At 70.8% G+C, this 55,078-nt stretch carries 55 protein-coding genes and 1 pseudogene (1 of these 56 cut by a window edge); 18 read left to right on the top strand and 38 right to left on the bottom strand.

The genetic code is table 11. The features are described from left to right. A protein-coding gene (gene mqnE / locus ACZ69I_RS13290; protein ID WP_467670683.1) for an aminofutalosine synthase MqnE crosses the window boundary here: on the bottom strand, positions 1-594 show its 5' portion. Its footprint begins 570 nt before the window's first position; the window shows 594 of its 1,164 coding nt (coding positions 1-594); its start codon is at positions 592-594; its stop codon lies off the left edge, out of view. Positions 595-682: 88 nt separating this feature from the next. Continuing rightward, complete coding sequence (locus ACZ69I_RS13285; RefSeq protein WP_030791839.1) at positions 683-1,138, bottom strand: Lrp/AsnC family transcriptional regulator; 456 nt, start codon at positions 1,136-1,138, stop codon at positions 683-685. 132 nt (positions 1,139-1,270) lie between these two features. On the opposite strand from ACZ69I_RS13285, the gene ACZ69I_RS13280 reads away from it, so the two are divergent. Further along, positions 1,271-1,402 (top strand): hypothetical protein, encoded by a 132-nt coding sequence (locus ACZ69I_RS13280; RefSeq protein WP_467670887.1) that lies wholly within the window; start codon positions 1,271-1,273, stop codon positions 1,400-1,402. Here ACZ69I_RS13280 and ACZ69I_RS13275 read toward each other — a convergent pair. Genes ACZ69I_RS13275 through ACZ69I_RS13265 form a run of 3 tightly spaced genes read right to left on the bottom strand, consistent with a single transcriptional unit; the run spans position 1,399 to position 4,476 of the window. Next, positions 1,399-2,091 carry a UbiX family flavin prenyltransferase gene (locus tag ACZ69I_RS13275; RefSeq protein WP_467670685.1) on the bottom strand — a complete coding sequence of 231 codons (693 nt, stop codon included), beginning with the start codon at positions 2,089-2,091 and terminating at the stop codon, positions 1,399-1,401. The two genes, ACZ69I_RS13280 and ACZ69I_RS13275, sit on opposite strands and share 4 nt — an antisense overlap. Before the next feature lie 25 nt (positions 2,092-2,116). Beyond that, positions 2,117-3,019 carry a menaquinone biosynthesis prenyltransferase MqnP gene (gene mqnP / locus ACZ69I_RS13270; RefSeq protein WP_467670687.1) on the bottom strand — a complete coding sequence of 301 codons (903 nt, stop codon included), beginning with the start codon at positions 3,017-3,019 and terminating at the stop codon, positions 2,117-2,119. Then, a complete protein-coding gene (locus ACZ69I_RS13265) occupies positions 3,016-4,476 on the bottom strand; it encodes a menaquinone biosynthesis decarboxylase (protein WP_470832131.1) in 1,461 nt (486 codons plus the stop codon). Before ACZ69I_RS13265 ends, mqnP begins: the two co-directional genes overlap by 4 nt. 89 nt (positions 4,477-4,565) lie before the next feature. Here ACZ69I_RS13265 and ACZ69I_RS13260 point away from each other — a divergent pair, with 89 nt between their 5' ends. Together ACZ69I_RS13260 and ACZ69I_RS13255 are read left to right on the top strand one after the other, a co-directional pair. Then, positions 4,566-4,898, top strand: coding sequence for a PLD nuclease N-terminal domain-containing protein (locus ACZ69I_RS13260; RefSeq protein WP_389715019.1), 333 nt, complete (start codon positions 4,566-4,568; stop codon positions 4,896-4,898). A gap of 6 nt (positions 4,899-4,904) precedes the next feature. Beyond that, positions 4,905-5,798 (top strand): annotated as a pseudogene (locus ACZ69I_RS13255) (LysR family transcriptional regulator); the annotation flags it as partial. Here the strand turns inward: ACZ69I_RS13255 and ACZ69I_RS13250 are convergent. Then, the gene (locus ACZ69I_RS13250) at positions 5,698-6,663 is read right to left on the bottom strand and encodes a DMT family transporter (protein WP_470832130.1); all 966 of its coding nucleotides are present in this window, start codon (positions 6,661-6,663) and stop codon (positions 5,698-5,700) included. The pseudogene ACZ69I_RS13255 and the gene ACZ69I_RS13250 overlap by 101 nt on opposite strands. Before the next feature lie 121 nt (positions 6,664-6,784). Here ACZ69I_RS13250 and ACZ69I_RS13245 point away from each other — a divergent pair, with 121 nt between their 5' ends. Then, complete coding sequence (locus ACZ69I_RS13245) at positions 6,785-7,717, top strand: isopenicillin N synthase family dioxygenase (RefSeq protein ID WP_470832129.1); 933 nt, start codon at positions 6,785-6,787, stop codon at positions 7,715-7,717. 24 nt (positions 7,718-7,741) lie between these two features. Here the strand turns inward: ACZ69I_RS13245 and ACZ69I_RS13240 are convergent, their stop codons facing one another. The 9 genes from ACZ69I_RS13240 to hemL form a co-directional block, all read right to left on the bottom strand. Continuing rightward, complete coding sequence (locus ACZ69I_RS13240; protein WP_470832127.1) at positions 7,742-8,668, bottom strand: CU044_5270 family protein; 927 nt, start codon at positions 8,666-8,668, stop codon at positions 7,742-7,744. Further along, a complete protein-coding gene (locus tag ACZ69I_RS13235; RefSeq protein WP_470832125.1) occupies positions 8,665-9,318 on the bottom strand; it encodes an RNA polymerase sigma factor in 654 nt (217 codons plus the stop codon). Before ACZ69I_RS13235 ends, ACZ69I_RS13240 begins: the two co-directional genes overlap by 4 nt. 82 nt (positions 9,319-9,400) lie before the next feature. Continuing rightward, a complete protein-coding gene (gene ccsB / locus ACZ69I_RS13230; protein WP_467682663.1) occupies positions 9,401-10,495 on the bottom strand; it encodes a c-type cytochrome biogenesis protein CcsB in 1,095 nt (364 codons plus the stop codon). Continuing rightward, complete coding sequence (gene resB, locus ACZ69I_RS13225) at positions 10,492-12,240, bottom strand: cytochrome c biogenesis protein ResB (protein WP_467682662.1); 1,749 nt, start codon at positions 12,238-12,240, stop codon at positions 10,492-10,494. Before resB ends, ccsB begins: the two co-directional genes overlap by 4 nt. 4 nt (positions 12,241-12,244) lie before the next feature. Continuing rightward, a complete protein-coding gene (locus tag ACZ69I_RS13220; RefSeq protein ID WP_469250238.1) occupies positions 12,245-13,009 on the bottom strand; it encodes a cytochrome c biogenesis CcdA family protein in 765 nt (254 codons plus the stop codon). Next, complete coding sequence (locus tag ACZ69I_RS13215; protein WP_470832123.1) at positions 13,009-13,644, bottom strand: TlpA family protein disulfide reductase; 636 nt, start codon at positions 13,642-13,644, stop codon at positions 13,009-13,011. The genes ACZ69I_RS13220 and ACZ69I_RS13215 overlap by 1 nt, the downstream gene beginning before the upstream one ends. A 161-nt stretch (positions 13,645-13,805) precedes the next feature. Continuing rightward, on the bottom strand, positions 13,806-15,026 hold the full coding sequence (locus tag ACZ69I_RS13210; protein WP_470832121.1) for a polysaccharide deacetylase family protein: 1,221 nt from the start codon (positions 15,024-15,026) through the stop codon (positions 13,806-13,808). A gap of 184 nt (positions 15,027-15,210) precedes the next feature. Continuing rightward, positions 15,211-15,915, bottom strand: coding sequence for a histidine phosphatase family protein (locus ACZ69I_RS13205; RefSeq protein WP_467682658.1), 705 nt, complete (start codon positions 15,913-15,915; stop codon positions 15,211-15,213). Further along, positions 15,912-17,237: a glutamate-1-semialdehyde 2,1-aminomutase gene (hemL, locus tag ACZ69I_RS13200; protein WP_470832120.1), complete on the bottom strand. Its 1,326-nt coding sequence runs from the start codon at positions 17,235-17,237 to the stop codon at positions 15,912-15,914. The genes ACZ69I_RS13205 and hemL overlap by 4 nt, the downstream gene beginning before the upstream one ends. Positions 17,238-17,401: 164 nt before the next feature. Here hemL and ACZ69I_RS13195 point away from each other — a divergent pair, with 164 nt between their 5' ends. After that, positions 17,402-18,013: a hypothetical protein gene (locus ACZ69I_RS13195; protein ID WP_467682656.1), complete on the top strand. Its 612-nt coding sequence runs from the start codon at positions 17,402-17,404 to the stop codon at positions 18,011-18,013. 44 nt (positions 18,014-18,057) lie between these two features. Here the strand turns inward: ACZ69I_RS13195 and ACZ69I_RS13190 are convergent, their stop codons facing one another. After that, on the bottom strand, positions 18,058-18,492 hold the full coding sequence (locus tag ACZ69I_RS13190) for a TIGR03086 family metal-binding protein (RefSeq protein WP_470832118.1): 435 nt from the start codon (positions 18,490-18,492) through the stop codon (positions 18,058-18,060). Positions 18,493-18,589: 97 nt separating this feature from the next. Between ACZ69I_RS13190 and ACZ69I_RS13185 the strand changes: the two genes are divergently transcribed. Both ACZ69I_RS13185 and ACZ69I_RS13180 read left to right on the top strand, forming a co-directional pair. Continuing rightward, positions 18,590-19,096, top strand: a complete 507-nt coding sequence (locus ACZ69I_RS13185; RefSeq protein WP_470832116.1) for a GNAT family N-acetyltransferase — start codon at positions 18,590-18,592, stop codon at positions 19,094-19,096. Positions 19,097-19,621: 525 nt separating this feature from the next. Then, complete coding sequence (locus ACZ69I_RS13180) at positions 19,622-21,088, top strand: MFS transporter (RefSeq protein ID WP_470832114.1); 1,467 nt, start codon at positions 19,622-19,624, stop codon at positions 21,086-21,088. Between the two features lie 32 nt (positions 21,089-21,120). Here ACZ69I_RS13180 and ACZ69I_RS13175 read toward each other — a convergent pair whose 3' ends face one another. Further along, the gene (locus ACZ69I_RS13175) at positions 21,121-21,645 is read right to left on the bottom strand and encodes a MarR family winged helix-turn-helix transcriptional regulator (protein ID WP_470832112.1); all 525 of its coding nucleotides are present in this window, start codon (positions 21,643-21,645) and stop codon (positions 21,121-21,123) included. 108 nt (positions 21,646-21,753) lie between these two features. On the opposite strand from ACZ69I_RS13175, the gene ACZ69I_RS13170 reads away from it, so the two are divergent. The 3 genes from ACZ69I_RS13170 to ACZ69I_RS13160 all read left to right on the top strand — a co-directional run bounded on the left by ACZ69I_RS13170 (position 21,754) and on the right by ACZ69I_RS13160 (position 23,150). After that, positions 21,754-22,089, top strand: a complete 336-nt coding sequence (locus ACZ69I_RS13170; RefSeq protein WP_467682651.1) for a YnfA family protein — start codon at positions 21,754-21,756, stop codon at positions 22,087-22,089. Positions 22,090-22,173: 84 nt separating this feature from the next. Next, entirely contained in the window at positions 22,174-22,938 is a 765-nt protein-coding gene (locus ACZ69I_RS13165) for an SDR family NAD(P)-dependent oxidoreductase (protein WP_470832110.1), read from the top strand. A gap of 2 nt (positions 22,939-22,940) precedes the next feature. Next, the gene (locus ACZ69I_RS13160) at positions 22,941-23,150 is read left to right on the top strand and encodes a hypothetical protein (protein WP_467682668.1); all 210 of its coding nucleotides are present in this window, start codon (positions 22,941-22,943) and stop codon (positions 23,148-23,150) included. Positions 23,151-23,157: 7 nt separating this feature from the next. Here the strand turns inward: ACZ69I_RS13160 and ACZ69I_RS13155 are convergent, their stop codons facing one another. After that, complete coding sequence (locus ACZ69I_RS13155; protein ID WP_470832109.1) at positions 23,158-24,351, bottom strand: RtcB family protein; 1,194 nt, start codon at positions 24,349-24,351, stop codon at positions 23,158-23,160. A gap of 181 nt (positions 24,352-24,532) precedes the next feature. On the opposite strand from ACZ69I_RS13155, the gene ACZ69I_RS13150 reads away from it, so the two are divergent. From ACZ69I_RS13150 to ACZ69I_RS13140, 3 genes are all read left to right on the top strand, one after another. Beyond that, positions 24,533-25,438: a DUF3558 domain-containing protein gene (locus ACZ69I_RS13150; RefSeq protein ID WP_470832107.1), complete on the top strand. Its 906-nt coding sequence runs from the start codon at positions 24,533-24,535 to the stop codon at positions 25,436-25,438. A 144-nt stretch (positions 25,439-25,582) separates the two neighbouring features. Continuing rightward, a complete protein-coding gene (locus tag ACZ69I_RS13145; RefSeq protein WP_470832105.1) occupies positions 25,583-26,512 on the top strand; it encodes a prolipoprotein diacylglyceryl transferase in 930 nt (309 codons plus the stop codon). A 175-nt stretch (positions 26,513-26,687) separates the two neighbouring features. After that, positions 26,688-28,022 (top strand): DUF2637 domain-containing protein, encoded by a 1,335-nt coding sequence (locus ACZ69I_RS13140; protein ID WP_470832103.1) that lies wholly within the window; start codon positions 26,688-26,690, stop codon positions 28,020-28,022. Positions 28,023-28,029: 7 nt separating this feature from the next. Here ACZ69I_RS13140 and ACZ69I_RS13135 read toward each other — a convergent pair whose 3' ends face one another. Continuing rightward, positions 28,030-28,245, bottom strand: coding sequence for a hypothetical protein (locus ACZ69I_RS13135; protein ID WP_467682645.1), 216 nt, complete (start codon positions 28,243-28,245; stop codon positions 28,030-28,032). A 103-nt stretch (positions 28,246-28,348) separates the two neighbouring features. Then, positions 28,349-30,112: a lysine--tRNA ligase gene (gene lysS, locus ACZ69I_RS13130; protein WP_470832441.1), complete on the bottom strand. Its 1,764-nt coding sequence runs from the start codon at positions 30,110-30,112 to the stop codon at positions 28,349-28,351. Between the two features lie 160 nt (positions 30,113-30,272). Here lysS and argS point away from each other — a divergent pair, with 160 nt between their 5' ends. Beyond that, entirely contained in the window at positions 30,273-32,036 is a 1,764-nt protein-coding gene (argS, locus tag ACZ69I_RS13125; RefSeq protein ID WP_470832101.1) for an arginine--tRNA ligase, read from the top strand. A gap of 43 nt (positions 32,037-32,079) precedes the next feature. On the opposite strand, the gene ACZ69I_RS13120 is transcribed toward argS, so the two are convergent. The 3 genes from ACZ69I_RS13120 to ACZ69I_RS13110 form a co-directional block, all read right to left on the bottom strand. Continuing rightward, positions 32,080-33,021, bottom strand: coding sequence for a hypothetical protein (locus tag ACZ69I_RS13120; protein WP_470832100.1), 942 nt, complete (start codon positions 33,019-33,021; stop codon positions 32,080-32,082). 111 nt (positions 33,022-33,132) lie between these two features. Next, positions 33,133-34,347 carry an aminotransferase-like domain-containing protein gene (locus ACZ69I_RS13115; protein WP_470832098.1) on the bottom strand — a complete coding sequence of 405 codons (1,215 nt, stop codon included), beginning with the start codon at positions 34,345-34,347 and terminating at the stop codon, positions 33,133-33,135. A 139-nt stretch (positions 34,348-34,486) separates the two neighbouring features. Next, positions 34,487-35,863: a helix-turn-helix domain-containing protein gene (locus ACZ69I_RS13110; protein WP_470832096.1), complete on the bottom strand. Its 1,377-nt coding sequence runs from the start codon at positions 35,861-35,863 to the stop codon at positions 34,487-34,489. A gap of 181 nt (positions 35,864-36,044) precedes the next feature. Between ACZ69I_RS13110 and ACZ69I_RS13105 the strand changes: the two genes are divergently transcribed. After that, the gene (locus tag ACZ69I_RS13105; RefSeq protein WP_470832095.1) at positions 36,045-36,686 is read left to right on the top strand and encodes a DUF4232 domain-containing protein; all 642 of its coding nucleotides are present in this window, start codon (positions 36,045-36,047) and stop codon (positions 36,684-36,686) included. A gap of 40 nt (positions 36,687-36,726) precedes the next feature. On the opposite strand, the gene hemB is transcribed toward ACZ69I_RS13105, so the two are convergent. The 6 genes from hemB to ACZ69I_RS13075 form a co-directional block, all read right to left on the bottom strand. Further along, positions 36,727-37,716, bottom strand: a complete 990-nt coding sequence (gene hemB, locus ACZ69I_RS13100) for a porphobilinogen synthase (RefSeq protein ID WP_470832440.1) — start codon at positions 37,714-37,716, stop codon at positions 36,727-36,729. 127 nt (positions 37,717-37,843) lie between these two features. Then, complete coding sequence (locus ACZ69I_RS13095) at positions 37,844-39,499, bottom strand: bifunctional uroporphyrinogen-III C-methyltransferase/uroporphyrinogen-III synthase (RefSeq protein ID WP_467682639.1); 1,656 nt, start codon at positions 39,497-39,499, stop codon at positions 37,844-37,846. Then, on the bottom strand, positions 39,496-40,455 hold the full coding sequence (gene hemC / locus ACZ69I_RS13090; protein WP_470832092.1) for a hydroxymethylbilane synthase: 960 nt from the start codon (positions 40,453-40,455) through the stop codon (positions 39,496-39,498). Before hemC ends, ACZ69I_RS13095 begins: the two co-directional genes overlap by 4 nt. After that, positions 40,452-41,981, bottom strand: a complete 1,530-nt coding sequence (locus tag ACZ69I_RS13085) for a glutamyl-tRNA reductase (protein WP_470832090.1) — start codon at positions 41,979-41,981, stop codon at positions 40,452-40,454. The genes hemC and ACZ69I_RS13085 overlap by 4 nt, the downstream gene beginning before the upstream one ends. Continuing rightward, positions 41,978-42,733 (bottom strand): redox-sensing transcriptional repressor Rex, encoded by a 756-nt coding sequence (locus tag ACZ69I_RS13080; protein ID WP_389715064.1) that lies wholly within the window; start codon positions 42,731-42,733, stop codon positions 41,978-41,980. Before ACZ69I_RS13080 ends, ACZ69I_RS13085 begins: the two co-directional genes overlap by 4 nt. A 305-nt stretch (positions 42,734-43,038) precedes the next feature. Further along, the gene (locus ACZ69I_RS13075; protein ID WP_470832088.1) at positions 43,039-43,329 is read right to left on the bottom strand and encodes a glutaredoxin family protein; all 291 of its coding nucleotides are present in this window, start codon (positions 43,327-43,329) and stop codon (positions 43,039-43,041) included. 137 nt (positions 43,330-43,466) lie between these two features. On the opposite strand from ACZ69I_RS13075, the gene ACZ69I_RS13070 reads away from it, so the two are divergent. From ACZ69I_RS13070 to ACZ69I_RS13060, 3 genes are all read left to right on the top strand, one after another. Beyond that, the gene (locus tag ACZ69I_RS13070) at positions 43,467-44,420 is read left to right on the top strand and encodes an HAD family hydrolase (protein WP_467682635.1); all 954 of its coding nucleotides are present in this window, start codon (positions 43,467-43,469) and stop codon (positions 44,418-44,420) included. Positions 44,421-44,748: 328 nt separating this feature from the next. Then, the gene (locus ACZ69I_RS13065) at positions 44,749-45,543 is read left to right on the top strand and encodes an ECF subfamily RNA polymerase sigma factor, BldN family (RefSeq protein WP_361732441.1); all 795 of its coding nucleotides are present in this window, start codon (positions 44,749-44,751) and stop codon (positions 45,541-45,543) included. 269 nt (positions 45,544-45,812) lie between these two features. After that, on the top strand, positions 45,813-47,075 hold the full coding sequence (locus tag ACZ69I_RS13060; RefSeq protein ID WP_470832085.1) for a DUF5667 domain-containing protein: 1,263 nt from the start codon (positions 45,813-45,815) through the stop codon (positions 47,073-47,075). A gap of 88 nt (positions 47,076-47,163) precedes the next feature. Here ACZ69I_RS13060 and ACZ69I_RS13055 read toward each other — a convergent pair whose 3' ends face one another. The 9 genes from ACZ69I_RS13055 to ACZ69I_RS13015 form a co-directional block, all read right to left on the bottom strand. Next, positions 47,164-48,243, bottom strand: coding sequence for a lysophospholipid acyltransferase family protein (locus ACZ69I_RS13055; protein WP_470832083.1), 1,080 nt, complete (start codon positions 48,241-48,243; stop codon positions 47,164-47,166). A 14-nt stretch (positions 48,244-48,257) separates the two neighbouring features. Beyond that, positions 48,258-49,316, bottom strand: coding sequence for an NAD-dependent epimerase/dehydratase family protein (locus ACZ69I_RS13050; protein ID WP_467682632.1), 1,059 nt, complete (start codon positions 49,314-49,316; stop codon positions 48,258-48,260). Positions 49,317-49,496: 180 nt separating this feature from the next. Continuing rightward, entirely contained in the window at positions 49,497-49,595 is a 99-nt protein-coding gene (locus ACZ69I_RS13045) for a 30S ribosomal protein bS22 (protein WP_003948845.1), read from the bottom strand. A 147-nt stretch (positions 49,596-49,742) separates the two neighbouring features. Continuing rightward, a complete protein-coding gene (locus tag ACZ69I_RS13040; RefSeq protein WP_062770509.1) occupies positions 49,743-49,952 on the bottom strand; it encodes a helix-turn-helix domain-containing protein in 210 nt (69 codons plus the stop codon). A gap of 132 nt (positions 49,953-50,084) precedes the next feature. After that, positions 50,085-50,900 carry a phosphatase gene (locus ACZ69I_RS13035; protein WP_470832081.1) on the bottom strand — a complete coding sequence of 272 codons (816 nt, stop codon included), beginning with the start codon at positions 50,898-50,900 and terminating at the stop codon, positions 50,085-50,087. 150 nt (positions 50,901-51,050) lie between these two features. Then, positions 51,051-52,226, bottom strand: coding sequence for an acetoin utilization protein AcuC (locus ACZ69I_RS13030; RefSeq protein ID WP_470832080.1), 1,176 nt, complete (start codon positions 52,224-52,226; stop codon positions 51,051-51,053). Next, complete coding sequence (locus ACZ69I_RS13025) at positions 52,177-53,397, bottom strand: MFS transporter (RefSeq protein ID WP_470832078.1); 1,221 nt, start codon at positions 53,395-53,397, stop codon at positions 52,177-52,179. Before ACZ69I_RS13025 ends, ACZ69I_RS13030 begins: the two co-directional genes overlap by 50 nt. A 57-nt stretch (positions 53,398-53,454) precedes the next feature. Further along, complete coding sequence (locus tag ACZ69I_RS13020; protein ID WP_470832076.1) at positions 53,455-54,168, bottom strand: VC0807 family protein; 714 nt, start codon at positions 54,166-54,168, stop codon at positions 53,455-53,457. A gap of 146 nt (positions 54,169-54,314) precedes the next feature. Further along, complete coding sequence (locus ACZ69I_RS13015) at positions 54,315-54,959, bottom strand: HAD family hydrolase (RefSeq protein ID WP_470832074.1); 645 nt, start codon at positions 54,957-54,959, stop codon at positions 54,315-54,317. Between the last annotated feature and the right edge of the window lie 119 nt (positions 54,960-55,078).

Raw genomic sequence — 55,078 nt, 5'->3', positions numbered from 1 at the left:
CCAGTCCTCCCAGTGGGTGCGGTGGTCGACGATGTGCTGCCGCACCTCCCAGTCGAAGATCTCCGCGCCGCCGCCGGTGAGGGACTCCAGACCGGCCTCGATCAGCTCGTCGAGGATGTCGGACGCCGACATCCCCGAGATCGTCTCGAAGTGGTGGATCTCCGTCGCGGTGAAGGCCTTCAGGGAGACGTTCGGCAGCGCCTTCTTGAGCTCGCTCAGCGAACGCGGGTAGTAGCGCCACGGCAGGTTCGGGTGCAGGCCGTTGACGATGTGCAGCTCGGTGAGGTTCTCGCCCTCCATCGCCTTGGCGAGGCGGACGGCCTCCTCGATGCGCATCGTGTACGCGTCCTTCTCGCCCGGCTTGCGCTGGAACGAGCAGTACGCGCACGACGCGGTGCACACGTTGGTCATGTTGAGGTGGCGGTTGACGTTGAAGTGCACGACGTCGCCGTTCTTGCGCGTGCGCACCTCGTGGGCGAGGCCGCCGAGCCAGGCGAGGTCATCCGACTCGTAGAGCGCGATGCCGTCCTCGCGGGACAGCCGCTCACCGTCCCGGACCTTCTGCTCAAGATCGCGCTTGAGACCTGCGTCCATGCCCTCGCCCTTACCTCTCCCAGCGACCCACGACCTACGACAAACTCCGCCAACCGTACTCCCCCGCCACGCGGGTCCGGGGCGGGGCCTACTCCTCTTCCGGGAGCTCCCCGACGCGGTTCTCCCACTTGGTGGAGAGCACGATCGTCGTACGTGTCCTGGACACGCCCCGGGTGCCGCTGAGCCGGCGGATCGTCTTCTCCAGGCCGTCGACGTCGCTGGCCCTGACCTTGAGCATGTACGAGTCGTCGCCCGCGATGAACCAGCAGTCCTCGATCTCGTGCAGGTCCTTCAGGCGCCGCGCCACGTCCTCGTGGTCGGCGGCGTCGGAGAGCGAGATGCCGATGAGGGCGATGACGCCGAGACCGAGCGAGGCGGAGTCGACGGTGGCGCGGTAACCCGTGATGACACCGGCCGCTTCGAGGCGGTTGATCCGGTCCGTGACGCTGGGCCCGGAGAGGCCCACGAGCCGCCCGAGTTCGGCGTACGAGGCGCGGCCGTTCTCCCGCAGGGCCTGGATGAGCTGCCTGTCCACGGCGTCCATAGGTGCGATGCCTTTCATTATTCAGCGATACCGCGAGTCTATGTGTAGAATCTAAGGCGTAACAGGGTCTAGCCCCTGTGAATCTTTCTCAATCTCAGCCGATCAACGACGATCCTTCAGGAGTGAGTCACCGTGTACTCGATCGAGATGGCCTACGCCCGGATGCGCGAGCTTCAGGACCTGGCCAACCGCTCGCGTGCCCACCAGCCCACCTCCGCGCGAAAGGGCGGCCTCCGCAGGAAGCTGTCCGCCAAGAAGCGCTAACCCTCCCGGGAGCGAGAGCCACCTCCGGATCCGGAGCCGAGCTCGCCCTCCCACCGGCGGTACAGCCGATGCGGCACCCGCGCCGCGTCCAGCACCCGCCCGGCGACGAAGTCCACCAGATCCTGGATGTGCGTCGCCCCCGCGTAGAACGCCGGAGAGGCGGGCAGCACGATCGCGCCCGCCTCGTCCAGGCTCACCAAGTGCTTCAGCGTCTGCCCGTTCAGCGGTGTCTCGCGCACGCAGACCACGAGCCGTCGGCCTTCCTTGAGCGTCACGCTCGCCGACCGCTGCAGCAGATCCTTCGACAGTCCGAGCGCCACCCCGGCGACGCACGCCGTGGACGCCGGCACGATCAGCATCCCCTTCGTCGCGTACGAACCCGAGGAAGGGCCCGCCGCCAGGTCACCGGCGGCCCAGTACCGCACGTCCGACACATCGGCGTCGAACACGCCCGGCTTGCCGTCCGCGCCGCGCCCCAGCCACTGCCGCAGGTCGTCCCGCCAGTGCGCGTCCCGGAACGCGATGCCCGTCTCGTCGAGCAGCGTCAGCCGCGAGGCACGCGAGACCACGAGGTCCACGCTCTCGCCCGCCGTCAGCAGAGCCCGCAGGACCGCGGCGGCGTACGGAGTGCCCGAGGCGCCCGACACCCCCACGATCCAAGGCCTACGCTCTGTATCTCCTGGGTTCACGCTGTGAAGCCTATCCGGCGGTGTTTCAGACGGTGAGGCCGCGTACGAGCAGGTCGAGCAGCGCGCACGCGAACAGGGCGATCCCGATGAAACCGTTCACCTGGAAGAAGGCGCGGTTCAGCCGGGACAGGTCGTGCGGCCGCACGATCCAGTGCTCGTAGACGAAGGCACCCGCGACGACCGCGAGACCGAGCCAGAAGAACCCGCCCGCGTCGGTGGACGCCGCGTACCAGACGAGGAGCGCCGTGGTCACCAGGTGACAGCAGCGGGCGCCCCGGATGGCGGCGGGGATGCCGAAGCGCGCGGGCACCGACTTCACGCCGACCTCGCGGTCGGTCTCCACGTCCTGGCAGGCGTAGATCAGGTCGAAGCCGCCGATCCAGACGCCGACCGCGAGGCCGAGGACGACCGCCTGGCCCGACCACTCGCCGGTGACCGCGATCCAGGCGCCGACCGGGCCCATCGCCTGGGCCAGGCCGAGGATCGCCTGCGGGAAGTTCGTGAACCGCTTGCCGTACGGATAGACCACCATCGGGATCACCGCGACGGGCGCGAGCGCCAGGCAGAGCGGGTTGAGCAGCGCGGCCGAGGCGAGGAACACCACGAGCGCGATCAGCGCGCCGGTCCACGCGGACTTCACCGAGACCGCGCCCGTGACCAGTTCGCGGTGCGCGGTCCTCGGGTTGCGGGCGTCGATCTCGCGGTCGATGATCCGGTTCGCGGCCATAGCGAAGGTCCGCAGGCCCACCATGCAGACGGTGACCAGGAGCAGCCGCCCCCAGTGGATGTTCCCGTCCAGCCGGAACATCGCCGTCAGCGCGGCGATGTAGGCGAAGGGCAGCGCGAAGACCGAGTGCTCGATCATGACCAGGCGCAGGAATGCCTTGGTGCGCCCCGGCTGCGGGAGCGCGGCTGATGCTGAACTCACGAGAGTCCGTACTCCTTCCAGCGACGGTCGACCTTCGCCGCCGTCTCCGGGTCGGACTCGACCATGTTCGGCCAGCCCCCGTCCCGGGTGTAGCCCTCCTCGGGCAGCTTCTTCGTCGCGTCGATGCCTGCCTTGCCGCCCCAGAACTGCTGGTAGGAGGCGTGGTCGAGGTGGTCGACGGGGCCTTCGGCCACCGTCAGGTCGCGCGCGTAGTCCGTGTTGCCGAGCGCGCGCCAGGACACCTCGTGCAGGTTGTGCACGTCGCAGTCCTTGTCCACGACCACGATCAGCTTGGTCAGCGACATCATGTGGGCGCCCCAGATGGCGTGCATGACCTTCTGCGCGTGCTTCGGGTACTTCTTGTCGATCGAGACGATCGCGCAGTTGTGGAAGCCGCCCGACTCCGGCAGGTGGTAGTCCACGATGTCCGGGACGATCACCTTCAGGAGGGGCAGGAAGAAGCGCTCGGTGGCGCGGCCGAGGGGGCCGTCCTCCGTCGGCGGGCGGCCGACCACGATCGACTGGAGCAGCGGGCGCCTCCGCATCGTCACGCAGTCGATCTTCAGCGCGGGGAAGTCCTCCTGCGGCGTGTAGAAGCCGGTGTGGTCGCCGAAGGGACCCTCGGGCAGCATCTCGCCCGGCTCCAGCCAGCCCTCGATGACGACCTCGGCGTGCGCCGGGACCTGGAGCGGGACCGTCTTGCAGTCGACCATCTCCACGCGCTTGCCCTGGATGAACCCGGCCAGCATGTACTCGTCCATGTCACCGGGCAGCGGCGCCGTGGAGGCGTACGTCACGGCGGGCGGACAGCCGAAGGCGATCGCGACCGGCAGCTTCTCGCCCCTGCGGGCGGCCACCTGGTAGTGGTTGCGGCTGTCCTTGTGGATCTGCCAGTGCATGCCGATGGTGCGCTTGTCGTGGCGCTGGAGCCGGTACAGGCCGAGGTTGCGCACGCCCGTGTCGGGGTCCTTGGTGTGGGTCAGGCCCAGGTTGAAGAAGGAGCCGCCGTCCTCGGGCCAGGTGAAGAGCGCGGGCAGCTGCTCCAGGTCGACGTCGTCGCCGGTGAGGACGACCTCCTGCACGGGGGCGCTGTCCGACTTCACCTTCTTCGGCGGCACGTGCGTCATCGCGCCGAGCTTCCCGAAAGCCTCGCGCACCCCGACGAAGCCCTGCGGCAGCTCCGGCTTGAGCAGGCCGCCGATCTTGTCGCTGATCTCGTTGTACGACGTCAGGCCGAGCGCCTTCAGGAGGCGGCGGTCCGTCCCGTACACGTTCATGGCCAGGGGCATCGAGGAGCCGTTGACGTTCTCGAAGAGGAGCGCGGGCCCGCCCGCCTTCTGGACGCGGTCGGTGATCTCGCCGACCTCCAGGTACGGGTCGACCTCGGCCTTGATGCGCTTGAGATCGCCCTCGCGGTCCAGTGCCCGGAGCAGGGAGCGAAGATCGTCGTAAGCCATGCGTTCCAGTATCCGGCACCGGCTACCCTGGCCCCGTCACCGGGGGCTCGCACGCTCCTCGCCGCCACCGCTTGGGGGATCGCGCCACCATGCTCAGGTATCTGCCGTTCCTGCTGGTCCTGGCGGTGTGGATCTATGCCTTCATCGATGTCCTGAACACCCCGGAGAAAGAGGTCAGGCACCTCCCCAAGGTGGTGTGGGTCATCATCGTGCTGCTCTTCGGAGAGGTCCTGCTCGGCCCGATCGCCTGGTTCGTCACCGGCAAGGTGCGCCACGCGCCCGGCGCGGGCGGCGGCATCGGCGGGCGGGGCCGCGGGGGCAGCACGCGCTGGGTGGCGCCCGACGACAACCCCGAGTTCCTGAAGTCCCTGCGGGACGAGGACCCGGACAAGAAGCGGCGGGACCAGGGCGACGAGGGCTGACGGCCGATGGAGATACGGCTGCTGGCGACCTTCGAGAAGGTCGCCACCGTCCTCAGCTTCACCCGGGCCGCCGCCGAGCTGAAGTACGCGCAGTCCAGCGTGACCAGCCAGATCCGCGCCCTGGAGACCTCCCTCGGCACCGAACTCTTCGACCGGCTCGGCAGCCGGATAAGGCTCACGGAGGCGGGCGAGCGGCTGCTCCCCTACGCCCGGCAGATCATCGAACTCGCCGACGAGGCACGGGCCGCGGTCGTCGGCGCCGATGAGCCGTCCGGCACGATCGCGGTCGGCACGATGGAGTCCCTGACCTCCTACCAGCTGCCGCCGCTCCTCGAACTCTTCCACCACCGCTATCCGAAGGTGCGGCTCACGCTGCGCCCCACGCTCGGCGACGAGACCCGGCGGGCGCTGCGGCAGGGCACGTACGACGTGGGCTTCCTGATGGAGCCCGAGACCGCGCACCAGGGCCTGGAGACCGAGGTCCTCGCCGAGGAGCCGCTGGTCCTGGTCTGCGCCCCGGCCCATCCGCTGGCTGCGGGCGGCGCGCGGGAGCTGAGCACGGCGGACCTGGCGTCGGCGCAGCTCGTCGGCACCGAGCCCGGCTGCCCCTACCGGGACCTCTTCGAGGACGAGCTGCGCACGCGGACCGGGGCGCCGCCGCCGTTCATGGAGTTCGGCACCATCGAGGCGACGAAGCAGGGGGTGGCGGGCGGGCTCGGCGTGGCCCTGCTGCCCGCCGTGACCGTGGCGCGGGAGCTGGCGGCGGGCACGCTCGTGCGCCTCGCGTGGGAGCCGCCGTTCACGCTGTGGACGCAGCTCGCGTGGCGGTCGGGGAAGCGTCTGCCGCCGCAGGTGCGGCTGTTCGTGGAGCAGGCCGTGCGGCTCGTGCGGGAGCAGGGCCCGCCGTCCGGGCCAGCGTGACCTTCAGGCTGGCGAGGACGATCAGCGGGACGCCGAGCGCCTGGACGAGCCCGATGTGGTGGCCGTAGACCGCCCAGTCCGCGATCATCGCGACCGCCGGGTAGGTGAAGGCGAGCACGGCGATCTTGGCGGTGGGCAGCTTCGCGTACGCCGCGTACATCAGGACGTACATCAGGCCGGTGTGGATCACGCCGAGTCCGGCGAGCCAGGCCCATCCCGTGCCGGTGCCGCTCATCGCGCCGAAGTCGGTGAAGGGCAGCAGGAGCGGGATGCCGACGACGACCTGGACGAGGGCGATCAGGTGCGGACGGACGCCGGTGACGCGCTTGGTCACGAGCGTGGAGAGGGCGTAGAGGACGGCGGCCAGGAGCGCGAGGCCGATGCCCGCGAGGGAGCCCGCGTCGCCCGGCCGCACCCCCGACACCAGCAGGAGGCCCGCGAACGCGACGGCCAGCCAGCCGAGTTGGGAGCGGGCGAGGCGCTCACGCAGGACGAGGGCGCTCAGCAGCACGAGGAAGAACGGCTGCGTGTGGTAGACGACGGTGGCCAGGGAGATCGAGGTGGCCTCGTACGCCTTGAAGAGGAACACCCAGTTGAAGACGATGAACACGCCGCCGAGCGCGGCGAGTCCGAGCTTCTTGCGGGTGAGGCCGTGGCCGCGGAAGTAGCCGCGGGCGAAGGCGTACGCGCCGAGGGCGAGGGCGCCGAACAGGACGCGGAAGAAGACGACGTCGAAGGCGCTCGCGCCGGACTCGACGACGAAGACGCCGAGGGTGCCGGAGAGCACCATGGCGGCGGTGAGCTGGGCTGTGCCCCGGTTCTCCAGGGCGTTCCTTGAGGTCATGGAAGGAACGTACGAGCGGACATATGTGCTGGTCCACGCGCCAGTGGGGCGTCCTCCCGATGGGTCCATCGGCCCTGTCGATGAGGCCTGACGGGAGCCTCGCGTGGGCACGATGGCAGGCATGAGCAGCGCATCCCGCATTCCGACGGTCGACCTGCGGCCGTGGCTTTCCGGCGACCCCGAGGCCCGCGCGCGAACGGCACGGACCGTCGACGAGGCCCTGCGCACGGCCGGGTTCCTCCTGGTGACCGGGCACGGCGTCGACCCGGCGCTGCGCACGGCGATCCGCTCATCGGCCCGGGACTTCTTCCACCTGCCCGAGCGGGCGAAGCGGCCGTACGCGGTGAAGGTCGGCGGGCGCGGCTGGCTCGGCCCCGGCGCCGAGGCCAACAGCTACGCGGAGGGCACGGCCGCTCCCCCGGACCTCAAGGAGTCGCTGTCCTTCGCCGCCGACGAGCCGACCGGTGACGCGGCCGTCGACGCGCAGTGGTTCGCGGCGAACACCTGGCCGCGGGAGGCGCCCGAGCTGCGGGGCCTGGTGACGACGTATCTGCGGCAGATGCGCTCGCTCTCGGACCGCCTCCTCGAACTCCTCGGCGTGGCGCTCGGCGAGGAGGCGGACTTCTTCACCCGCCACACCGGCCACCCCACCTGGGGCTTCAACATCAACTGGTACCCGGGCCGGGAGAGGACGGGCGAGCCGGAGCCGGGCCAGTTCCGCATCGGCCCGCACACCGACTTCGGCACGGTGACGGTCCTCGACCGGGAGGCGGGCCGGGGCGGACTCCAGGTCTTCACGGACGAGGACGGCTGGCAGGACGCGCCGTTCGACCCGGCGGCCTTCACGGTCAACATCGGCGACCTGATGGCACGTTGGACCGGCGGCCGCTGGCAGTCCGGCCGCCACCGCGTGCTGCCGCCGCCGGCCGACCTGCCCGCCGAGGAGCTGATGTCGCTCGTGTACTTCTACGAGTGCGACCCGGGCACGGACGTCCGGGGCGTGGACTCGCACGTGTACCTGCGGGCCCAACTGGACGCGATCACCGTGGAGTAGCCCGGCCCGTGGCCGCGTATGCCCCTAGGGGCGTATGCCCAATCTGTCGACGACACCGCGCTCCAGGATGGCGGTGTGTGCGAGGACGTCGCCCTTCTTCGGGCCGTACGGCAGGTCCTCCACCGCGACCTCCCGTTCGCCGAGGAACCGCTTGGTCCTCCGGTCGAAGATCAGCTCCTGCCGCTCACCCTGGTCCTCCCGCGCGATGGCGACGCCGTGCCGTCCTTCGGCATCGACCGCGTCGCCGATCAGCCTGACGCCGGGGATCCTGGAAGCGGCGAGGTAGAGCGCGGCCGCCTGCTTCGGCGGCATCAGCGACTCGTAGGAGAGATCGCCGACGAGAACGAATGCGGCCTGGTCGGCGGTGGTGTCGCCGTCGGCCTCGGCGTGGAGCCAGTCGAGCATGTTGACCGGGTCGGTCGGCAGCTTCTCCAGGTTGCGGTAGTTGGTGTCCGACGGCAGGGGCGGCCCCTCCTGCTCCACGATCTCGTTCCGGAAGCCGCCTTCGGGCTCGTTCAGCATCTCGTCGTGCTTGCCGTCCACCGAGAGCCAGTACTCGCGGGACCGGACGGGTTCGAGCTTCATCGGCCCGTCGTCACCGCCCGCCATATGGGCGCCCTTGCTCCTGATGTACACGTACTGGTCGTCCCGGATCCCCTTGGGCGCGGGCTGCGCCTTCGCCGCCGCGGCGATCTCCTCCAGCATCCGCACCGTCTCCTTCGACGGCGGCTCCGCCTGCGCCGCCCGGTCGCCGAACGGCGAGGCGACCAGCACGCCCGCCGCGACGACCGCGGCCACCGCGCCCGCGACGAACGCGGGCCGGAACCAGATCCTGGCGTTCCGCCGCGGCGCGGACGCCGCCTTTCCGTGCTGCCGTATCTCGGTCAACAGATGCTCCCTGAGCAGGCGATGACGGCCCGGCGGAAGGTCTCGTTCGGAGAATTCGTTCATCGGTCTCCCTCCCTGACGGGCCTGACCGCGGTGGTGCGGTCCTCTCTCGGCTGTCCGCTCCCCTCGGGGGGTTCCAGGGCTTTCGCGAGTTTCGCCCGGGCCCGGGAGAGGCGGGAGCGCACCGTGCCGACGGGTATGCCGAGCGCGGCGGCGGCAGCGGCGTACTCGAGCCCTGACCACACGCACAGCGCGAGCACCTCGCGTTCGGCCCGGCGCAGCGTGGCCAGTGCCGTGCGGACGAGGTCGAGCTGCGCCCTGTCGTCGATGCGCCCGGCGAGCTCGTCCGCGAAGTCGCCGACGGTCTCCTCCCGCGGCAGCCGGGCGACGGCGGCCGCGTGCCTGCGCGCCGCCCGGCGCGTGTTGCGGGTGACGTTCGTGGCGACGCCGAGCAGCCAGGGCCGCAGCGAACCGCCTTCCTCGTCGATCCTGCCGCGCAGCCGCCACGCGTCGAGGAAGGTCAGGGAGACGACGTCCTCGGCCTGTGCCCAGTCGCCGGTGAGGCGATAGGCGTGGTTGTAGACCGAGCGCGCGTACGCGTCGAAGAGCTCGCCGAACGCCCGCTCGTCCCCGCCCCTGATGCGGGCGCGCAGAGCCTGTTGGCCCTCCCGCCGCGCCCGCTGTCGCGCGAGCTCCTCCTGATGCGTCTCCACACCTCCTGACTGTCCGTACGGCAAAGGCCGGTTCCCGTGACTTGGGTCACGGGAACCGGCCTTGAGCGGCGGTGCGCGGGGGTCAGACCCCGGCGTACGAGTGCTTGCCGGTGACGAAGATGTTCACGCCGTAGTAGTTGAACAGCCAGCAGCCGAAGGCGATCAGGGCCAGGTAGGCGGCCTTGCGGCCCTTCCAGCCGGCCGTGGCGCGGGCGTGCAGGTAGCCGGCGTAGGCGACCCACGTGATGAAGGACCAGACCTCCTTGGGGTCCCAGCCCCAGTAGCGACCCCACGCGTCGCCCGCCCAGATCGCGCCCGCGATGATCGTGAACGTCCAGAGCGGGAAGATCGCGGCGTTCAGGCGGTACGAGAACTTGTCGAGCGAGGCCGCCGAGGGCAGCCGCTCCAGGACCGACGTGGCGAACCTGCCGGGCTGCCCGCCGGTCGCCAGCTTCGTCTCGTAGCTGTCCCGGAAGAGGTAGAGCAGCGTGCCGACGCCGCCGACGTAGAAGACGGCGCCGCAGAAGATCGCGGTGGAGACGTGGATCCACAGCCAGTACGAGTGCAGGGCGGGGACCAGCTGGTCGCTGGAGGTGTACAGGACGGTGACGGCGAGACCGAGGTCGAGCAGGACCGTCGTGACCAGCGGGAGGCCGAGCCAGGCGATGTTCTTCCTCAGCGCCATCAGCACCAGGTACACGGCGACGGCGACGGTGGAGAAGGTGATGCTGAACTCGTACATGTTGCCCCACGGCGCCCGCTGCACGGACAGCGCGCGGGTGAGCACACCGCCGAACTCGAGCAGGAACGCGAGGACGGTGAGCGACACGGCGATGCGGCCGTAGAGGTCGCCCTTCTCGTCGCCCGCGGCGGCACCGGGCCCGTCGGGGACGTCCCGGGTGCCGGCCACGGACCGGGTGACGACCTTGGGCCGCTCCAGGGTGGCGGTGCCGCCCGCGGCCTTGGCGGTGACGACGGGCGCGGCGGCCGCGGCGGTCTTGCTCGGCGTGAGCGCGGCCGCGGTGCGGGCGACCTTGCTGCGGCTGCCGAAGAGCCACTCCGCCATGTGCGCGAAGAAGGCCAGGAGGTAGACGGCCATCGCGGAGTAGATCAGCACGTTGCTGATGTGCGCGAGGTTCTCGTTGGGCTCGGCGGCCAGGGTGGCGGCGAGATTCACTTCTCAGCCCCTTCGGCAGGTACGACATCGGGGTCGGAGTCGGAGGAGGCTTCCTCGTCCGGGTCTGGCTGGGGCGCCGTCGGCGCCCGGTCGTGCAGCTGAGCGGCGAGCTGGGAGAGCTCTTCGGGCACCTTGGCGGACTCGCTGCGGCCGAGGCCCGCCATCTCGACGACGGTGACGCCGTCGGCGCCCCGCACCGCCCGTACCCATACGCGGCGGCGCTGGATGAACAGCGACCCCGCGAGACCGGCGACGGCGGCGATCGCGCCGCCGAGCGCCCAGCCGGTGCCGGGCTGCTGGGAGATCTGGAAGGTCGCCCACTCCTTGAGGTCCTTCTCGAAGGTGATCGACCCGGCGCCGTTCGGAAGCTTCATGGTCTCGCCGGGGCGCAGCCGCTGCTTGAACAACTCACCGTCGGCGCCCTTGAACTTCGTCATCTTGCGGGTGTCCAGCTGGTACACGTTCTGCGGGATGCCCGCGTCGACGCCCAGGCTGCCGTGGTACGCGGACAGCGCGAGCACCGGGTAGTCGGCGGCGGGGAACTGCGAGAACATCTGGCCCTTGCCCACCCCCGCGAAGGTCGGCACGAAGAAGGCGTTGAACCCGAGCTGCTCCGCCTTGCCGTTCTTGTCGCGGTAGCCGTCCATGACCTTGATGGCGCCGGTGGCCGTGCCGTTCTGGTCGATGGGCAGCACCGGCACGGACGCCTGGTAGACGACCTTGCCCTTGCCGTCGCGGACGGTGACGGCGGGCGCGAAGCCGTGGCCGATGAGGTAGACCTTCGAGCCGTCGACCTCGAGCGGCTTGTTGACCTCGATGGACTTCTTCTTCTCAGCGCCGTCGGGGCCTTCGCTGTAGCTGACGTCGGCGCGGTAGGTGCGGGCGGTGCCGCGGTTGGGGCCCGACTTCTCGTACGTGCCGACGAACTTGTCGAGCCGGAAGCTGAACGGCTCCAGGTTCCCGGTGTCGAAGAGGCTGCCGGACTTGAAGTCGTCGTACTGGCTGAGGGTGTTGGAGAAGCCGTCGCCCTCCATGACCAGCTTGCCGCCCTCGGACTTGAGGAGCTGCCCGGCGGCGAACGCGATCAGCATCACGATCAGCGCGATGTGGAACATCAGGTTGCCGGCCTCGCGCAGGTACCCCTTCTCGGCGGCGACCGACGCGCCCGCGCCGGAGCCCGCGGTGTGTGCGCGGAAGCGGCGCTGCTTGAGCATCGCGAGCGCGGCCTCGTGCACCTGCTCGGGCTCGGCGTCGGTGCGCCACGTCGTGTACGCGGGCAGCCGGGTCAGCTTCTTGGGGGCGCCCGGCGGGCGGCCGCGCAGCTGGCCGACGAACTGCCAGGTGCGGGGCACGATGCAGCCGATGAGGGAGACGAAGAGCAGGATGTAGATCGCGGAGAACCACACGGAGCTGTAGACGTCGAAGAGCTGCAGCTTGTCGTAGAGCGGGCCGAGCGTGGTGTGCCGGTCCATGAAGTCCTGGACCTTGAGCTCGTCGACGTTGTTCTGCGGGATCAGCGAGCCGGGGATCGCGCCGAGCGAGAGGAGCAGGAGCAGGATCAGGGCGACCCGCATCGAGGTCAGCTGCCGCCAGAACCAGCGGGCCCAGCCGATGACGCCGAGGCGCGGCATGTTGGGCGGCTCGTCCCGTTCCTGCGGGGCGGTCGAGAGCTTGGCACCGGCGGCACCGAGGTCGTTCTCCTCGCGGGCCTCGGTCGTGCCTTCGGGAGCTTCGGTCTTGCTCATGGATTCAGATCCCCACCGTGTAGCCGCTCGACCAGACCTGCATCTGTTGCACGATGCTGTCCCACACGCCGGTGACGAGGAGCAGCCCGGTCGCGATCATCATGATGCCGCCGATGCGCATCACCCAGACGTAGTGCCGCTTCACCCAGCCGAAGGCGCCGAGCGCCTTGCGGAAGGCGACGGCCGCGAGGATGAACGGGACACCGAGTCCCAGACAGTACGCGACGCTCAGCAGCGCACCGCGCCCCGCGCTCGCCTGGTCGAGGGAGAGCACGCTGACGGCAGCGAGCGTCGGACCGACGCAGGGCGCCCAGCCGACGGCGAACAGGGCGCCCAGTATCGGGGCGCCCGCGAGGCCGACGGCGGGCTTCTTGTGAAAACGGAACTCCCGCTGGGAGACCTTGGGCATGAGTCCCATGAAGAAGAACCCGAGCACGATCATCACCCCACCGAGCACCCGAGTGACGATGCTCTGGTTCTCCTGCAGGGTCCGCCCGAACTCGCCGAACAGCGCGCCGTAGGAGACGAAGACGACGGTGAAGCCGAGCACGAAGAGCCCGGAGCCCGCGACCATCCGGCCCCGCTTGGCCTCGGCCATGTCCTGGCCGCTGACCCCGGTGACGTACGACAGGTAGCCCGGCACGAGCGGCAGCACGCACGGCGAGAAGAAGGAGACGAGACCGCCGAGCAGAGCGATGGGCAGCGCCAGCAGGAGCGCCCCGCTCATCACGGTCTGGTTCGGGCCGCTGATGGCCGCGAGCGTCGACATCACTTCTCCGCGAGCACGGGGTCGATCATCTTCCGCAGCTTCTCTTCGTTCAGCGGCTGCTGCGAGCGGGCCGCGATCTTCCCGTCCCGGTCGATGACGAGCGTGGAGGGGATGAAGTTCGGGTTGAGCGAGCCCTTGGGGAAGCGGAGCATCAGCTTGCCCATCGGGTCGTGCAGGCTCGGGTAGGGAATGCCGTGCTGCTTCTCGAACTGGATCGCGGGGCCGCGCTGCGGGTCGCGGGTGTTGATCCCGACGAACTCGACGCCCTTGGCCTTGGTGTCCTCGGCGACCTTGACGAAGTGCGGCGCCTCGAGCCGGCACGGCGCGCACCAGGAGCCCCAGACGTTGAGGACGACGACCTTGCCCTTGTAGTCCTCGGCGATGTTCAGGTTCTTGCCGTCGAGGGTCTCCCCGTCGAGCGAGGGGGCCGCCTTGCGGTCGCCCTTCTTGACGGTGGCGATGCCGTCGGAACCGGCGATGAAGTTGGTGTTTCCGGAACCACCCGACGTGCCGCCGGAGCTGCAGGCGGACAGCGCCAGCGCGACGACCGAGAGTCCTGCGGTGAGCAGGGCAGCACGGCTGCGGCGTCGACTGCTGCTATCGGTGCGGTGTGGGGCACGGCAGGCAACACTCATGTGAAAAGTTTCGCATGTCCGAATCGGGGATCTTCCGCACCCCCTCCCCTCGCGGAACAACTCCGGAAACACGCTCTTCAGACGGGCGTACGGCCCCCTCCGGACGCGCGCGTGGCCCCCTCCGACGTGTCGGAGGGGGCCACGCGCGTGCCGCGCTTCGGTCAGCGCAGGTTCTTCCAGCCGCCGGCCGGCTGCTGGCCGACCTCCAGCCCCTGGAGCTTGGCGAGGACCTTGGGGTCCTGCACGTCGAGCCAGTCGACGAACTGACGGAAGGAGACGAGGCGTACGTCCTTCTTCCCGGCGATGTGCTTCAGGGCCTCCTCGACGGCATCCATGTAGATGCCGCCGTTCCACTCCTCGAAGTGGTTGCCGATGAAGAACGGCGCACGGTTGCTCTCGTAGGCGCGCTTGAACCCGGCTATGTAGGCCTCGGTGGCCTGCTTGCGCCAGCCCGGGTAGTTGGCCGGCGGCGCCTTCGTGGAGTTCTTCGACTGGTTGGCGAGGATGTTGTAGTCCATCGACAGGACCTCGAAGGAGTGCCCGGGGAAGGGCATGGCCTGCAGCGGCAGGTCCCAGACGCCCATCTTCTTCTGCGGCCACTTCTGGCGGCCGCCGGGCGAGGACGCGTCGTAGCGCCAGCCGAGCTTCTTCGCCGTCGGCAGCAGATTGTCCTGGCCGAGCAGACAGGGCGTGCGGCCGCCGACGAGTTCCTTGTCGTAGTCGAAGGGCAGCGACGGCAGATCGGTCCAACCCGTGTTGGTGCGCCACTTCTTCACAAAGGACTTGGCCTGGTCGATCTCGTCCTGCCATTGCGCGGACGTCCAGTTGCCCACCGTTCCGGTGCCCGAGCAGAAGTGCCCGTTGAAGTGCGTGCCGATTTCATGGCCCTCGAGCCATGCCTGCCGTACGTACTTCAGCGTGTCCTTGATGTGACCGTCGGTGAGATAACCGATGTCGGACGCGCCGACCGCGTTGTTCGGCGGCCGGTACATACGCTTCTTCGATTCGGGCAGCAGATAAAGCCCGGAGAGGAAGAACGTCATGCGTGCGTCGTGTTCCTCGGCGAGCTTGAGGAAACGCGGGAACAGTCCGTTCCCGACCTCGCCCGCACCGTCCCAGGAGAAGATCACGAACTGCGGGGGCGTCTCACCGGGCTGCAGCGGTACCGGCTTGCCCGGCTGACGAGGCTGCTTACCGGTGTAAGCGGTCGACCCGTCACCGATCGGCTTGGCCGGGCGCTTCGCGGCACCGCCCTGGCCGTCGCCGGCCTTTCCGGCGGGCCCGGACGAATCGCCGCCGCCCGAGCCGCATGCTGCGAGCCCGAAAGCGGCGGCCGCGCCGGCCCCGACTCCGAGCATTCCCCTGCGGCTGATGTCGCGCATTCCCATCCCCATTCGTCGCGCCCCTGGATCCGTTCTCGCTGTAGGTGCCAAGCAAGAGGGACGACCAGTTAGAGGGCGCGACGAACTTCGAGGTTCCGGCAAGCCGCATTAAATTGTGCGGATTTACCGAGAAGGGACATACAGTTGCCGCGCGATTACACGCGGTCGATCACGGGCCGTTTTATCAGGCCCCGAATGCCTTGCCGTTGCCCTTATTCCTGCCCTTCACGGGCTTGGCGCCGGCGAGGAGATGTGCGGGCACGAGATCCCGGGCGGGCTCGCTGTAACCCACCGAAACGATCTTGTCGCCGCGATAGGTGAACGACGTCAGCGACGCCAGCGTGCACTGCCGCTTGCGCGGGTCGTGCCACAGCCGCCGCTTCTCCACGAAGCTGCGCACGATCCAGATCGGCAGCTGGTGGCTCACGCACACCGCCTCGTGCCCGCGGGCCGCGTCCTTCGCCGCGTCCAGGGCGCCCATCATCCGTACGACCTGCTCGATGTACGGCTCGCCCCAGGACGGCTTGAAGGGGTTGACGAGGTGCTTCCAGTTGTCCGGGTTCTTCAGCGCGCCGTCGCCCACCCCGAAGGTCTTGCCCTCGAAGACGTTGCCCGCCTCGATGAGCCGCCCGTCGGTGGCGAGGTCGAGGCCGTGCACCTTGGCGATCGGCGTGGCCGTCTCCTGCGCGCGGTCCAGCGGCGAGGCCACGACGTGCGTGACGTCGCGCCGGGCCAGGTGCTCGGCGACGCGGTCGGCCATCTGGCGGCCCAGCTCGGACAGGTGGTAGTCGGGCAGCCGCCCGTACAGGATCCCGTCGGGGTTGTGCACCTCACCGTGGCGCATCAGGTGGACGACGGTCAGCTCGTCGCCCGCTGCGGTGCCGCTCATGCGGTGGCCTCCGTCGCTTCCGCGGCCGCGCGCGCGGCAGCCGGCAGGGCGGCGGCGACGCGCTCGACGGCCTGCTCGTCGTGGGCGGTGGACACGAACCAGGACTCGAAGGCCGACGGCGGCAGGTAGACGCCCTGCGACAGCATCGAGTGGAAGAACGCGGTGAAGCGGAAGGACTCCTGCGCCTTCGCGCCCTCGTAGTCGCGCACCTCGCGGTCGGTGAAGAAGACGGAGAACATGTTCGACGCGTTCTGCACCCGGTGGGCGACGCCCTCCTTGGTGAGCGCCTCGGTCACCAGCCCGCGCAGCCGCGCGGAGACGGCGTCCACCTTCTCGTACGCCGCGTCGTCCAGGAGCCGCAGCTGGGCGATGCCCGCGGCGGTCGCGACGGGGTTGCCGGACAGCGTGCCCGCCTGGTAGACGGGGCCCGCCGGGGCGAGGTGCGCCATGACGTCGGCGCGGCCGCCGAAGGCCGCCGCGGGGAATCCGCCGCCCATGACCTTGCCGAAGGTCATCAGGTCGGGGCGCACGCCGTCGACGCCGTACCAGCCGGCCTTCGACGTACGGAAGCCGGTCATCACCTCGTCGGAGATGTAGAGGGCGCCGTTCTTGGCGCAGGCGGTCTTGAGGCCCTCGTTGAAGCCGGGCCGCGGCGGCACCACGCCCATGTTGCCCGGCGACGCCTCGGTGATGACGCACGCGATCTCACCGGGGTACTTGTGGAAGGCCTCGTGCACGGCCTCGATGTCGTTGTACGGCACGACGATGGTGTCGCCCGCCTGGGCACCGGTGACGCCGGGGGTGTCGGGCAGCCCGAAGGTCGCCACGCCCGAACCCGCCGAGGCGAGCAGCGCGTCGACGTGCCCGTGGTAGCACCCGGCGAACTTGATCACCTTGGCGCGGCCGGTGAAGCCGCGCGCCAGACGGATGGCGGACATGGTCGCCTCGGTGCCGCTGGAGACGAGCCGCACCTGCTCGACGGGGTCGATGCGGTCGACGATCTCCTCGGCGAGCGCGACCTCGCCCTCGCCCGGCGTACCGAAGGAGGTGCCGCGCGAGACGGCCTCCTGCACGGCGGCGATCACCTCGGGGTGGGAGTGCCCGAGGATCATCGGACCCCACGAACACACGAGGTCGACGTACTCGCGGCCGTCGGCATCAGTCAGGTACGGACCGGTACCGGACACCATGAAACGGGGCGTACCGCCCACAGCGCGGAACGCGCGCACGGGAGAGTTCACACCGCCGGGCGTCACGGCCGCCGCACGGTCGAAAAGAGTCTGCGAAACTGGGGCGCTATACGGGAAGCTCACACGAGCCATGGTGTCAGAGGGCGCGGACATCCTGCGGACAGGTGTTTCACTCCACGTTTTAGCGGGTGAACGTGGGGGAGGTCACTGACACGATGATCGGGTTGCGTGGCGGGGGCCGCGAGGCCTAGAAAAGACAGGGCCGTGCCGCCCTGGCAAAGCAGTCGGGTGGAGATATGCATCGCGGTGGCGGACTGGGCGAGGGGACCGACGGCCTGGGCCCGCGGCGTGCCCGGCGGGGCAAGCACCGACGCGAGGCGGCAGCGGAACCGGCGGCGCAGGCGCCCGACCGGGCGCTCGACGGATCCGGCGAGTCCCGGAGGGACCGGGTGACCAGCAGGAGTGGCGGGGTCGGGGTGACGTACAAGTACTTCGGCGCCCCGGACGGTGCGACCGCCGCCCGCGTGCCCATCTCGATGCGACCCGAGGAGCTCGGCGGCGATGAGCTCGGCATGGGCGGCATGTTCACCAAGATCAAGCCGGAGACGATGGCCGCGATGGTCCTCACCGGCATCGAGGGCATACCCCTGCACAAGGTCCCCCCGCTGGAACTGGTCGTCCTCCACCCCGACTACGCCGTGGTGAAGCTCCCCATGACCGTCGTCGACCCGCTGCGCGGCGTCGGCGAGGAGTCGGTGGGCGCCGCGGCCTTCATCTGGTCCACCGTCCCGGACCGCGGCGGCCCCCGCGACGCCTTCAACGTGTACCAACTCCTGCACGAGTGGCAGGACTTCAGCCACCGCCTGCATGACGCGGGCCATCAGGCGTACTGCCTGGTCTGGCCCTGAGCCTCCGCTCCCCCGCTCCTCCCGGCCCCCTGCGGGCGCGCGCCTCAGTCGCGGCTCCAGCGCGGGTCGCGTCCTGTCCGAGCGAGCAGCAGCTCGAAGTCGGAGGCGCCCTCGGGCGCCGTCGCCGGGTCGCCGAAGACGCCCATCTTCCGTGCGGTGGGGCCGAGTCCGTCGACCGTCTCACGCAGCCGCGCGACCACCACGGCGCTCCCGGCGTCCGGCCGGTACTCCTGCCCCGTGGCGCGGGCCAGGTCCCAGGCGTGCACGGTCAGGTCGAGCAGCGCCATCCGGGCGACCGTCTCGGCGGGCATGCCCATCGCCCCGGTCGTGCCCTCGTCGGCGCCGGGCTCGCTCCAGGCGCGGACGAGCTTCTCCGCCTCCGCGACAAAACGCTCACGCCAGTCGTCGCCCTCGCCGACGTGGTCGGGCGTGGCCGAGAAGTCCGAGTTCCTCTTGGCGGGCCTACGATCCCCCCCCATGGTTCCCCCCAGGCCGGACGCGGCCGCACCGCGCCGACCGCGTACGGGCCGCGCTGAGGGCAGGGGCGTTGTCAGACCCTCCCCCTACCGTGGGGGAATGGAGCGATCACAGGCACCGGAGATGCGGCTCGAACCGTGGGTGGACGAGGGCGGGCTCGCCCTGCTCCTGCGCCTCAACACCCCTGCCATGACGGCACACTTGGGCGGCCCCGAGACGCACGAGAAGGTGGCGGACCGCCACCGCCGCTACCTGGGGCTCGTCGGCAAGGGCCGGATGTTCCGCATCACGCTGGACGGCGAGACGGCCGGCTCGATCGGGTACTGGGAGACGGTCTGGCAGGGCGAGACCGTCTGGGAGACCGGCTGGGGCGTGCTCCCCGAGTTCCAGGGCAGGGGCGTCGCCGCGGGCGCGGCGCGGCTGGTGATCGCGGAGGCGCGGGCGGCGGGGCGCCACCCCGCCCTGCACGCGTTTCCCGCGACGGACCACGGCGCGTCCAACGCGGTCTGCCGCAAGGCGGGGTTCACGCTGCGCGGGGAGGCGAACATCGAGTACCCGAAGGGCAATTGGCACCCCTGCAATGACTGGCGGGTCGCCTTGAGCTGAGCCCGAGCACGCTGGGGCGAGCGCCGCGCGACTCGACGCGGGGGCCTGCCCGGCCGGAGGAGGGGGCCGCCAGGCCGCGGAGGAGCCCACCCACCGAAGGGGCTCGCCAGCCCCGGACACAGGGGCCCGCCCGCCGGTGCAGAGGTCTACCCGCCCGGCGCAGGGGCCCGCTCGGGGCAAGAGACTGCCCGCCCGGCGCACGGGCCCATCCGCCCGGGGCGAAGGCCTGCCCGCCCAGGGCAAGGTCCGCCCGTCCGGCGTGCAAAAGCTCGCCCGACGCAGGGGCCAGCCCGGCACGGACGCAGCGGCCCGCCCGGTCCCGCGCAGGCGCCCGCCCAGCCCGGCACGGAGTCCCCCCGGCCCGGTGCAGGGGCTCACCCCGACCCCCATATCGCCTTGACAGCCCTCGGGCCCTTCCCGCACATTTACCTGCGCCACGCAGATTATGCGCCACACAGCAATATCCCCTGCACCGCCCAACCCGTCCAACCCGTCCACCCCGCCCAACCCGTCCGAAGGACCCCCGTGCCACCGAACACCGACCCCACCGCCACTGCCACCACCGCCACCGCCCAGCCACCGAGCACAACCCGGCACACCCCACCCCTCACCCCCCGAAAACGCTGGGCCGTCCTCGCCGTCGTCCTGGCCGCCGACGTCCTCGACCTCGTCGACGCCACCGTCACCAACATCGCCGCCCCCGCCATCACCGAGGACCTCGGCGCCGGCCCCGCCCTCGTCCAGTGGCTCGGCGCCTCCTACGCGCTGGCCCTCGGCGTCCTCCTCGTCGTCGGCGGCCGACTCGGGGACAAGTACGGGCGGCGGCGCCTCTTCCTGCTCGGTCTCACCGGCTTCACGCTCGCCTCGCTCGCCTGCGGCCTCGCCCCCACCCCCGCGACCCTCGTCGCCGCCCGCCTCGTCCAGGGCGCGTTCGGCGCCCTCGTCATCCCGCAGGGGTTCGGCATCCTCGGCGCCACCTGGCCCCGCGAACACATCGGCAGGGCGTTCGGGCTCTTCGGCCCCGTCATGGGGCTCTCCGCCGTCGGCGGCCCCGTCCTCGCCGGGTTCCTCATCGACGCCGACCTCGGCGGCCTCGGCTGGCGCCCCATGTTCCTGATCAACCTCGTACTCGGCGGCGCCGCCCTCCTCGCCGCCGTCCGCCTCCTCCCGAAGGACTCCGGCGACCCCCGCACCGCCATCGACGGCCTCGGCTCCGTGCTCCTCGGCGCCGCCATGCTCGGGCTGCTCTCCGGCCTCATCCGGGGCTCGGACTACGGCTGGACCGCCACCCCCGCCCTCCTCGTCGGCGCCGGACTCCTCGCCTTCGCGCTCTTCTGCCGCCGCCAGACCGTGGCCGAAAACCCGCTGATCCAGCCCTCGTTGCTGCGCAACCGCGGGTTCACCTCGGGCCTGGCCCTCGGCATCGTCTTCTTCGCCGCCGTCTCCGGGCTGCTCTACGTCATCTCGCTGCACCTGCAGCGCGGCCTCGGCCTCTCCCCCTCCGGCACCGCCCTCGGCCTGCTCCCGCTCTCCGCGGGCATCGTCGCCGCGTCGATCGCCTGCTACCGCCTCATCGGCACGTACGGCCGCACCCTCGTCCTCGCGGGCCTGCTGATCACGCTCACCGGCACCGGCGGCCTGCTCGCCCTGACCGCCGTCTCCGGTACGGACATCCGGACGTGGGCGCTCGCCGCGCCCCTGCTCGTCATCGGCATCGGCATGGGTACCTGCTTCGGCACCGTCTACGACGTCACGATCGGCGACATCGCCCCCGAGGAGGCGGGCAGCGCGAGCGGTTCACTGAGCGCGGTGCAGCAGCTCGCCAACGCCATCGGCGCGGCCACGGTCACCACCGTCTTCTTCACGACCCTGGACGGCGGCCCGGCGCACGCCATGACGGTCAGCCTCGTCGTGGTCGCGGGAGTCACCCTGCTGTGCTGCCCCCTCGTACGCCTGCTGCCGCGCGGGCCGCGAGCAGACCAGCACCGCTGACCACTGGTCCCGCCACGCGGCCCGGCGCGCGGTCAGCCGTCCAGCTCGCCGCCCCGGATGCGCTCCACCTGCGCACCGCTGAACTTCACGGTGCGCCGCATGTGGCCGATGAGCAGGGCCAGTTCGTCGTCGTCGAGCCCTTCGAAGAGCTCGAACCAGCCGCCGCTCAGCTTCCCCCACATCTCCCCGAACTCGGCCGTCCTCTCCGGTACCGCCGCGACGAGCACCCGACGCCGGTCGGCGGCGTCCCGTTCGCGTACGACGTAGCCCGCCTTCTCCAGGCGGTCGACGAGCCGCGTCGCCGAACCCGTCGTGAGCCCGGTCAGCTCCGCGATCCGGCCGGTGGTGACCGGGCCGCTCTCCAGGCTGAGCAGGTTCAGGCACTGCACGTCGGTGGGGTGCAGCTTGAGATGGTCGGCGACGGCCTGGTTGAAGAGGGCGTACGAGGCCATGTAGCGACGGGATTCGACGGAGAGCTCGCCGAGCAGCAGCCCGCGCCGGGCACCGGCGGACCTCGCACCCTTCGCCCCGGCCCTCGTCCCGCTGTCCTTCGCCATGATGGGGAGCACTCCTCCAGGAGCCGATGTCTGCGCCGGACAACAATCGTACGACGCACGCATTCCGTGACGAGGAGCTCCAAGGCCCCGCATGCCACCCTGTCGACCATGCTGATCGTCCGCTCCGCCGCCCTCTTCGTCCTCGCCGCCCTCTTCGAGATCGGCGGCGCCTGGCTCGTCTGGCAGGGCGTGCGCGAGCACAAGGGGTGGGCGTGGGTCGGCGCGGGCGTCATCGCGCTCGGCATCTACGGCTTCGTGGCCACGCTGCAGCCCGACGCCGAGTTCGGCCGCATCCTCGCCGCGTACGGCGGGGTCTTCGTCGCGGGCTCCCTGGCCTGGGGCGCGGTCGCGGACGGCTACCGCCCCGACCGGTGGGACGTGGTCGGCGCCCTGGTCTGCCTCGCCGGAATGGCCGTGATCATGTACGCCCCGCGAGGCGACTGAAGCGCCCGCATATCCTGGCCGGAAGACCGTTCGGAACCACCGCACCGGCACCACCGCCGAGCCCCGCCTGCCCGAGGAGCGCCCATGACCGCCGCAGCCACCCGCATCGCGATCATCACCGGCGCGAGCAGCGGTATCGGCGCCGCCACCGCCCGCGGCCTCGCCGCCGCCGGCTACCGCGTCGTCCTCACCGCGCGCCGCAAGGACCGCATCGAGGCGCTCGCCGCGGAGCTGACCGACGCCGGGCACGACGCGGTCGCGTACGCGCTCGACGTCACCGACCGCGCCGCGGTCGACACCTTCGCGACGGCCTTCAAGAAGATCGCCGTCCTGGTGAACAACGCGGGCGGCGCGCTGGGCGCGGACCCCGTCGCCACCAGCGAACCGGCGGACTGGCGCCAGATGTACGAGACGAACGTCATCGGCACGCTCAACGTGACGCAGGCCCTGCTGCCCGCGCTCACCGCGAGCGGCGACGGCACGGTGGTCGTCCTCTCCTCCACGGCGGGCCACGGGACGTACGAGGGAGGCGGTGGCTACGTGGCGGCCAAGCACGCCGAGCACGTCCTCGCCGAGACCCTCCGCCTGGAGATCGTCGGCACCCCGGTGCGCGTCATCGAGGTCGCCCCCGGCATGGTCAAGACCGACGAGTTCGCGCTGACCCGCTTCGGCGGCGACGCGGAGAAGGCCGCGAAGGTCTACGCGGGCGTCGCCGAGCCGCTCACCGCCGACGACGTGGCGGACACGATCACCTGGGCGGTCACCCGCCCGCCCCACGTCAACATCGACCTCCTGGTGGTCCGCCCGCGCGCCCAGGCGTCCAACACCAAGGTCCACAGGGAGTCGTGACGATGCCGCTCCCCGGCGACGACCCGGGCAGACCCGCCTACTCCGCGGACTCCCCCGACCCCCTCGAACGCCTCACGCACGAGCACGAGTCCCGCCGCCTGACCGAGGAGAAGAAGAACGAACGGATGATGTGGTGGTACCTCGCGTACTTCCTCTTCGGCATCCACATCGTCGCGTTCGTCATGATCTACGCGGTCCGCCACGCGAAGTAGGGGTCCCTCAGCCCTTCACGCAGATGACCTGCTTCAGCTTCGCGACGACCTGCACGAGGTCGCGCTGCTGGTCGATGACCTGCTCGATCGGCTTGTACGCGCCCGGGATCTCGTCCACGACGCCCGAGTCCTTGCGGCACTCGACGCCCCGCGTCTGCTCCTCCAGGTCCTTCGTCGAGAAGCGGCGCTTCGCCGCGCCCCGGCTCATCCGTCGGCCCGCGCCGTGCGAGGCCGAGTTGAAGGACGCCTCGTTGCCGAGACCCTTCACGATGTACGAACCGGTGCCCATGGAGCCCGGGATGATGCCGTAGTCACCGCTGCCCGCACGGATCGCGCCCTTGCGGGTGACCAGCAGATCCATCCCCTCGTAACGCTCCTCGCTGACGTAGTTGTGGTGGCAGGAGATCTCCTGCTCGAACGTCGGCCCGGCCTTCTTGAACTCCTTGCGGATGACGTCCTTGAAGAGCGCCATCATGATCGCGCGGTTGTTCTTCGCGTACTCCTGGGCCCAGAAGAGGTCGTTGCGGTACGCGGCCATCTGCGGGGTCTCCGCGATGAAGACCGCGAGGTCGCGGTCGACCAGCCCCTGGTTGTGCGCGAGTTGCTGGGCCACACCCATGTGATGGTCGGCCAGCTCCTTGCCGATGTTGCGGGACCCGGAGTGCAGCATGAGCCAGACGGAATCGGACATATCGACGCACAGTTCTACGAAATGATTCCCGGAACCGAGCGTTCCCATCTGCTTGACGGCCCGCTCCTCACGGAACTTGACCGCCTCCGCGACCCCCTCGAACCGCCCCCAGAAGTCGTCCCACCCAGCCGTCGCCATCCCGTGGAAGCGCCCCGGCCCCACGGGGTCCTCATGCATGCCCCGCCCCACCGGAATCGCCTGCTCGATCTTGGACCGCAGCCGCGAAAGATCACCCGGAAGGTCGTTCGCGGTCAGCGACGTCCTGACCGCCGACATCCCGCAGCCGATGTCCACGCCTACCGCCGCCGGACACACCGCGCCCTGCATGGCGATCACCGAGCCGACCGTCGCGCCCTTGCCGTAGTGGACGTCCGGCATGACGGCCAGGCCCTTGATCCAGGGCAGCGTCGCCACGTTCTGCAGCTGGCGCATCGCCGCGTCCTCGACGGACCGCGGGTCCGTCCACATCCGGATCGGCACCTTCGCCCCGGGAACCTCTACATATGACATTTCGCCCTCAATCCCCCGTAATCAACTACAAGCCAGGAAGCGCAAATACCGGAGCCAAGGTCAACGAAAGGGGTGACGGACCAGCATCCACGGCAGTGCGTGCGATACACATTGTCTCCATCGGCCGCCCACCAGCGGCAACCCAATATCCAGGCAGAGCCAGGCGAGAGGAGCCATCACGGTGCAGTGGAAGGCCAAGGCCTGTGTCCCGGGCGTCGCCGCACTCCTCGCGGCGATCCTGACCGGCTGCTCCGGCGGGTCCGGCCTCGGCGACGAGGGCGACGACGCGAAGCCGGGCGGCAGCGGCAGTTCGACCGCCGTGGCGCAGCCCGGCAAGTACCGCACGCTCCCCGAACCGTGCGGCGAGGTGGACCACGGCACCCTCGACGCGATGCTGCCCGGCATCGTGGAGATGGAGGACACCGAGCAGCGCGAGAAGGCGTACGAGGGCACGCCCACGGCGACGTACGACACCGACCGGCGCGTGGGCTGCAACTGGAAGATCGAGTCCTCCGGCGCCTCCCACCACCTCCTCGTCGACTTCGAGCGCGTCGTGTCCTACGACGGCACGGTCAGCGACGACGCCCGCGCCGCGGAGGTCTACGCGACGGAGCTGCGCGAGGCGGGGCTGCGCAGGCCCGCGGGAACCGCGTCCGAGGACGGTTCCACCGGCGAGTCCGGCAAGGCCGACGACCCCGAGTCCGGCGACAAGGCCCAGGGCGGCAAGAAGGGCACGAGCGACGACGACAAGGGCAGGAGCGAGGGCAAGAACGGCGGGAGCGGTGAGCAGGAGACGGCCGAGGGCGCGCGGGACGACGGCACCCGGTCGGCCACCCCGCCCCCCGGCCTCGAACCCCGCACCCTTCCCGACCTCGGCGACGAGGCGTTCCTCGACGACGCCCTGACCACCTCCGCCTCGGCCTCCCGTCACCGCACCGTGACTGTGGTGTTCCGCACGTCGAACGTCATCGTGACCATCGAATACGACGAGCAGCCCGGCCGCCGCACGGATGTCCCCGACAGCAAGGAAATGCAGGACAAGGCGCGGGATCTGGCCGACCGGCTGGCCGGCGAGTTCGACGAGTAGCGCCCTGCCGGGGCGGGTGCGGAAGGCCGTCCGGCGCACCCGAACCGGAGCCGCCCGCTGCCCCATGCGCGTACCGTGGCCCCTCGGACCCGACGACGTCACGAGACGAACTGGACGTCACGAGACGAACAGAGTGAAGGAACCATGCACCGACCTGCACAGCGAAAGCGACAGCTCCGCAGCCGCCTCCTCGTCTGCGCGGCCGCCGTACCGGTGATCCTCGTCGCCGGCTGCTCCTCCGACTCCGGCTCCGGCTCCGACGGCGCCAAGAAGGACTCGGGCGCGAAGTCCTCGGCCTCGGCCAAGGGCGACGACAAGGCCGCGAGCGTCGAGAAGGCCGCGTACGCCAAGCTTCCCGAGCCCTGCGACGTCCTGTCGAAGAAGACGCTGGAGGAGCTGGTCCCGAAGGCGAAGGACAAGTCGGGCAAGGCCGGCACGTCCAGCGACACGGCGCTGCGCGGCAGCTGCTCCTGGGACAGCCTCGACAACAACGGCGTGGACGGCTCCCAGTTCCGCTGGCTGCGCGTCTCGCTGCTGCGTTTCGAGTCGGACGCCTCCCTCGGCAGCGGTGCGAAGCGCGCGGAGAACAGCTTCGCCAAGCAGGTCGAGGACGCCAAGGCGACCAAGGACGCCAAGGGCGTCAAGACGGAGCCGGTGCAGGGGGTCGGCCAGCAGGCGACGCTCGTGCGGTACGACCTGAAGAAGGACAAGGACACCTTCAAGCAGCAGACCTTCGTCGCGCGCATGGAGAACGCGGTCGTCACCGTCGACTTCAACGGCGCCGGCCTCGCGGGCGACCAGGCCCCCGACGCGGGCAAGCTGTCGAAGGACGCGCAGCGGGCCGCGAAGGAGGCCGTGGAAGCGGTCGTCTCCGCCAACGGCAGCGGCAAGGCCTCCTCCGGTGCGGGCGAGAAGCCGAAGGGCGACGACTCGAAGACCGAGGCCCCCAAGAAGGACGCTCCGAAGAAGGACGCACCGAAGAAGGACGAGCCGAAGAAGGACGACGGCACGTCCGACGACGCCAAGGCCAAGGCGTCGGACAAGCCCAAGGACAAAGCTGCCAGCAAGTCCTGAACCGGCGCGTTCAGCGCCGACGCCCGCCCTGAGCAGGCGAGTTGACGGAGCCCGGCCCCTCACGGGCCGGGCTCCCGGCGTACCGGCACACGGCCTTCCGCACGCATGTGCCAGGCTGTCGCTCGCAACAAGCCGATACAGGCCTTGAACAGGGAGGGGTTCGCGGGTGGCCGCGATGCAGCTGACACGCACGCACCGGATACTCATCGGCGTGGTCGTCGCCGGAGCGGTCGTCATCGCCGGGATCGGCTTCGCGGGGTCGTACGCGGCCGTGCGCGAACTCGCCGAGGAGAAGGGCTTCGGCGGCTTCTCGGCGGTCTTCCCCATCGGCGTCGACGCGGGCATCTGCGTGCTGCTCGCCCTCGACCTCCTGCTGACCTGGCTGCGCATCCCCTTCCCGCTGCTTCGCCAGACGGCATGGCTGCTCACGGCCGGGACGATCCTCTTCAACGCGGCCTCCAGCTGGGGCGATCCACTCGGTGTCGCGATGCACGCGGTGATCCCCGTGCTCTTCGTGGTGGCCGTCGAGGCGGCCCGGCACGCGGTCGGCCGCATCGCGGACATCACCGCCGACAAGCACATGGAGGGCGTGCGCCTCACCCGCTGGCTGCTCTCCCCCGTGCCCACCTTCAAGCTGTGGCGCCGCATGAAGCTGTGGGAGCTGCGCAGTTACGAGCAGGTCATCAAGCTCGAACAGGAGCGCCTCGTCTACCAGGCGCGCCTGCAGGCCCGCTTCGGCCGCGCCTGGCGCCGCAAGGCCCCGGTCGAGTCGCTGATGCCGCTGCGCCTCGCGCGCTACGGCGTCCCGCTCGCGGAGACCGCCCCGGCGGGCCTCGCCGCGGCGGGCATCGAGCCGGTGCTGCTGCCGCCCGCTCCGGCGGCCCCCGCGGTCCCGGCGGCGCGGCCGTCCGACGAGCCCCGCCAGCCGCAACTGTCCGCCGCACCCGCCGAGTCCGGCCCCGCCCCTGAGTCCGAGCGCGAGCACCAGCCCGACGACCAGCACGAGCCCGAGCCCGCGCAGGATCCCGCGTCCCGCGCGCCCGAGGAGAAGCTCCCGGTGGCCAACCACGCGAGCCCCTGGTTCGCGGAGCACAACGCCTCGTACGCGCCGGTCGCTCCGTACGACGAGTGGTACGCCGAGCAGGAGCGGCAGCAGGCCCATGAGCAGCAGGCGTACGAGCAGGCGTACGAGCAGCCGCAGGAGCAGGCGCCGCAGCCCCATCCCGCGGACCACGGCCCGGAGTTCCCCGTGCCGAACGGCGCCGGCGGCACGCGCCCGCTCGGCGACGGCTCACCGCAGCCGGGCGCCGGCCCCGGCCCCTCCGACGAGGACCTGTATCAGGTGTTCCGGCACTCGATAGAGGGCGAGGGCATGCCGACCCCCGGCGCGTTCGCGGCCAACGCCGAGGCGGCCTTCGGGCTGCGTCTCCAGTCGCGCGAACTCAACCACTACATGGACCAGTTCACGGCCCGCCTGGACAACGAACTCATGGAAGACCACATCGCCTGAACGAGTCTCAGCCCGCGCCCACGCTCTTCTGCCGCTTGCGCGCCGCCTCCCCGTAGAACGCGAGGCCCGTGCCCGCCAGGAAGAGCACGACGTACAGCGGTGTGGGCACGTGCCACCAGTTCTGCAGCACGCCCCAGGCCTCGTCGTCGAACACGCGCCCGGCGACGCCGAGCGCGCCCTGGACTCCGACGATCCATCCGATGATCGCGATGAGTTCCTTCATACGTTCATGATCGCCGCCGGGCGAGGGGTGCGCGTCATGCCTCCGACGGAGCCGCCGGTAGTCCGAAGGGTGCACCCCCGAAGAGGTGCACCCTGGCGAGGAGCTAGGAGCCCAGGAGCTTGCGCACCCGGTCCGCGCCGACGGCGAGGAGCAGGGTGGGCAGTCGCGGTCCGGTCTCGCGGGTGACGAGGAGGCGGTAGAGCAGCGCGAAGAACGAGCGCTGCGCGACCTTGATCTCCGCGGGCAGCTCCTTGGCCGTCGCGTCCGCCGAGAAGCCCGCCTGCACCTTCGGCACGCCGTACACGAGGTGCGTGAGGCCGTCCAGGGACCAGTGCGCGTCGAGGCCGTCCAGGAGCAGCCGCAGCGACTCGCGGCCCGCCTCGTCCAGCGACGACAGCAGCTCCGTGTCCGGCTCCGCGCGCACGATGGTGCGTGCGTCGGCCGGGACCTGGGTGGTGATCCAGTTCTCGGCGCGGTCGAGGCGCGGCCGGGCCTCGTCGAGCGAGGTGATCGGGTCGGACGGGTCGAGCTCGCGCAGGATGCGCAGCGTCTGGTCCTCGGCACCGGCGGTGACGTCCGCGACGGACGCGAGCGTCCGGTAGGGCAGGGGGCGCGGCGTCCGCGGCAGCTCGCGCGCGGCCGTGCGCACGGCGCGCGAGTGCGCGGCGGCGTCGGCGGGCAGCACCGAGCCGTCGGCGACCTTGGACTCCAGCTTGTCCCACTCGTCGTAGAGCCGCTGGATCTCCTGGTCGAAGGCGATCTTGAAGGACTGGTTGGGCCTGCGGCGGGCGTACAGCCAGCGCAGGAGCGGCGCCTCCATGATCTGCAGGGCGTCGCCGGGGGTCGGCACGCCGCCCTTGGAGGACGACATCTTCGCCATGCCGGAGATGCCCACGAAGGCGTACATCGGGCCGATGGGCTGTACGCCGTCGAAGATCTGGCGCACGATCTGGCCGCCGACGACGAAGGAGGAGCCGGGGGACGAGTGGTCCACGCCGGACGGCTCGAAGACGACGCCCTCGTAGGCCCAGCGCATCGGCCAGTCGACCTTCCAGACCAGCTTGCCGCGGTTGAACTCGCTCAGCCGGACGGTCTCGCCGAAGCCGCACGCCGTGCAGGTGTAGACGAGCTCGGTGGTCTCGTCGTCGTAGGAGACGACGGTCGTCAGGTCCTTCTCGCACTGCCCGCAGTACGGCTTGTACGGGTAGTACCCGCCGGTGCCGCCGCTGCCGTCGTCCTCGCTCGCGGCGCCGGAGCCCTCGGCGGCCTCCAGCTCGGCCTCGTCGACGGGCTTCTGCGACTGCTTGCCGCCCTTGCCCGCCTTGGCCGGGTCCTTCTTGGTGCGGTACTGGTCGAGGATCGCGTCGATGTCGCCGCGGTGCTTCATCGCGTGCAGGACCTGCTCGCGGTAGACGCCCGAGGTGTACTGCTCGGTCTGGCTGATCCCGTCGTACTCCACGCCGAGCTCGTCGAGCGCCGCGGTCATGGCCGCCTTGAAGTGCTCGGCCCAGTTCGCGTACGCGGAGCCGGCGGGGGCGGGCACGGAGGTCAGCGGCTTGCCGATGTGCTCGGCCCAGGACTCGTCGACGCCGGGGACGCCGGCCGGGACCTTGCGGTACCGGTCGTAGTCGTCCCAGGAGATCAGGTGGCGGACCTCGTGCCCGCGGCGGCGGATCTCGTCGGCGACCAGGTGCGGGGTCATGACCTCGCGGAGGTTGCCCAGGTGGATGGGGCCGGAGGGGGAGAGTCCGGATGCCACGACGACGGGTTTGCCCGGCGCACGACGCTCCGACTCGGCAATGACCTCGTCCGCGTAGCGGGAGACCCAGTCGGCGGTATCTGTGCTCTGAGCTGCCACGATCGGCACGTCCTCTTGTTTCCTCGGCATTCTCGGAATCTGGCGTCAGCCATTGTCCCAGACGGAAGGAGCCGCTCCGGGGTTGCTCTTATCCAGGAGAAACGGTGTCCACGCTCATGGGACACTTGGCACTCACCCCGACGCACCCCATTTACGAGAACGGAAGCTCATGGCCCCGGTCACGTCCCTCACCGCCTCCGTCCACCAGCGCCTCGCGGACGCCCTCTCGGCTGCCCTGCCGGAGGCCGGCGCCGCGGACCCGCTGCTGCGACGTAGCGACCGGGCCGACTTCCAGGCCAACGGCATCCTGGCGCTCGCGAAGAAGGCGAAGGCGAACCCGCGGGAGCTCGCGACGCAGGTCGTCGAGCGGATCACCAACGGCGACCTGCTGGCCGATGTCGAGGTCTCGGGCCCCGGCTTCCTGAACGTCACGGTCACCGACCGGGCGATCACCGAGACCCTCGCGGCGCGCGCCGCCGACGGCGACCGGCTCGGCGTCCCGCTGAACCCGGCCGCGGGCACGACGGTCATCGACTACGCCCAGCCGAACGTGGCGAAGGAGATGCACGTCGGCCACCTGCGCTCCGCCGTCATCGGCGACGCCCTGCGCCACATGCTGGACTTCACCGGCGAGAAGACGATCGGCCGCCACCACATCGGCGACTGGGGCACCCAGTTCGGCATGCTCATCCAGTACCTGATCGAGCACCCCGACCAGCTGGCCCCGGCCGACGAGGTCGACGGCGAGCAGGCGATGAGCAACCTGAACCGCGTCTACAAGGCGTCGCGCGCGGTCTTCGACGCGGACGAGGAGTTCAAGGAGCGGGCCCGCAAGCGGGTCGTCGCCCTGCAGTCCGGCGACCAGGAGACGCTCGACCTGTGGCAGCGCTTCGTCGACGAGTCGAAGGTCTACTTCTACTCGGTCTTCGAGAAGCTCGACATGGAGGTCCGCGACGAGGAGATCGTCGGCGAGTCCGCGTACAACGACCTGATGCCGGAGACGGCCCGCCTCCTGGAGGAGTCCGGCGTCGCCGTCCGCTCCGAGGGCGCGCTCGTGGTCTTCTTCGACGAGATCCGCGGCAAGGACGACCAGCCCGTCCCGCTCATCGTGCAGAAGGCCGACGGCGGCTTCGGGTACGCGGCGTCCGACCTCTCCGCGATCCGCAACCGCGTCCTCGACCTCAGTGCGTCGACCCTGCTCTACGTGGTGGACGTGCGGCAGTCGCTGCACTTCAGGATGGTCTTCGAGGCGGCCCGCCGGATGGGCTGGCTGAACGACGACGTCACCGCGCACAACATGGGCTACGGCACGGTGCTCGGCGCGGACGGCAAGCCGTTCAAGACCCGTGAGGGCGAGACGGTGCGCCTGGAGGACCTGCTCGACGAGGCGGTCGAGCGGGCGACGGCGGTCGTGCGGGAGAAGGCAGATAAGGTCGGCCTCTCCGAGGAGGAGATCGTCGAGAACGGCCGGTACGTGGGCATCGGCGCCGTGAAGTACGCGGACCTGTCGACGTCGGCGAACCGCGACTACAAGTTCGACCTGGACCAGATGGTCTCCCTCAACGGCGACACGTCGGTCTACCTCCAGTACGCGTACGCCCGGATCAAGTCGATCCTGCGCAAGGCCGAGGGCGTGGGCCCCGTCGCCCACCCCGAGGTGGAACTCGCCCCGGCGGAGCGGGCGTTGGGCCTGCACCTGGACGCGTTCGGCGAGCTGATCGCGGACGCCACCGCGGAGTACGCGCCGCACAAGCTGGCGGCGTACCTGTACCAGCTGGCGTCGCTCTACACGACGTTCTACGACCAGTGCCCGGTCCTGAAGGCCGACACCCCGGCGCAGGTCGAGAACCGCCTGTTCCTCTGCGACCTCACGGCGCGGACGCTGCACAAGGGCATGGCGCTGCTCGGCATCAGGACGCCCGAGCGCCTCTGACGCCCGAGCGCCTCTGACGCCCGGGCGGTCCTGACGGGGCGGGTCAGGCGTAGTAGTGGATGGTGCCGTTCAGCGCGGCGGTGCCACCACTGCCGCAGATCTGCCGGAACGTCGCGGCGAACGCCTTCAGTTCACCGGCTCCGTCCAGGGCGAGCTTGGTGACCTTGAACTCGCCCGACGTGGTGTTGCAGCCGCGGCCGTCGCCGGAGACGTCGAGCTCCGCGAGACCGTCGTCGCCGAAGCGGTTGGCCCGGTAGGTCGTGCCGACCTCCAGGGTCTGCCCCTTCGGCGCGCCGATGTCGGCGGACCAGTCGTCGCGCTTCCCGGAGACCGTGTAGTGCACCCGGGAGGCGTCGCCGGTCGCCTTGAAGGTGCTGGTGGAGCCGGTGTAGCCGACGGTGCGGCCGCCGCCGATGTAGTCGCCGGGGTCGCTCTGGAAACGGTACGAGAGCGGGTGGGCCCGGTACTTGACGGTGCCCTTGAGCGCGGGGGCCGTGGCGCTCTCGCAGTTCTGGGTGAACGACGCGTCCAGGAGCGTGACCTCGCCGTCCGCGTCCGTCTCGATCTGGTCGACCGAGAACTGCCCGAACACCTCGTTGCAGCCGCGGCTGCCGCCGCTGACGTCGAGGCCGGGCGAGCGGCCGGTGCGGAACGCGGCGCGCTCGGCGCCCCGGTAGACGCCGGGGCGCAGCTCCTCGCCCCGGGGCGCCGCGATGTCGATGCTCCACCCCGCGTCGGGCAGCCGCACCGTCAGGGCCTCCGCGGTGCCGCTGAGCCGCACCGGAGTCTGCGGTTCCTTGTACGTGCCCGACGCGCCCTGGCCGATGTAGTCGCCCGCCGCGCTCTTGTACGTGTACGAGCTGACGGCGACCGGCTCACCGGCGGCGGCGTGCGCGGGGGCGGCGACGGCGAGCAGGCCGCCCACCACCGCGACGCCGGTCAGAGCGCGCCGGAGTCTCTTGCTGGGCAGAGCTGAACTGCGCATGGCTGATCCCCTCGGTCCGGAGCATCCGCACTCCCCGGGCGGATGCACTCTCCACAGTGATCACCCTAGGCACAGAAACCGACAACTACCGCTACTGTCACACGAGTTCGCTCACTCTTCACCCAGCGCACGGCCCAGGCGCCGCAGCCCTTCCGCGATCTCGTCCGGCGTCTGCGTCACGAAGCACATCCGCAGCGTCGCCCGGTCCGGTTCGCCCGCGAAGAACGGGGCGCCGGGGACGTACGCCACCCGGTGCGTGATGACCGTCCGCAGCAGCTCCGTCGTGTCGTATCCCTCGGGCAGCCGCGCCCACACGAACATGCCGCCCTCCGGCCTGAGCCAACTGGAGCCCCGCGGAAGGGAGTCGGCCAGGCCCGCGAGCATCGCGTCGCGGCGGTCGCGGTAGACGCCCGCGACCCGGGCGACATGCGCGTCCAGGTCCCGGTCCGCGAGGTAGCGCGCCGCGGCGAGCTGGTTGACGGTGGGCGTGTGCAGGTCCGCGGCCTGCTTGGCGACGGCGCAGGCGCGCAGCAGCACGGCGGGCCCGCGCAGCCAGCCGAGCCGCAGGCCCGGCGCCATGACCTTGGAGAAGCTACCGAGGAGGACGGTGCGGTCCGCGGCCCCGGGGTACGTGGCGATCCACGGCGCGCGCTCGCCCTCGAAGCGCAGCTCCCCGTACGGGTCGTCCTCGACGATCCACAGCCCGCGCCGCCCGGCGACCCCGGCGATCGCCGCGCGCCGCTCGGCGGGCAGGGTGCGGCCGGTCGGGTTCTGGAAGGTGGGGACGGTGTAGAGCAGCTTGGGGCGGTGCAGGGCGACGAGTTCGTCGAGGGCGGCGGGGTCGATGCCGGACGCGTCGCAGGGCACGGGCACCACGCGCGCGCCCGCGAAGGCGAAGGCCTGAAGTGCCGCCAGATAACAGGGGTTCTCGACCAGGACGGTGTCGCCGGGCTCGATCAGCGCGGTCGCGAGCAGCGAGAGCGCCTGCTGCGATCCGGTGGTGACGAGCACGTCGTCGGCGTCGGTCGGCAGTCCGCGCACGGCCGTGCGCCGCGCTATCGCGGCACGCAGCGCGGGTTCGCCCTCGGTCGTGGAGTACTGCAGCGCCCGCTCGGGCGTCTCGTCGAGCACCGCGCGGAACGCGGCCGCGATGCCCTCGCCGTCGAAGAGGCCCGGCGCGGGCAGCCCGCCCGCGAAGTTGATGACGTCCGGCCGTGCGGTGACCGCGAGGATGTCCCGTACCGGCGATCCGCCCACCGACGTGGCGCGCGCGGCGAGCGGCGGGGTGGGGGCTGCGGCGGTGGGGGACGGCTCGGTGCGGCTCACGGCGGGCTCCTTCGGCTCGGACGGCGCCGCCCGCACCCTGTGTCGGACGGCGTCGCCCGCACCCTAAACACGTGGATGCCCGCTACACGCGCCATTCCGGGATGCGGACGAGGCCGTACCGGGGCGTCCCCACCGGGGCTCAGCCGTCCTGCAGTTGCCGCTCCCACCGGGCCGCGCCGGGCGGCCAGCCGTAGGTGGGCCGGCCGGCGCTGCTGCTGGTGCGGAAGGGCTTGTTCTGGTCGTCGACCCGGAGCATGCCGTGCCGCTGCCCGCTCGACCACCGCAGTTCCAGGTACCAGCGCACGTCGTGCGACGCGACATCGGCGTTGATGTAGAAGACCTCGGGGTCGTTCTCGCTGACCTTGTACGGGAAGTCGCGCTGGCCGTTCTTCGGCGTGACGCGGGGCGACTCGTCGTCGAGGTCGACGTGGAAGGACTTGGTGGACACGGTGCCGCCACAGCCGGTCGCCATCTGGAAGTTGTTCCAGGCCAGTGGCGCGCTGGTGCTCTGCACGCGGACGTCCATGCCCTCCAGGACGACGGTCTCCTTGCCGAGGCCCTGCACGGTCACCTCGATGTACTGGCTGCCGGACGAGACAGCGCCGAGGTCGCCGACCCAGCCGGGCGTGTCCTGGACGGCGGGCTGCTGCGGCACCTCGCCGGGCTTCCGGTTGACCAGGAAGTCCATGCCGCAGGGGTCGTCGAAGGCGTACGGCTTGGTGCGCGTCGTCACCAGGTCGATGTCGCTCTGCACGCTGCCGGTGTCGGGCCCCTTGCCCCCGCCCCGGGAGGCGTCGGGCGACGGGCCGCCCTTCTTGGAGGGCGAGGCGGAGGAGCCGCCCTTCTTGCCCTTGCCGTCGTCCTTGTCCTCCTTCGTGTCCTCGTCCTTGGCGCCGCCCTTGCCGGGGGCGTCGGACGGACCGGTGCTCGGACCCGACGCCGCGGCGGAGCTCGGGGTCCGCTTGTGCCCGTCGTCGTCACGGCCGTTCAGGGCGAGGGCGACGGAGGCGAGGCCGACGACCGCGGCGACGGCGGACGCCAGGACGATGGTGCTCCGCCTGCGCGAGCGGCTGGGCGGGTCGCCGGGCTCGGAGCGCTGCGACGGGGAGTCCCTCCCAGCCTCCACCTCCGGCTCGGGCTCGGGGTCGGGCTCCCGGTCGGGCTCCGGGGTACGAGGGGCAGAAGGCTGCTGCCCGGCGGGGGATCGCTGTGCGGCGGCGGCTCGCTGCGCGGCGGCGGCTCGCTGCGCGGCGGTGGATGGTGGTGGTGGCTCCGGCTTGCGCCGCCGGTCCGCGTCCGCGAGGATCCACCGCCGGTGGACCTCCACCAGTTCGTCCGGCGTCGCCTTGCAGAGCCGGGCGAACCGCTCCACCGGAGCGAACTCGGCGGGCACCGCATCTCCGTTGCAGTACCGGTGCAACGTCGACGTGCTCATGTGAAGCCGCTTGGCCAGCACTCCATAGCTGTGCCCGGACCGCTCCTTGAGTTCCCGGAGCAACTCCGCGAGCGATGCCATCTCTGCCCTACCCCATTCCAGTCCGCCGTTCCAGGGCAGTCGTGTCTTCCCTGGTCAGAGTCCGTATGGACGTTCCAGCGTCCCCAACTCCCCCGAGCCCGTGGCGACCGGGACGCCGTACCCCCCCAAGCTTTCGTCATCCAAGCATGTCGCCTCCGGCTCACATCACGAAGGATCAGCCATGTTCCGCACCAGTACCGTTACGAACACCCGTCACACGCTCGCCGTCCGAGCCGTCGCCGCCGCCGCGATCACCGTCGGCAGCCTCACCCTGACGGCTTGCGCGGACGGCACCGGAACCCGGGACGAGGGCGCGGCGACCTTCGCGGCACGGACAGCTGCCAAGCACAGCACGGAGTCGCGGCCTGCCACCAACCGGCGCACCGCGCCGGGCGGGAATCCGGTCACCTGCACGGGCGGCACCGTCGAGGTGAGGGTCACCGAGGTCCCCCGCCCCGTGAACCATCTCCTGATCACCGCCACCAACACCGGCCCCACGCCCTGCTTCGCCTTCGGAGCCCCCTACCTCCGCTTCGACGACGCACAGGCCCCCGCCGCCGCCACGACCGACTCCGTTCCGCAGGCGGTCGTCACCCTGGAGCCCGGGCAGTCGGCGTACGCGGGCGTCATGACCTCGACGGCCGACGGCAGCGGGGCGCACGGCCGCACCGCCCACCGCGTCGGCGTCCTGTTCGCGGGCCGGTCGGTGGACGGCGGCGTCGGCAAGGAGGTGTCCGTGGCGCTGCCCGCGGGCGGTGTGTACGTGGACAGCACGGCGACGACGACCTCCTGGCAGACGTCCCCTGAGGCCGCCCTGACCTGACGGAGTGAACTCCCGCCACCCGCACGGCGGTTCGCGCCGGTCAGAGCCGGCGTGCGACCTCGGTCGCCCAGTACGTGAGGATCATGTTCGCGCCCGCGCGCTTGATCCCCGTCAGGGACTCCATGATCGCCCTGTCCCGGTCGATCCAGCCCCGCTCGGCGGCGGCCTGGATCATCGCGTACTCGCCGCTGATCTGGTACGCCGCCACCGGCACGTCCACCTCGTCGGCGATCCTCGCCAGGACGTCGAGGTAGGGACCGGCGGGCTTCACCATCACCATGTCGGCGCCCTCCTCCAGGTCGAGCGCCAGCTCCCGCAGGGACTCCCGGGTGTTGGCCGGGTCCTGCTGGTAGGTCTTGCGGTCCCCCTGGAGGGAGGAGCCCACGGCCTCGCGGAAGGGCCCGTAGAAGGCCGAGGAGTACTTCGCGGTGTACGCGAGGATGGAGACGTCGTCGTGCCCGGTCTGGTCCAATGCGTCGCGCACGACGCCGATCTGACCGTCCATCATGCCGCTCGGGCCCACCACGTGGGCGCCCGCGTCGGCCTGCACCTGCGCCATTTCCGCGTACCGCTCGAGCGTCGCGTCGTTGTCGACCCGGCCCCGCGCGTCGAGGACACCGCAGTGCCCGTGGTCCGTCGTCTCGTCGAGGCACAGATCCGACATGACGATGAGGTCGTCGCCGACCTCGGACCGCACGTCGCGGAGCGCCACCTGCAGGATGCCGTCCGGGTCCGTGCCCGCCGTGCCCACGGCGTCCTTCTTCGACTCCTCCGGCACGCCGAACAGCATGATCCCGGCGACCCCGGCCTCCAGCGCCTCTACCGCGGCCTTCTTCAGGCTGTCGCGGGTGTGCTGGAAGACGCCGGGCATGGCGCCGATCTCCACCGGGTCGCTGATCCCCTCGCGCACGAATGCGGGCAGGATCAGATCGGCCGGATGCAGACGCGTCTCGGCGACCATGCGCCGCATCGCGGGGGTGGTCCGCAGCCGCCGCGGCCGCGCTCCGGGGAACGATCCGTACTTGGTCACTGTCTCTCTCACCTCACGAAAGGTTCTGGTCCCGACTGCGGGTTCTCAGCCGGGACCAGGGAAGTTCAGCCCGTCCGGCGTTTGAGGACGAACTCGGCGAAGCCGGTGATCGACGGTGCGGGACCGCTCAGGGTGCCGTACGCCTCCGCCGCGAACCGGGCCGGCGTTCACTGGGCCGCGTCACAGGGTCCCCCGCGTCCAGCGCCGCCGCACGCCGCGCCGCACCGAACTCGGCCAGCGCCTCGGCCAGCTTGTGCACGGACGGCTCGGGAGCCATCACGTCCACGCGCAACCCGTGCTCCTCCGCGGTCTTGGCCGTGGCGGGCCCGATGCACGCGATGACGGTGACGTTGTGCGGCTTGCCCGCGATGCCGACGAGGTTGCGCACCGTGGACGACGACGTGAAGAGAACCGCGTCGAAGCCACCGCCCTTGATCGCCTCGCGCGTGTCCGCGGGCGGCGGCGACGCGCGCACGGTCCGGTAGGCCGTGACGTCGTCCACCTCCCAGCCCAGGTCGATGAGCCCCGCGACCAGCGTCTCCGTGGCGATGTCGGCCCGCGGCAGGAACACCCGGTCGATCGGGTCGAAGACCGGGTCGTACGGCGGCCAGTCCTCCAGGAGACCAGCGGCCGACTGCTCACCGCTCGGCACCAGGTCCGGCTTCACGCCGAAGGCGATCAGCGCGGCGGCGGTCTGCTCACCGACGGCCGCGACCTTGATCCCGGCGAAGGCGCGCGCGTCGAGCCCGTACTCCTCGAACTTCTCCCGCACCGCCTTGACGGCGTTGACGGACGTGAAGGCGATCCACTCGTACCGGCCGGTCACCAGGCCCTTGACCGCGCGCTCCATCTGCTGGGGCGTGCGCGGCGGCTCCACCGCGATGGTCGGCACCTCGTGCGGCACGGCGCCGTACGACCGCAGCTGGTCGGAGAGCGAGGCCGCCTGCTCCTTCGTGCGCGGCACGAGCACGCGCCACCCGAAGAGCGGCTTCGACTCGAACCACGACAGCTGGTCGCGCTGGGCGGCGGAGGAGCGCTCGCCGACCACGGCTATGACGGGCTGGCCCCCGTCCGGCGAGGGCAGCACCTTCGCCTGCTTCAGGACCTGCGCGATGGTGCCGAGCGTCGCGGTCCAGGTGCGCTGGCGCGTCGTCGTACCGGCCACGGTCACGGTCATCGGGGTGTCCGGCTTGCGGCCCGCGGCCACCAGCTCACCGGCCGCGGCCGCCACGGAGTCGAGCGCCGTCGAGACCACGACGGTCCCGTCGGACGCGCCGACCTCGCTCCAGCAGCGGTCGGAGGCGGTACGGGCGTCGACGAAGCGGACGTCCGTGCCCTGCGCGTCCCGCAGCGGCACACCGGCGTACGCGGGCACACCGACCGCGGCCGCGATGCCCGGCACGACCTCGAAGGGGATGCCCTCGGCGGCGCAGGCCAGCATCTCCTCGGCCGCGTACGTGTCGAGGCCCGGGTCGCCGCTCACCGCCCGCACGACCCGCCTGCCGCCCTTCGCGGCCGCCATGACAAGATTGGCGGCAGCTCGGAACGGCGTCGCGTCGGCGGTCATTGACGTGTCGTCAGCTGTCGGCTGGGGTGTGTCCACACCTCCCCTGGCATGCACGCGGACGACGTCGAGCACATCGGGCTCGGCGATCAGCACATCCGCTCGGGCCAGCGCCTCGACGGCGCGCAGGGTCAGCAGTCCCGGATCTCCGGGTCCGGCACCGAGAAAGGTGACGTGCCCGTGTGCGGGAAGGCCTGGAAGGTTCGAGGTGGGGCTCAAAGTGCTCGCTCCCCCATCAGACCGGCCGCGCCCTTGGCAAGCATCTCGGCAGCGAGTTCGCGGCCCAGCGCCATGGCGTGGGTCTCCGTCTCGGGCACGGGACCGGTGGTGGACAGCTGCACCAGCGTCGAGCCGTCGGTCGTACCGACGACGCCGCGCAGGCGCATTTCCTTGACAATCTGCCCGTCGGCCAAGAGGTCGGCCAACGCGCCCACGGGCGCGCTGCAACCGGCTTCCAGGGCGGCGAGCAGGGACCGCTCGGCGGTCACGGCGGCCCGGGTGTACGGGTCGTCGAGCTCGGCGAGCGCGGCGGCGAGTGACGCGTGGTGCGCGGCACACTCGATCGCCAGTGCCCCCTGGCCGGGGGCGGGCAGAACGGTGTCGACCGACAGGAGCTCGGTCACCTCGTCGGACCTGCCGACGCGGTTGAGTCCTGCGGCGGCGAGCACGACGGCGTCGAGCTCCCCCTTGTGCACGTATCCGATGCGGGTGTCGACGTTCCCGCGGATCGGCACGGTCTGGATGGTCATGCCGTGGCTGCGCGCGTAGGCGTTCAGCTGCGCCATGCGGCGCGGCGAGCCGGTGCCGACGCGAGCTCCCTCGGGAAGCTCGGCGAAGGTGCGTCCGTCGCGCGCGATCAGCGCGTCGCGCGGGTCCTCCCGCGGCGGCACGGCGGCGAGGGTCAGCTCGGCGGGCTGCGCGGTGGGCAGGTCCTTGAGGGAGTGGACGGCGAAGTCCACCTCGTCGCGGGCCAGGGCCTCGCGCAGGGCGGCCACGAAGACGCCGGTGCCACCGATCTGCGCGAGGTGCTCGCGCGAGGTGTCGCCGTACGTCGTGATCTCCACGAGCTCGACGGGTCGCCCCGTCAACTCCTTCACTGCCTCGGCCACTTGGCCGGACTGGGCCATGGCCAGCCTGCTGCGCCTGGTCCCGAGCCTGAGGGCCTTCTCGGTCATGCCCGGCCTCGATTCGGGTCGTCGTTCTCGTTGTTCATGTGGTCAGCCCGGCTGACCGCCGCGACCGTCTGCGGGTCGAGGTCGAAGAGCGTGCGCAGCGCGTCCGCGTACCCGGCGCCGCCGGGCTCGCTCGCCAGCTGCTTGACCCGCACCGTCGGCGCGTGCAGCAGCTTGTCGACGACACGGCGCACGGTCTGCGTGATCTCCGCGCGCTGCTTGTCCGCGAGGCCGGGCAGCCGGCCTTCGAGGCGCGCCATCTCACCGGCCACCACATCGGCGGCCATCGTGCGCAGGGCGACCACGGTCGGCGTGATGTGCGCGGCGCGCTGCGCGGCGCCGAAGGCGGCGACCTCGTCGGAGACGATGCCGCGCACCTTCTCCACGTCGTCGGCCATCGGGGCGTCCGCGGACGCCTCCGCGAGCGACTCGATGTCGACGAGGCGCACCCCGTGGATGCGGTGCACCGCGGCGTCGATGTCGCGCGGCATGGCCAGGTCGAGCAGGGCGAGCGACGCCGTACGCCCCTCGAAAGCGCCGCCGTCCGTCGCGCCGGTCCGCACCGGGCCTTCGCCCCGCGCCTTCTCCAGCCACGCGGCGTGCTGGGCGAACGCGGTGGCGTCGCCCCCGGTCGCGGCACCGGCCGGGTCCGCGGACGGCGCGAGGGCGTCGCGGACGGCGGACGGCGGCGTGGCCCCGCCCACCGCGGCGGCGACGGCCTCGGCCGTGAGCACCAGACCGGTCGCGCCCGTGCAGGACACCGCCACGTCGGCACGTGTCAGTTCATCGGCCACGGCGGCCATGGGAACGGCGCGCGCCGTCACCCCGGTGCCGGAGTCCGCGAGGATCTCCGCGAGGCGCAGCGCCCGCTCCAGCGTGCGGTTGGCGACGACGATCTCCTCGACACCGGCGCGCGCGAGGGTCGCCGCGGCCAGCGAGGACATGGAGCCCGCGCCGATCACCAGGACCCGCTTGCCCTTGGCCCAGGCCTCCACGGAACCGCCCGCGGCGAGCTGTTCCAGCCCGAACGTCACGAGCGACTGCCCGGCCCGGTCGATGCCGGTCTCGGAGTGGGCGCGCTTGCCGACCCGAAGGGCCTGCTGGAAAAGATCGTTGAGGAGCTTGCCCGCGGTGTGCAGCTCCTGCGAGCGCGCCAGGGCGTCCTTGATCTGCCCGAGGATCTGCCCCTCGCCGACGACCATCGAGTCCAGCCCGCAGGCCACCGAGAACAGGTGGTGGACGGCACGGTCCTCGTAGTGGACGTACAGATAGGGGGTGAGCTCCTCCAGGCCGACGCCGCTGTGCTGCGCGAGCAGCGTGGAGAGCTCGGCCACGCCCGCGTGGAACTTGTCCACGTCGGCGTAGAGCTCGATGCGGTTGCAGGTGGCGAGCACGGCCGCCTCGGCGGCGGGCTCGGCGGCGAGGGTGTCCTGCAGGAGCTTGGCCTGCGCGTCCGCGGACAGCGCGGCCCGCTCCAGGACGCTCACCGGTGCACTGCGGTGGCTCAGCCCCACGACCAGGAGACTCATGCCGGCATCACGGCGGGGACGTCCCCGTCGGGTCCCTTCCGCTGCTGCTTGGCCGACACGGGCGGGACGGGCCCCTCGTGGGCGGCGTCCTCGCCGGCCTTGCGCTGCTCGTGGAACGCGAGGATCTGCAGCTCGATGGAGAGGTCGACCTTGCGTACGTCGACGCCGTCCGGCACGGAGAGGACCGTCGGCGCGAAGTTCAGGATGGAGGTCACACCGGCGGCGACGAGCCGCTCGCAGACCTGCTGGGCGGCGCCCGCCGGGGTCGAGATGACGCCGATCGAGACGCCGTTGTCCTCGATGATCTTCTCGAGGTCGTCGGTGTGCTGGACCGGCATGCCCGCGACGGGCGTGCCCGCCATGGCCGGGTCGGCGTCGATCAGCGCGGCGACGCGGAAACCGCGGGACGCGAAGCCGCCGTAGTTGGCGAGCGCGGCGCCGAGGTTACCGATGCCGACGATGACAACCGGCCAGTCCTGGGTCAGCCCGAGTTCACGGGAGATCTGGTACACGAGATACTCGACGTCATAACCGACGCCGCGCGTCCCGTAGGAACCGAGATACGAGAAGTCCTTGCGCAGCTTCGCGGAGTTGACCCCGGCGGCGGCCGCGAGCTCCTCGGAGGAGACCGTGGGCACCGAGCGCTCCGACAGAGCGGTGAGGGCTCGGAGGTACAGCGGAAGCCTGGCGACGGTGGCCTCGGGAATTCCTCGGCTGCGGGTCGCCGGTCGGTGAGTTCGGCCAGTTGCCACGGTGCTCCTGCGGGTAGAGCGGGGCTGCAGGCGGTCACTCGTCCCCAGACCGCCCCGTCGAATGCAGGCTATGTCTTTGTGAACGCGTGCACAAAGATGGTGTCCGATTTGCCCGGCCAACGTGACCGGGGTCACGCGCCCCCGGCGCACGATCGTGGAACCGGCGCGCGGACGGCGTCGTTGCTCATTTGCAGGGGGCAAAACCGCACACTCTCCTCACGATCATCGCCCCCGAGACCAAAACCGCCCCAAAGCGTAATCCAATTCGCGGGCACTTTGGACTGGTCGGTCAGTAGGTGCCCGGGCTAACCGGTCAGTTCCCGCCGCAGCCGGTTCTCGTCCACGCGCCAGAAGGTGTGCTGCTCCCCGTCCACGAGCACCACGGGAATCTGCTCCCAGTAGGCCCGGTGCAGCTCCTCGTCCTGCGTGATGTCCTTCTTCTCCCACGGAGTGCCGAGCTCCCCGCAGACCTTCTCGATCACCGACTGTGCGTCATCGCACAGATGACACCCCGGCTTCCCGACCAGGGTGACCAGCCGCTCCTGCGGCTTCTTCTTCTCCGTACGACCGCCGCTACGACGAAAAATCGGGCTCATGCCCCCTATTCTCGCCCGGCCCGCGCCCCCGGCGGACCCGTTCCGGGCACGCCCTTTCACGGCCTCGACGCGGAGAGTTCACAGGCCCGAATCCTCCCGACTCCGGAACCGCCGAACAGACTGGCTATGCTCACGACATGGCCGCTCTCGGATGGCTCACCCCCCGTAGGCGCTCCGCCACGGCGCGGAGCGTGTTGGCAGGCGAGGCCTCGGCTGAGGCAGCGCGCAAGACCTCCCAGGAGCTGGAGGAACTCGAAAGCCTGGCGGCCCGGGCCGCGGCCGACGAGGAGCCGAAGGAACCGGAGTTCCCCGTCGTCGGCGACGACAAGGCCGCCGCCTTCTTCGACCTCGACAACACCGTGATGCAGGGCGCCGCGATCTTCCACTTCGGCCGCGGCCTGTACAAGCGGAAGTTCTTCGAGCGCCAGGAACTGGTCCGGTTCGCCTGGCAGCAGGCCTGGTTCAGGCTCGCCGGCGTCGAGGACCCCGAGCACATGCAGGACGCCCGCGACAGCGCCCTGTCCATCGTCAAGGGCCACCGCGTCGCCGAGCTGATGTCCATCGGCGAGGAGATCTACGACGAGTACATGGCCGAGCGCATCTGGCCGGGCACCCGCGCCCTGGCCCAGGCCCACCTCGACGCGGGCCAGAAGGTCTGGCTGGTCACCGCCGCCCCGGTGGAGATCGCCACGGTCATCGCCCGCCGCCTCGGCCTGACCGGCGCCCTCGGCACCGTCGCCGAGTCCATCGGCGGCGTCTACACCGGCAGGCTAGTCGGCGAGCCCCTGCACGGCCCGGCGAAGGCCGAGGCCGTCCGCGCGCTGGCCGCCGCCGAGGGCCTGGACCTCGGCCGCTGCGCCGCGTACAGCGACTCGCACAACGACATCCCGATGCTCTCGCTCGTCGGACACCCCTATGCGATCAATCCCGACGCCAAACTGCGCAAGCACGCGCGCGAACGGGACTGGCGGCTGCGGGACTACCGCACGGGCCGCAAGGCCGCGAAGGTCGGCATCCCGGCGGCCGCCGGCGTCGGCGCGCTCGCGGGCGGCGCCGCCGCGGCGATCGCCCTGCACCGCCGCCGCCACTGACGCCTCGCCCCGCACCGCGGGGCCCGAGCATTCCGTCGGTCCTACCCCGCCCCGGCTCCCGCCAGTCACGCCGGTAGCACTCGGCCACAACACGCCTCATGCCGACACGGAATGTGAACCCAATCGATCAATAAACGGTCACTCTCCGGTACTTGAGCAGGCGTCAATCGGTTACAGAAGCGACGTAATCGATGATTTGAGCAACTGGGTGTAGCGCTGCCTGTACGAAGCGTTATTCTCCTCAGACGCATAAGGGACCCCACACGTCGCTACGACGGGTGAACGGTCCCGTACTGCACGTGATGGAAGCTCTGCCTCTGGGAGTCCCGTGTACCCACACGTCGGGGTTGACGCCTCGGGCCTGGCTACGCTGCGCGCAACGGTCATCGACCGCTTGCGCGGCTTCGTCCCCACCGCGTACGCCGTCCCCGCCGTCCCCGCCCTCGCCGTCCCCGCACCCGCCGGGCCGTGCTATGCCCTGGCGAACGGCGGTGCGGCAGTCAGCAGACGGTCCCGCTCCGGCGCCGCTGCCGCCACCTCTGCCCCCACCCCACGCCGTCCCGCCGCGGACAGCGACAGCGCCCGCATGATGGACCTCGTCGAGCGCGCGCAGGCCGGCGAGTCCGACGCCTTCGGCCGCCTCTACGACCAGTACAGCGACACGGTCTACCGCTACATCTACTACCGCGTGGGCGGCAAGGCGACCGCCGAGGACCTCACCAGTGAGACCTTTCTGCGCGCCCTGCGCCGCATCGGCACCTTCACCTGGCAGGGCCGCGACTTCGGCGCCTGGCTGGTCACGATCGCCCGCAACCTGGTCGCCGACCACTTCAAATCGAGCCGTTTCCGCCTCGAAGTGACCACCGGCGAAATGCTCGACGCCAACGAGGTCGAGCGCAGCCCCGAGGACTCCGTCCTGGAGTCCCTCTCGAACGCGGCCCTCCTGGAAGCCGTCCGCCGCCTCAACCCCCAGCAGCAGGAGTGCGTGACCCTGCGCTTCCTCCAGGGCCTCTCCGTCGCCGAGACCGCGCGGGTCATGGGGAAGAACGAGGGTGCGATCAAGACCCTCCAGTACCGCGCGGTGCGCACGCTCGCCCGCCTCCTGCCCGACGACGTCCGCTAGTCCCGCCGACGACGCCACACCCCCTCCGTCATGCTCCGTAATCCCCAACTCACCTTCCGTGGCGGCCAGATGGCCGCCGCGGACTTGTCGCGGTCCGATCATCCTTCGTCCGTAACCCAAGTGCCGCGACGCTCGTTGTGCGGGATGCAGGCTCCCTGTGGTCGCTACCTGACTGGCTCCGCTCACTCGATCGTGTGGAAATGGTCAGGACATGCAACCCTCAGGACCCCCTGGGGAGTCGACCGTCTTGACGAGAGGAGGTGCCGCCAGTGATCGCGAACGTATCGGCCCACCGGCGGGCGAACGCCTTCGCCCAGGCCCTGGAGGAGCAGTCCCACCAGGGTCCGGCGGCCGAGCAGTCCGAGGACTCCGCGCCCACATCCGCACCCGCGGCCGCATCCGTGGAGTCCCCCGAAACCACCGCGGCCCGTTCCGAACCGACCGAGCAGGGCCACATGCTGGCCCTGACGGAAGGTCTCGACGCGCTGCCCAAGCCCGCCCTCGACCCCGAGGTCAAGGTCGTCCAGCGCGCCCAGCTCGTGGCCGCCATGGAAGCCATGCTTCTCGAGGGCAACAGTCCATCGGTGCCCGAGCAGCGGTCCCGCAAGGGTGCTCATCGAGCGGGCGCCCTGCGGAAGTTGCGGCCGCGCTCCCGTCTCTCCAAGGGCATCGCGGCAGGCGGCCTCACCGTCGGCGTCGCCGCGGGCGCGTTCGGCGGAGTTGCGGCCGCCAGCTCAGACGCCCTGCCCGGCGACTCTCTGTACGGTCTCAAGCGCGGTATGGAGGACTTCAAACTGGGCCTGGCCGACGACGACACCGACCGCGGCCAGATCTACCTCGACCATGCGTCGACCCGGCTGAACGAAGCCCGCAGACTCATGGAACGGGGCCGCACGAAGACCCTCGACCACGAGTCCCTCGGCGAGGTCAGACGAGCCCTCTCCGGCATGCGGCACGATGCCACCGAGGGCCACCGCCTGCTCCTCGAGGCCTACGAACGCGACGGCTCCCTGGGCCCCATCCAGGCACTGTCCGCGTTCTCCCGCTCGCACCGCGAGGCGTGGAGCGACCTCCAGGGCCGCCTCCCCGTCCAGCTGGGCGACGTGGGCCAACAGGTCAGCTCCGTCTTCGACGCCATAGACGAAGAGGTCGACCCGCTGCGCTCCCTGCTGCCCCGCGCCCCGGAGAAGGGCGGCACGACCGGCCGGACGCCTCGGAGCCCCAGCGGCTCCGACACCTCCGACGGACGTCCCGCCCGCCCCTCGGGCAGCGGCAGTTCGCACAGCGGCGAGACCCGCCACGACAGCAAACCCAAGCCGACCACCTCGCACAGCAAGGACGACGGCCTCCTCGGCGGGACCACGGGTGGCCTTCTCGACCCGCCGGCCGAGAAGAAGTCCTCCCCGCCCCCGTCGGACGGCAAGAGCAAACCCGGCCAGGACAGCCTCCCGGCCAAGCCGGACGTCACCCTGCCCCCGCTCCTGCCCGGCCTGCTCCCCGAGCTGGGCGTCGACGGAGAGGACGCGAAATAGTCCTCGGCAGTACGTGATCGGGGGCGCCCTCCTGGCGGGGAGGGCGCCCCCGACGCATGGTCAGAAGATCGCGGTCAGAAGAACGCGGTCAGAAGAACACCGACCGCCGCTGCACCAGCAGCTTGTACAGCGAGTGCTGGATCTGCTCGCGCACCTGGTCCGTCAGATTGAACATCAGCATCGGGTCCTCCGCCGCCTCCGGCGGATAGCCGTCCGTCGGGATCGGCTCCCCGAACTGGATCGTCCACTTCGTCGGCAGCGGCACCGCGCCCAGCGGGCCCAGCCACGGGAACGTGGGCGTGATCGGGAAGTACGGGAAACCCAGCACCCGTGCCAGCGTCTTCGCGTTGCCGATCATCGGGTAGATCTCCTCCGCCCCGACGATCGAGCACGGCACGATCGGAGAACCCGTGCGCAGCGCCGTCGACACGAACCCGCCGCGCCCGAACCGCTGCAGCTTGTAGCGCTCGCTGAAGGGCTTTCCTATGCCCTTGAAGCCCTCCGGCATCACACCGACCAGCTCGCCCCGCTCCAGCAGCCGCTCCGCGTCCTCGGCACAGGCCAGGGTGTGGCCGGCCTTGCGCGCCAGTTCGTTGATCATCGGCAGCATGAAGACGAGGTCGGCGGCGAGGAGCCGCAGGTGCCGGCCCTGCGGATGGTTGTCGTGCACCGCGACCTGCATCATCAGGCCGTCCAGCGGCAGTGTCCCGGAGTGGTTGGCGACGATCAGCGCCCCGCCGTCGGCGGGGATGTTCTCGATGCCCTTCACCTCCACCCGGAAGTACTTCTCGTAGAAGGGGCGGAGGAGCGACATCAGGACCTGGTCGGTGAGCTCCTCGTCGTAACCGAAGTCGTCGACCTCGTACTCACCGGTCAGCCGCCGCCGCAGAAAGGCCAGGCCCCCCGCGACGCGCCGGTCCCAGCCGCCACCGCCGCTCGACTCCGGCGCCCGCCCTGCCGGTTCCGAGCGGGCCGCCTGCGGCCCTTCGCCCTGCTGCCCGTCCTGGGGCAGCCCGTCCTGGGGCAGCCCGTCCTGCTGCCCGGGCAGTGCCTTCACCCCGGCCACGGGATCACCCGCGCGCCGGGGCGCCGACCTGCGGCGCGCCGCACGCTGCGCGCTCCCGCGCGACCTGTCGTCGTCGAACGGAATGACCTTGGCGTCCGCCATCGTTGACGCTCTCCTCAGTTGGCGCTCTGGTTGCCGCCCGCGAGGGGCAGCGCGGCGATCCGGTCGACTGCCCCCGCGAGGGCACTTGGCGGCAGCAGCCCGGGGCCCCGGCTGCGTACGAAGTCCGCGAACGCCTCCGCGGTCGTGTACTTCGGCCTGAACCCCAGTGTCTCGCGCATCTGCCGGGTGGCCACGACCCTGCCGTGCGTGAGCAGCCTGATCTGCTCCGGCGAGAAGTCCGTCGCTCCGAGCGTGCGCAGCGCGGAGCCGAACCAGGTGACGGCCGGCAGGAACATCGGCACGGTGGGTCGGCCGAGCCGCCGCGAGCACTGGGACAGGAGCAGTTGGCCGTCACCGGCGATGTTGAAGGTGCCGCTGTTGAGCGTGCCGCGCTCGGGCTCGTGCGAGCCGAGCCGCAGCACCTCGACCGCGTCGTCCTCGTGGACGAACTGCAGGCGGGGGTCGTAGCCGAACACGGTCGGCAGGACCGGCAGCGAGAAGTACTCGGCGAGCGGGGAGTCGGCGGCGGGGCCGAGGATGTTCGCGAAGCGCAGCACGCACACGGCGACGTCGGGGCGGCGTCGCGCGAAGCCGCGCACATAGCCCTCGACCTCGACGGTGTCCTTGGCGAAGCCACCGCTCGGCAGCGATTTGGGCGGGGTGGTCTCGGTGAACACCGCGGGGTCCTTGGGCGCGGAGCCGTACACGCTGGTGCTCGACTTCACCACGAGCCGCTTCACCGTCGGCGACTTCTGGCAGGCTCCGAGGAGCTGCATGGTGCCGATGACGTTGGTCTCCTTGACCGAGCCGCGACTGCCCCGGCCTCCCCGGCCGAGCGCGGTGGCCGTGACGTCCATGTGGACGACCGTGTCCACGCTGTGCTCCGCGAGCACCCGGGCGATCGTGGCCTGCCGGATGTCGGCCTGGACGAAGTCGGCGCCGCCGAGATGGTGCTCGGGTGGGACCGCGTCGACGGCGATCACCCGGTCGACATCGGGGTCACGCTGGATGCGCCGGACGAACCGTCCGCCCAGTTGCCGGGCCACTCCGGTCACGAGCACGACCTTGCCCAAGATCAGCGCCTGCCTTTCCCCAACCCTCAACCCTCGCCGCACGCTGTCGGCTGTGTCGCGGCCCACGCTAGCGGGTGGACGTTGCGCTGTGATGTCCGTGGGCCCGGAGACGGCCGAAAACACCGAAGCCCTCCCGTCGGATGACAGGAGGGCTTCGGTACACGCTGTTGCAGCGGCCGCCTACTTCTTGTTGCGACGCTGAACGCGAGTGCGCTTCAGCAGCTTGCGGTGCTTCTTCTTGGCCATCCGCTTACGCCGCTTCTTGATAACAGAGCCCACGACTACCCTCGCTCACTTCTCTTCACTCGGTGCGGGGCAGCAGACTGGGCCCACACGACCTACGTCGGCCTAGCCTACCCGTCTCCGCGTGAGGGACGTAATCGAGGGGCCATGACCCCTGCCGCGACGGGCCCTGGGACCCCTCACTCAACCTGCTTCGACCCCCACGTAGGACTCGCGGAGGTACTCGTGAACCGCCTGCTCCGGAACCCGGAAGGACCTTCCGACCCGGATGGCGGGCAGATGACCGCTGTGCACCAGCCGGTACACGGTCATCTTGGACACTCGCATCACCGAGGCGACTTCCGCCACGGTCAGAAACTGAACCTCGTTCAGCGGCCTCTGGTTCTCAGCCATGACACCCCACCTGAACCTTCCGCACATGACGGGCACCGGCTTCCCCTTCCGGTGACTCTTCGTCGCTATGCGCTCACTCCCCAGACTAGGGGCGGATGATGCGAGTGGGGAAGAGGAGCAGCCATCGGCCGCCTACTGTGACAGACACGCTCGATTGAGTACATAGCGAGTAAGCGGTCGGTAGTAATCAGACCGCACAGCGTCATCAAGTGGAACGACGACGGACACCCGCCCCTCGGCCTCTCCGACGAACAGCGCGGGATCGTCCGTATCCGCCAGGCCGATCGCCTCGAACCCCAGCTGACCTGCCCCGCAGACCCATCCGTGGTCCCCGATGACCAACTCGGGAAGCGGTCCGCCGGCCTCCGCCGCGGCATCCAGAGCGGCCCGAACCGGCAGTGGTGAGTGGGTGTGTGCGCCGGTCTCACTCCCGGCGGGACGCGCGCCGGGTTCGCGCACCAGCGCGACTCCTTGTACGTAGTCAAGGTTGTACGTGCGTAGGCCGAACCGGGTCGTTATGTCGACACTGCTGCCCTGCGCCGGGGTGAGGACAGTGCATCCAGCCGTCGACAAAGCGTCCGCCAACGCGGCGTAGAAACCGAGCAGACGGTGCGGATGACCGGTCCCGAGGAGGACCGGGAGCCGCCTTCTCGCCGCGTCCGCGAGCCGTTCCGCGAAGGCGTCGAGCGCCGCCAGCGTCCGCTCCGGATCGATGACGTCGGCCCCCGTGGTGAGCGCCAGATCGGCGGACACCCCGCACTTGTCCGCCATCAGCCCCAGCAGATCACCGGGGCCCCAATTCCACTCGGGGTCGAGCCCGAGAAGTATCCGCGGGTCGCGGGCCGCGAAGAGCCGGTAGCTCCGCAGGCTCTGCTCCCGCGAGGTGGCGACGGGCCCGGCCAACCGAGCCGCCAACAGATGCGCACGCAGGGCGCCGGTGCTCAACACGCTGCCGATGCTGGCGCATCGCCCACCCCCGAACCCACAAAACCCGGGAAAACCCCCACAGTTGGGCTAACGCGGGCACAATACGCCCCCCACTTCGGCCGGGGAAAGCCCCTATGCGACGCAAGGCAGCCGGGAGTCCGACGACCGGGCCTAGGCCAGCAGGCCCCGCAAGGGGAACGCGGCCCGCCGAGCGGCGAGCACCGCCTGGTCGAGCCGGTCCGCCGGGTCGTACCCCGCCTCCCATCCCCGCCAGTCCACGGGCCACCGCCCGTCCGTCATCCGCCCCGGCGCCAACTGCCGCGTCCGCGCGAAGACTTCCTGCCGCCACGCCTCGGGCACGTCCGCCGCGGGATCGACCGGCCGCCCCGCGGCGATCCCGACCAGATGCGTCCACGACCGCGGCACCACGTCCACCACGGCGTACCCCCCGCCCCCCAGAGCGACCCACCGCCCGTCGGCGTGCTCGTGGGCCAGCTCGTGACAGGCGACCTGCACGGCCCGCTGCGCGTCGAGCGATACGGCGAGGTGGGCGAGCGGATCCTCGAAGTGCGTGTCGGCCCCGTGCTGCGTCACCAGGACCTGCGGCCGGAACTCGGCGAGCAGCTCGGGCACCACGGCGTGGAAGGCCCGCATCCACCCCGCGTCCCCCGTGCCCGCGGGCAGCGCGACATTCACGGCGGACCCCTCGGCCGCGCCGTCCGCACCCGTCTCCTCGGGCCACCCGGTCTGCGGGAACAGCGTGCGCGGATGCTCGTGGAGCGAGATCGTCAGGACCCGCGGGTCCTCCCAGAAGGCGGCCTGGACGCCGTCGCCGTGGTGCACGTCGACGTCCACGTACGCGACCCGCTCGGCGCCCAGCTCCAGGAGGCGCGCGACGGCCAGCGCCGCGTCGTTGTAGATGCAGAACCCGGAGGCTGCCCCGGGCATCGCATGGTGCAGCCCGCCCGCGAAGTTCACCGCGTGCAGCGCTTCCCCACGCCACACCGCCTCGGCCGCGCCGACGGACTGCCCGGCGATCAGCGCGGACACCTCGTGCATCCCGGCGAAGGCGGGGTCGTCCTCCGTGCCGAGCCCGTACTCCCCGCGCGCGGACCCCGGGTCGAGGGAAGCAGCCCTGACCGCGTCCACGTAATCCCCGCGGTGCACGAGCCGCAGCGTCGAATCACCGGCGCGCTTGGCCGCGACCACGTCCAGCTCCCGGTCGAGCCCGAAGGCGCCGACGAGACTTCGGGTCAGCCCGAGCCTGACCGGGTCCATCGGGTGACCCGGGCCGAAGTCATAGCCCGTTACTGCCTCGTCCCACATCAGCTGTGCGCGGCCGCTCATGCCCGTCACCGTACCGGTCCGCTCCCGGGGCGAAGGAACGGGCGTACAACAAGGTCAGGAGCACCAACACGAGAGGAACGACCATGGCGCCCCGGTAGTTCCACGCATCCCCGAGACCGCCCACCAACGGCGAACCGATCAGGAAACCCACATAGTTGAAGACGTTCAGTCGCGCGACGGCCGTATCCGAAGCCCTGGGGAACAGCCGCCCCGCCGCGGCGAACGTCTGCGGAACCACCACGCACAACCCCAGCCCCAGCACCGTGAACCCCGCGATCCCGACCCACGCCCCGGGCGCCGCCGCCACGACCGCGAACCCCAGCGCGGCCACCACCGACCCGGCCCGCACCACCGCCACGGCCCCGAACCGCCGCACGCCCAGGTCTCCGAGCCCCCGCCCCACCAGCGTCATGACCATGTAGACGTTGTACGGAACCGTCGAGACCTCCTCGGAGCTCCCCAGGACGTCCTGCAGATACTTGGCGCTCCAGTTGGAGACGGTCGAGTCCCCGATGTACGCGAAGGTCATCACCAGACACAGCGGCAACAGCGCCCTGAAGACGACGGTCCCGCCCTCCCGGGCCGTCCCGGAGCCCGCGCCGTTCCCCTCCCGCGCCGCGTCGACGTACCACCGGCTCCCGACCAGCGCCGCCGGCAACAGCACCACCACGACCGGCAGATAGGAGACGAAGAGCGGAAGGTCCCAGTGCGCTCCGACCCAGGCCAGCGACGCCCCGACGATCCCGCCCAGGCTGTACGCGGCGTGGAACCCCAGCATGATGCTGCGCCCGTAGGCCCGTTGAAGACTCACCCCGAGCATGTTCATGGACGCGTCGAGCGCACCCACCGCGAGCCCGAACACCCCGAGCGCCACCGCCGCCTGCCAGAGCGCGTCCCCCGCGCCCACTCCCAGCAGCGCGAGCAGCACCACGGGCTGCGACCACCGCAGCACCGCACTCGGCGGCACCCTCTTGACCAGTTGCTCGGTGCCCACGCTCCCGGCCCCCGCCAGGATCGGCACCGCCGCGAGGAAGACGGGCAGCAGCCCGTCGGATATCCCGTATCGATCCTGGATCGCCGGAATCCGCGTCACCAGCAGGGCAAAGGTCGCTCCCTGCACCAGGAAGGCGAACGCCAGCGAAGCCCTGCCGCGCCGCAGCTCATCGGTCATGGCTGCAGAGCGTAGGGCCCCGGACTACCCGTGGGTAGGTGGATCACTCAACCAATTTCAGCAGGCACAGGCCGCCTTGCGGACCATCTTCTCCATCGGCTCGACGACCAGGCGGCCGCTGACGAAGACCGTCAGCGTGATGGTCACCGCCGCGATCACCCCGCTCAGCCACACCATGGTGTCGACGGACAGCGTGTAGGCCCCGACGACCCGCAGCAGCGCCTCACCGAAGAGCGCCGCACCCCACACCACGGAGAACATCCGCTCCAGCCGCGCGAACCGCCCCCGCTCGGCCATCAGCCGCTCCCAGGCCGCGGTCCGTCCCGCGTTCCCCTTCGTCACCCAGGGCTTGAGGGCGGCGGTCATCAGCGGCCGCCCGGACGCCACCGACAACAGCACCGCGATCCCCACGGTCGCGGTGATCCCACTGTCCTTGGCGAGCATCAGCCGCGGATCACCGGCGATCAGGCTCATCAGCAGCCCCACGACATTGGCCGTCAGGATCAGCGCCGCGAGCCCGTTGACCCGCCGCTCCCTGACCACACTCCACGCCGTCCGCCCCGCCGGCAGCACGCTGCTCCAGGCGAGCGCCGCCATGGTGCCCATCCCGAACCCCTTGCTGAGCAGGTAGTACGAGGCAGTGGGCACGACCGCGTCCAGCACGAGCGGCTTCAGCGACTCGATCCGCGCCCTGCGGGCCTCCGAGCCGGTGGCGGCGGCAGGGGCGGCCGGGGTGACCGTGGCGGGGGCTTCGGCAGCGAGCTGGCTCATGATCGGGTTCCTCCGTCGTAGCTGTGTACGTGCCGTTCGCGACTCCTTCGCGACACACACAGCTTCGCCGCCGGCCCCTGTCCCCCGACAGAAACGATCGTCCGGACCTGACAGTGACAATTGTCAGTGCCACCCCGCGGCCCGCGTCATACGAGCAGGTCAGCCAGCTCCCGCAGATCCGCGAAGAGTCCGGTGGCCCCCACGAGCCGCTCCGCGGGCGTCATGGCGGTGAACCCGTAGACATCCATCCCGGCCGCCACGGCAGCTTGCACCCCCAGCGGACTGTCCTCCACGACCACGCACCTCTCGGGCGCGACGCCCATGCGCTCAGCGGCATACAGAAAGAGATCGGGCGCCGGCTTCCCCCGCCCCACGTCCTGCGAACTGAAGACCCGGGATGCGTCGAACCACCTGTCGAGCCCGGTCCTCCGATGCCCGACCCGAATGCGCTCGTGGCTCCCGGAGGAGGCCAGGCAATAGGCGACCCCGTCGGCCGTGAACTTCTCCAGCACCTCCACGGCCCCCTCGACGGGCTTCAGCTCCCGCTCGAAAGCGGCGAACACCCGCCCGTGAAAGACCGCGTCGAAGTCCGCGGGCAGCTTCTCACCACTCCGCTCGAGAACCAGATCGTGTACGCGATGCACGGCAGCGCCCATGTAGTCGCGCAGGGAGTCTTCGTACGAGGTGGGGTGCCCGAGTTCGGTCAGATAGCCGGCCAGGATGGTGTTGGAGATCGGCTCGCTGTCCACCAGGACGCCGTCATTGTCGAAGATGACCAGGTCGTATCGCATATCCCGACCCTAAGACTTCCCCTGGAACGCAGAAAACCCCCGCACCAATGGTGCGGGGGTTCCCCTTTTCTCTAAAATGAGTTCGGCGGCGTCCTACTCTCCCACAGGGTCCCCCCTGC

It is taken from the genome of Streptomyces sp. NPDC036815 (assembly GCF_055609205.1).
This window is presented reverse-complemented; position numbering and strand designations above follow the sequence as displayed.

What these genes read in the sequence shown, in the direction of transcription:
- ACZ69I_RS13285 (WP_030791839.1), bottom strand. Translation starts at nt 1,138, where the DNA reads ATGGACGCCGTGGACAGGCAGCTCATCCAGGCCCTGCGGGAGAACGGC.
- ACZ69I_RS13265 (WP_470832131.1), bottom strand. Translation starts at nt 4,476, where the DNA reads ATGGCTTACGACGATCTTCGCTCCCTGCTCCGGGCACTGGACCGCGAG.
- ACZ69I_RS13260 (WP_389715019.1), top strand. Translation starts at nt 4,566, where the DNA reads ATGCTCAGGTATCTGCCGTTCCTGCTGGTCCTGGCGGTGTGGATCTAT.
- ACZ69I_RS13250 (WP_470832130.1), bottom strand. Translation starts at nt 6,663, where the DNA reads ATGACCTCAAGGAACGCCCTGGAGAACCGGGGCACAGCCCAGCTCACC.
- ACZ69I_RS13245 (WP_470832129.1), top strand. Translation starts at nt 6,785, where the DNA reads ATGAGCAGCGCATCCCGCATTCCGACGGTCGACCTGCGGCCGTGGCTT.
- ACZ69I_RS13240 (WP_470832127.1), bottom strand. Translation starts at nt 8,668, where the DNA reads ATGAACGAATTCTCCGAACGAGACCTTCCGCCGGGCCGTCATCGCCTG.
- resB (WP_467682662.1), bottom strand. Translation starts at nt 12,240, where the DNA reads ATGAGCAAGACCGAAGCTCCCGAAGGCACGACCGAGGCCCGCGAGGAG.
- ACZ69I_RS13220 (WP_469250238.1), bottom strand. Translation starts at nt 13,009, where the DNA reads ATGTCGACGCTCGCGGCCATCAGCGGCCCGAACCAGACCGTGATGAGC.
- ACZ69I_RS13215 (WP_470832123.1), bottom strand. Translation starts at nt 13,644, where the DNA reads ATGAGTGTTGCCTGCCGTGCCCCACACCGCACCGATAGCAGCAGTCGA.
- ACZ69I_RS13210 (WP_470832121.1), bottom strand. Translation starts at nt 15,026, where the DNA reads ATGCGCGACATCAGCCGCAGGGGAATGCTCGGAGTCGGGGCCGGCGCG.
- ACZ69I_RS13205 (WP_467682658.1), bottom strand. Translation starts at nt 15,915, where the DNA reads ATGAGCGGCACCGCAGCGGGCGACGAGCTGACCGTCGTCCACCTGATG.
- hemL (WP_470832120.1), bottom strand. Translation starts at nt 17,237, where the DNA reads ATGGCTCGTGTGAGCTTCCCGTATAGCGCCCCAGTTTCGCAGACTCTT.
- ACZ69I_RS13195 (WP_467682656.1), top strand. Translation starts at nt 17,402, where the DNA reads ATGCATCGCGGTGGCGGACTGGGCGAGGGGACCGACGGCCTGGGCCCG.
- ACZ69I_RS13190 (WP_470832118.1), bottom strand. Translation starts at nt 18,492, where the DNA reads ATGGGGGGGGATCGTAGGCCCGCCAAGAGGAACTCGGACTTCTCGGCC.
- ACZ69I_RS13185 (WP_470832116.1), top strand. Translation starts at nt 18,590, where the DNA reads ATGGAGCGATCACAGGCACCGGAGATGCGGCTCGAACCGTGGGTGGAC.
- ACZ69I_RS13175 (WP_470832112.1), bottom strand. Translation starts at nt 21,645, where the DNA reads ATGGCGAAGGACAGCGGGACGAGGGCCGGGGCGAAGGGTGCGAGGTCC.
- ACZ69I_RS13170 (WP_467682651.1), top strand. Translation starts at nt 21,754, where the DNA reads ATGCTGATCGTCCGCTCCGCCGCCCTCTTCGTCCTCGCCGCCCTCTTC.
- ACZ69I_RS13165 (WP_470832110.1), top strand. Translation starts at nt 22,174, where the DNA reads ATGACCGCCGCAGCCACCCGCATCGCGATCATCACCGGCGCGAGCAGC.
- ACZ69I_RS13160 (WP_467682668.1), top strand. Translation starts at nt 22,941, where the DNA reads ATGCCGCTCCCCGGCGACGACCCGGGCAGACCCGCCTACTCCGCGGAC.
- ACZ69I_RS13155 (WP_470832109.1), bottom strand. Translation starts at nt 24,351, where the DNA reads ATGTCATATGTAGAGGTTCCCGGGGCGAAGGTGCCGATCCGGATGTGG.
- ACZ69I_RS13145 (WP_470832105.1), top strand. Translation starts at nt 25,583, where the DNA reads ATGCACCGACCTGCACAGCGAAAGCGACAGCTCCGCAGCCGCCTCCTC.
- ACZ69I_RS13140 (WP_470832103.1), top strand. Translation starts at nt 26,688, where the DNA reads ATGCAGCTGACACGCACGCACCGGATACTCATCGGCGTGGTCGTCGCC.
- ACZ69I_RS13135 (WP_467682645.1), bottom strand. Translation starts at nt 28,245, where the DNA reads ATGAAGGAACTCATCGCGATCATCGGATGGATCGTCGGAGTCCAGGGC.
- argS (WP_470832101.1), top strand. Translation starts at nt 30,273, where the DNA reads ATGGCCCCGGTCACGTCCCTCACCGCCTCCGTCCACCAGCGCCTCGCG.
- ACZ69I_RS13120 (WP_470832100.1), bottom strand. Translation starts at nt 33,021, where the DNA reads ATGCGCAGTTCAGCTCTGCCCAGCAAGAGACTCCGGCGCGCTCTGACC.
- ACZ69I_RS13110 (WP_470832096.1), bottom strand. Translation starts at nt 35,863, where the DNA reads ATGGCATCGCTCGCGGAGTTGCTCCGGGAACTCAAGGAGCGGTCCGGG.
- ACZ69I_RS13105 (WP_470832095.1), top strand. Translation starts at nt 36,045, where the DNA reads ATGTTCCGCACCAGTACCGTTACGAACACCCGTCACACGCTCGCCGTC.
- hemC (WP_470832092.1), bottom strand. Translation starts at nt 40,455, where the DNA reads ATGACCGAGAAGGCCCTCAGGCTCGGGACCAGGCGCAGCAGGCTGGCC.
- ACZ69I_RS13085 (WP_470832090.1), bottom strand. Translation starts at nt 41,981, where the DNA reads ATGAGTCTCCTGGTCGTGGGGCTGAGCCACCGCAGTGCACCGGTGAGC.
- ACZ69I_RS13075 (WP_470832088.1), bottom strand. Translation starts at nt 43,329, where the DNA reads ATGAGCCCGATTTTTCGTCGTAGCGGCGGTCGTACGGAGAAGAAGAAG.
- ACZ69I_RS13070 (WP_467682635.1), top strand. Translation starts at nt 43,467, where the DNA reads ATGGCCGCTCTCGGATGGCTCACCCCCCGTAGGCGCTCCGCCACGGCG.
- ACZ69I_RS13055 (WP_470832083.1), bottom strand. Translation starts at nt 48,243, where the DNA reads ATGGCGGACGCCAAGGTCATTCCGTTCGACGACGACAGGTCGCGCGGG.
- ACZ69I_RS13040 (WP_062770509.1), bottom strand. Translation starts at nt 49,952, where the DNA reads ATGGCTGAGAACCAGAGGCCGCTGAACGAGGTTCAGTTTCTGACCGTG.
- ACZ69I_RS13030 (WP_470832080.1), bottom strand. Translation starts at nt 52,226, where the DNA reads ATGAGCGGCCGCGCACAGCTGATGTGGGACGAGGCAGTAACGGGCTAT.
- ACZ69I_RS13025 (WP_470832078.1), bottom strand. Translation starts at nt 53,397, where the DNA reads ATGACCGATGAGCTGCGGCGCGGCAGGGCTTCGCTGGCGTTCGCCTTC.
- ACZ69I_RS13020 (WP_470832076.1), bottom strand. Translation starts at nt 54,168, where the DNA reads ATGAGCCAGCTCGCTGCCGAAGCCCCCGCCACGGTCACCCCGGCCGCC.
- ACZ69I_RS13015 (WP_470832074.1), bottom strand. Translation starts at nt 54,959, where the DNA reads ATGCGATACGACCTGGTCATCTTCGACAATGACGGCGTCCTGGTGGAC.